Source organism: Streptomyces gottesmaniae (genome assembly GCF_031845845.1).
GTDB classification, from domain to species: domain Bacteria; phylum Actinomycetota; class Actinomycetes; order Streptomycetales; family Streptomycetaceae; genus Streptomyces; species Streptomyces akebiae.
The window spans coordinates 1-41,361 of record NZ_JAVRFJ010000063.1 but is presented as its reverse complement, the minus strand read 5'-3'; the positions used below and the strand labels follow the sequence as shown (position 1 = coordinate 41,361).

At 71.8% G+C, this 41,361-nt stretch carries 29 protein-coding genes; 16 read left to right on the top strand and 13 right to left on the bottom strand.

Annotated elements, in window-relative coordinates; all coding sequences use genetic code 11:
• Window positions 1-28: 28 nt before the first annotated feature.
• Window positions 29-1,798 (top strand): DUF2264 domain-containing protein, encoded by a 1,770-nt coding sequence (locus tag RM704_RS42430; RefSeq protein WP_311593209.1) that lies wholly within the window; start codon window positions 29-31, stop codon window positions 1,796-1,798.
• On the opposite strand, the gene RM704_RS42425 is transcribed toward RM704_RS42430, so the two are convergent.
• The 3 genes from RM704_RS42425 to RM704_RS42415 form a co-directional block, all read right to left on the bottom strand.
• Window positions 1,743-3,152 carry a hypothetical protein gene (locus RM704_RS42425; protein WP_033531492.1) on the bottom strand — a complete coding sequence of 470 codons (1,410 nt, stop codon included), beginning with the start codon at window positions 3,150-3,152 and terminating at the stop codon, window positions 1,743-1,745. The genes RM704_RS42430 and RM704_RS42425 overlap by 56 nt on opposite strands.
• A gap of 105 nt (window positions 3,153-3,257) precedes the next feature.
• A complete protein-coding gene (locus RM704_RS42420; protein ID WP_033531530.1) occupies window positions 3,258-3,842 on the bottom strand; it encodes a TetR/AcrR family transcriptional regulator in 585 nt (194 codons plus the stop codon).
• A gap of 90 nt (window positions 3,843-3,932) precedes the next feature.
• A complete protein-coding gene (locus RM704_RS42415) occupies window positions 3,933-5,252 on the bottom strand; it encodes a jacalin-like lectin (RefSeq protein ID WP_033531491.1) in 1,320 nt (439 codons plus the stop codon).
• A gap of 252 nt (window positions 5,253-5,504) precedes the next feature.
• Here RM704_RS42415 and RM704_RS42410 point away from each other — a divergent pair, with 252 nt between their 5' ends.
• The 4 genes from RM704_RS42410 to RM704_RS42395 all read left to right on the top strand — a co-directional run bounded on the left by RM704_RS42410 (window position 5,505) and on the right by RM704_RS42395 (window position 9,942).
• Window positions 5,505-7,226, top strand: coding sequence for a PHP domain-containing protein (locus RM704_RS42410; RefSeq protein ID WP_033531490.1), 1,722 nt, complete (start codon window positions 5,505-5,507; stop codon window positions 7,224-7,226).
• Window positions 7,223-7,735, top strand: coding sequence for a hypothetical protein (locus RM704_RS42405; protein WP_033531489.1), 513 nt, complete (start codon window positions 7,223-7,225; stop codon window positions 7,733-7,735). Before RM704_RS42410 ends, RM704_RS42405 begins: the two co-directional genes overlap by 4 nt.
• Before the next feature lie 209 nt (window positions 7,736-7,944).
• Window positions 7,945-8,862, top strand: a complete 918-nt coding sequence (locus tag RM704_RS42400; protein ID WP_033531488.1) for a D-alanyl-D-alanine carboxypeptidase family protein — start codon at window positions 7,945-7,947, stop codon at window positions 8,860-8,862.
• Between the two features lie 189 nt (window positions 8,863-9,051).
• Window positions 9,052-9,942 carry a potassium channel family protein gene (locus RM704_RS42395; protein ID WP_107072430.1) on the top strand — a complete coding sequence of 297 codons (891 nt, stop codon included), beginning with the start codon at window positions 9,052-9,054 and terminating at the stop codon, window positions 9,940-9,942.
• A 195-nt stretch (window positions 9,943-10,137) separates the two neighbouring features.
• On the opposite strand, the gene RM704_RS42390 is transcribed toward RM704_RS42395, so the two are convergent.
• The 6 genes from RM704_RS42390 to RM704_RS42365 form a co-directional block, all read right to left on the bottom strand.
• Window positions 10,138-13,038 (bottom strand): glycoside hydrolase family 2 TIM barrel-domain containing protein, encoded by a 2,901-nt coding sequence (locus RM704_RS42390; RefSeq protein ID WP_033531487.1) that lies wholly within the window; start codon window positions 13,036-13,038, stop codon window positions 10,138-10,140.
• Between the two features lie 19 nt (window positions 13,039-13,057).
• The gene (locus RM704_RS42385; protein ID WP_033531486.1) at window positions 13,058-13,951 is read right to left on the bottom strand and encodes a carbohydrate ABC transporter permease; all 894 of its coding nucleotides are present in this window, start codon (window positions 13,949-13,951) and stop codon (window positions 13,058-13,060) included.
• Window positions 13,948-14,913 (bottom strand): carbohydrate ABC transporter permease, encoded by a 966-nt coding sequence (locus tag RM704_RS42380; RefSeq protein ID WP_033531485.1) that lies wholly within the window; start codon window positions 14,911-14,913, stop codon window positions 13,948-13,950. Before RM704_RS42380 ends, RM704_RS42385 begins: the two co-directional genes overlap by 4 nt.
• Before the next feature lie 23 nt (window positions 14,914-14,936).
• Window positions 14,937-16,199 (bottom strand): ABC transporter substrate-binding protein, encoded by a 1,263-nt coding sequence (locus tag RM704_RS42375; protein WP_033531484.1) that lies wholly within the window; start codon window positions 16,197-16,199, stop codon window positions 14,937-14,939.
• Between the two features lie 240 nt (window positions 16,200-16,439).
• Window positions 16,440-17,735 (bottom strand): ROK family transcriptional regulator, encoded by a 1,296-nt coding sequence (locus RM704_RS42370; protein WP_033531483.1) that lies wholly within the window; start codon window positions 17,733-17,735, stop codon window positions 16,440-16,442.
• Window positions 17,736-17,857: 122 nt separating this feature from the next.
• A complete protein-coding gene (locus RM704_RS42365) occupies window positions 17,858-19,105 on the bottom strand; it encodes an FAD-binding protein (RefSeq protein WP_033531482.1) in 1,248 nt (415 codons plus the stop codon).
• 236 nt (window positions 19,106-19,341) lie between these two features.
• Here RM704_RS42365 and RM704_RS42360 point away from each other — a divergent pair, with 236 nt between their 5' ends.
• The 8 genes from RM704_RS42360 to RM704_RS42325 all read left to right on the top strand — a co-directional run bounded on the left by RM704_RS42360 (window position 19,342) and on the right by RM704_RS42325 (window position 32,558).
• On the top strand, window positions 19,342-20,349 hold the full coding sequence (locus RM704_RS42360) for a hydroxyacid dehydrogenase (RefSeq protein ID WP_033531481.1): 1,008 nt from the start codon (window positions 19,342-19,344) through the stop codon (window positions 20,347-20,349).
• 381 nt (window positions 20,350-20,730) lie between these two features.
• Window positions 20,731-21,102 carry a hypothetical protein gene (locus tag RM704_RS42355; RefSeq protein WP_033531480.1) on the top strand — a complete coding sequence of 124 codons (372 nt, stop codon included), beginning with the start codon at window positions 20,731-20,733 and terminating at the stop codon, window positions 21,100-21,102.
• Window positions 21,103-21,295: 193 nt separating this feature from the next.
• The gene (locus RM704_RS42350; protein WP_033531479.1) at window positions 21,296-25,771 is read left to right on the top strand and encodes a discoidin domain-containing protein; all 4,476 of its coding nucleotides are present in this window, start codon (window positions 21,296-21,298) and stop codon (window positions 25,769-25,771) included.
• A gap of 264 nt (window positions 25,772-26,035) precedes the next feature.
• On the top strand, window positions 26,036-27,361 hold the full coding sequence (locus RM704_RS42345) for a radical SAM protein (RefSeq protein ID WP_033531478.1): 1,326 nt from the start codon (window positions 26,036-26,038) through the stop codon (window positions 27,359-27,361).
• 214 nt (window positions 27,362-27,575) lie between these two features.
• Window positions 27,576-29,099, top strand: coding sequence for a cellulose-binding domain-containing protein (locus RM704_RS42340; protein ID WP_033531477.1), 1,524 nt, complete (start codon window positions 27,576-27,578; stop codon window positions 29,097-29,099).
• Between the two features lie 243 nt (window positions 29,100-29,342).
• Complete coding sequence (gene rsgA, locus RM704_RS42335; RefSeq protein ID WP_033531476.1) at window positions 29,343-30,452, top strand: ribosome small subunit-dependent GTPase A; 1,110 nt, start codon at window positions 29,343-29,345, stop codon at window positions 30,450-30,452.
• Window positions 30,453-30,606: 154 nt separating this feature from the next.
• Window positions 30,607-32,046, top strand: a complete 1,440-nt coding sequence (locus tag RM704_RS42330) for a bifunctional transcriptional activator/DNA repair enzyme AdaA (protein WP_052146470.1) — start codon at window positions 30,607-30,609, stop codon at window positions 32,044-32,046.
• Complete coding sequence (locus RM704_RS42325) at window positions 32,043-32,558, top strand: methylated-DNA--[protein]-cysteine S-methyltransferase (protein WP_033531475.1); 516 nt, start codon at window positions 32,043-32,045, stop codon at window positions 32,556-32,558. The genes RM704_RS42330 and RM704_RS42325 overlap by 4 nt, the downstream gene beginning before the upstream one ends.
• A gap of 61 nt (window positions 32,559-32,619) precedes the next feature.
• Here RM704_RS42325 and RM704_RS42320 read toward each other — a convergent pair whose 3' ends face one another.
• Entirely contained in the window at window positions 32,620-33,102 is a 483-nt protein-coding gene (locus RM704_RS42320) for a DUF456 domain-containing protein (protein ID WP_033531474.1), read from the bottom strand.
• A 45-nt stretch (window positions 33,103-33,147) separates the two neighbouring features.
• Window positions 33,148-34,131, bottom strand: a complete 984-nt coding sequence (locus RM704_RS42315) for a helix-turn-helix transcriptional regulator (RefSeq protein ID WP_033531473.1) — start codon at window positions 34,129-34,131, stop codon at window positions 33,148-33,150.
• 484 nt (window positions 34,132-34,615) lie between these two features.
• Between RM704_RS42315 and RM704_RS42310 the strand changes: the two genes are divergently transcribed.
• Window positions 34,616-36,814, top strand: coding sequence for a protein phosphatase 2C domain-containing protein (locus tag RM704_RS42310; RefSeq protein WP_078937441.1), 2,199 nt, complete (start codon window positions 34,616-34,618; stop codon window positions 36,812-36,814).
• Between the two features lie 446 nt (window positions 36,815-37,260).
• A complete protein-coding gene (locus RM704_RS42305; protein WP_052146468.1) occupies window positions 37,261-37,740 on the top strand; it encodes an ATP-binding protein in 480 nt (159 codons plus the stop codon).
• 138 nt (window positions 37,741-37,878) lie between these two features.
• On the opposite strand, the gene RM704_RS42300 is transcribed toward RM704_RS42305, so the two are convergent.
• Both RM704_RS42300 and RM704_RS42295 read right to left on the bottom strand, forming a co-directional pair.
• Window positions 37,879-38,937, bottom strand: a complete 1,059-nt coding sequence (locus RM704_RS42300) for a DUF2637 domain-containing protein (protein ID WP_033531472.1) — start codon at window positions 38,935-38,937, stop codon at window positions 37,879-37,881.
• A 337-nt stretch (window positions 38,938-39,274) separates the two neighbouring features.
• The gene (locus RM704_RS42295; RefSeq protein ID WP_033531471.1) at window positions 39,275-40,141 is read right to left on the bottom strand and encodes a (2Fe-2S)-binding protein; all 867 of its coding nucleotides are present in this window, start codon (window positions 40,139-40,141) and stop codon (window positions 39,275-39,277) included.
• Between the two features lie 197 nt (window positions 40,142-40,338).
• On the opposite strand from RM704_RS42295, the gene RM704_RS42290 reads away from it, so the two are divergent.
• Window positions 40,339-41,226 (top strand): GntR family transcriptional regulator, encoded by an 888-nt coding sequence (locus tag RM704_RS42290; protein WP_033531470.1) that lies wholly within the window; start codon window positions 40,339-40,341, stop codon window positions 41,224-41,226.
• Window positions 41,227-41,361: the final 135 nt, after the last annotated feature.

The window sequence follows — 41,361 nt, the reverse complement described above, 5'->3', positions numbered from 1 at the left end:
CCCCGGTTCCGGTCAGAAAGCGCAGCGCATGCCCACCCAGCCCCACGACGACCGCACCCTCAGCCCGTACACCGGCTACACCCGCGCCCACTGGGAGTCGGCGGCCGACTCCCTGCTGGCCGCCGTGGAGCCGTACGCGACGGCCGACGGGGCGCTGTACGACCTGCCCGGCGACCGCACCAGCTGGTCCGGCCGACTCTCCGACGGACTGGAGGGATATGCCCGCACCCTCCTGCTCGCCGCCTTCCGCCGGGACGAGAACGCGCTCGCCCGGTACGCCGACGGCCTGGCCGCCGGCGTCTCGGGCGTCTGGCCGCGCATCGAGGACCGGAGCCAGCCCCTCGTCGAGGCCGCGTCGATCGCCTTCGCGCTGCGCGTGACCCGCAAGGAACTCTGGGACCGCCTCGACGACGGCGTCCGGCAGCGCGCGGCGGCCTGGCTCGGCGACGCGCTCACCGCCGAACCCTGGCCCTGCAACTGGGAGTTGTTCCCGGTGACCGTCGGCGGCTTCCTCGAAGAGATCGGGCACGAACCGGAGCTGTCCCGCCGCGTCGTCGAGCAGCGCCTCGACCGGATCGAGCAGTGGTATCTCGGCGACGGCTGGTACACCGACGGCGACGGCCGCAAGTTCGACTACTACAACGGCTGGGCCATGCACCTCTACCCGGTGCTGCACGCCTGGCTCGCGCGGGACGACCGCCTCCTCGCCCGTTACGGCGACCGCCTCGCGACCCATCTCGGCGACTACGCCCGCCTGTTCGGCGGCGACGGCGCCCCCCTGCACCAGGGCCGCTCCCTCACCTACCGCTTCGCGACCACCGTCCCGCTCTGGCTGGGCGCCCTCACCGGCCGTACGCCCCTGTCGCCGGGCGAGACCCGGCGGCTGGCCTCGGGCGCGCTGAAGTACTTCCTCGACCGGGGCGCGGTGGACGACCGGGGTCTGCTGTCGCTGGGCTGGCACGGCCCGAACCCCCATGTCCTGCAAGGCTATTCGGGCCCCGCCTCGCCGTACTGGGCCAGCAAGGGCTTCCTCGGCCTGCTCCTGCCGCCCGACCACGAGGTGTGGACGGCGACGGAGGAGCCGGGGCCGGTGGAACGCGAGGACGAGCTGCGCCCCGTCGGCCCGCCCAACTGGCTCCTGCAGTCCACCCGTGCGGACGGCCTGGTCCGCCTGCACAACCACGGCAGCGAGGACGTGCGCTACGACCCCTTCTACACCCGGCTCGCGTACTCGACCGTGACGGAGCCCGTGCCCCTCGCGGAGCCGCCGGAGACGTACGACAACAGCGTGATCGTCGGCGGCGACGCGAGCCGCGTCGACATCGAGCCGCTGGGGGCGGGGGAGGGGTGGGCCGCGTCCCGGCACGCGGTCGGTGACGGCGGTGTGCGGGTCACCAGCCTCGTCGTGGCCCGGGGCGCGGCCGAGGTGCGTGCCCATCTGGTGAGCGGCGCGGCACCCGGCACCCCGGTACGGGTCACGGGATGGCCGACGGCACAGGGCGTACGGGCCGAACTCCTGCCCCTGCACGCCCTGTCGGACACGGACGACACGGACGGCCCCGGATGCGCCGGCGGGACCTCGGAGGACGACGCCACCCTCTTCGTCGCCCTCGCCCGTCTCACCGCCGACCCCCACCCCCTGCCGCTCACGGAACTGGTGTCCGTGGTGGTGGAGGGGGCGCACGACCTGGTCGTGACGTGGGCCGACGGCGAGCGGGCGGCGTTCCGGTTCGACCGCGGGGCTACGGCGTCAGACGGGCGATCTTCAACGTCCTCGTGGTCGGTGACGCCCCGTTGAGGGCGGTCGTGTAGGACGGGGTGACGGGCGCGTACGCCCAGGTCAGCGTCCCGTCCTTCAGGACCGCGATGTCACCGGGGATACGCGCCTTCACGACCTTGTCGGCGCCCTGCGGCTTGCCGTTCCAGTCGACGAGACGGAAGTGGGTGCCCGTGAAGGTGCCGGTGCAGGTACCGCTCGCGCACGTGGTGTTCTTCAACGTCTCGTAGGAGACGAGGAGCCGGTTCGCGCCGTACGGGGCGACGCGCACGTTGACGTGTTCGGTGCCCTTGGCCGAGGTCAGGTAGACCGGCTTGCCCGAGGGGGTGTTCCTGTTCTTGAGGAACGCGAGGGCGACCTGGTGGGTGGTGGTCCTCGGCTTGACCGTCCAGCCCCGCCCGCTGGAGTCGTCCGGGTTCTTCTTGGCGGAGGCCGCGCCCCGCGAGGCGAACGCGGTGGCGTAGCGGCCGGTGGAGGACTTCACGAGGTCGCCGGTGCGGCCCGCGAAGGTGCCGCCGCAGTAGCCGGCCCAGCACTGCTCGCGCTGGACGACGGGCGCGTTGTCCGGGGCGGCGATACCGGTGGAGACGAACAGCCCCGACCGCCAGTCGTCGAAGCAGAGGGAGGTGAAGTTCCCGCTGGTCTCGGCGCGCAGGGCTATGCCCTCGTTGTGGGAGCAGCCCCAGCCCCAGCCGCCGCCGAGCTTCTTGCCGGTGGAGCCGACGTAGGAGAGCTTGTCGCCGAAGTGGCCGTCGGCGAAGCCGCCCGCGCCGTGCACGACGAAGTAGGCGCCGTACTTCTTGCCGTTCCAGGCGAGCTGGCCGTCGAGCAGCGGGGCCGTGTCGTCGGAGGAGGCCCCGGTGAGCTTGGTCCGCCAGGCCTGCTTGCCGTTCTTGTAGCGGACGAGCGCGGCGGCGGTCTCCTTCCACTTGTTGGTGTCGGCGACCCGGGTCAGCAGCGCGAACCCGTCGTTGTGCGCGACGAGCCCTCCGACCTCCTTGGTCCCCTTGACGACCGTGTCGGCGCCGGAGCGCTTGCCGGCCGCCGTCAGCGGTGTGACATGGATGCCGTCCGAGGCGGGCCAGGCCACCCGGAGGGTGCCGTTCGGCGCGACGGCCGTCGCCGTCCGCGTCCACTCCCGGCTGTTGTTGTAGCCCGCCGAGAGATAGGGGAACTTCGCCGACAGGCTCACGGTCGTGTTCGTCACCGTGAGACCGCCGGCCGCCGAGGGGGCTGAGGGCGCCGCCCCGGCGGTGGCGTACCAGGCCCCCGCCAGGACGGACGCGGCCACGAGCGAGCCGATGACGGGCTTGCGCGCGACGTGGCGGCGACGGTGTCCGGACGGGACGGAGGGGGAGGGTGTTGCAGGTGTCATGTCCTGGGGTCGCCGCCGAGGGACATGAGGTTGCCGCCGCGGGGGACATTGTCTGAGACCTCAAAACTCAAGGCACCCCCACCGACCGCGACCGGACCGCTGGGGCTACGCCCCCTCCGGAGCCTCCCCGGGCCAGTGCGTCAGCGCCACGTGCAGTGCCTCCACGGCCTTGGCCCACGAGCGGCCCACGTCCCGTGCCGCGCCGAAGCCGCCGCCGGCCTCCAGGGCGCAGTAGCCGTGGAAGGTGCTGCGCAGCAGGCGTACGGCGTCCGTGAGGTCGGGTTCGTCGAGACCGTAGGCGCGGAGCATGCCGTAGGTGATCTCGGCGGTGCGGCGCAGGGCGGGGGAGTCGGCGACGAGGGCCTGGTCGACGGGAAGTTGGGTGGCCGCGTACCTGCCGGGGTGCTCCAGGGCGTACTCCCGGTACGCCCCGGCGAAGGCGGCCAGCGCGTCCTTGCCCGCGCGTCCGGCCACGGCCTCGGCGATCGTGTCGATCATCTCGCCGCCCGCCAGCAGGGCGACCCGCGTCCGCAGATCCTGGAGGTTTCTGACGTGCGAGTACAGACTCGCGTCCTTCACCCCGAAGTGCCGCGCCAGCGCGGACAGGGTGACCTTCTCGAAGCCGATCTCGTCCGCGAGATCGGCCGCGGCCTCCACGACCCGGTCGACGGTGAGCCCGGCACGGGCCATGGAGACCACCTCTTCACCTCTGGGACCTGAACGCCCAGGCTATCGCCTGGTGATCAAGGCGCGGAGGCCGTGTGAGCGCCGGCGCGCAGGTCAGCCGATCGGCGCGTACAGGACGCCCAGCTTGTCGATCTCGGTGCCCGAGCGGCCGGTGAAGCCCACGATCTGCCAGCCGGAGGGTGCCGTGAAGGTCTTGGCGTCCGAGGTGGCCGTACCGGAGGCGAGGGTGCGGCCCTTGTCCGTGCCGAAGGCGGCGGAGAAGATCCGGGTACGGCCGTCCTTCTGGCCCTGTGTCAGCTTCACCGAGGTGAGGTGCTCACCGGAGGCCAGGGTGAGGGAGGTCGCCGTGCCGCCGGTGCCGCCGTGGGCCAGTGTCGTACCGCCGTCGTGCGTGAGCGAGACCGCGTCGAGGCGGGAGGCGCCGCGCAGGGTCAGGGTGCGGGGCGAGACCGTCGAGGGCAGGTCGTCGGCGTCGCTGTACGCCGTGCCGTGCGGGCCGCCGAAGAAGTCGCTGGCCCGGAGCCGCGAGTTGAGGGTCCAGGAGAAGTCGACGGTGTGCGGGAAGTGGTCGGAGAGGTTGGCGCCCGCGGAGTCGAGGAACTTGGCCCAGTCGTTGTTGTAGCGGCCGGCGGTCAGGTTCACCACGTTGCTGTCGCGGAAGAAGACCTTGTCGACGACCTCGCAGTCGTTGGTCGGGGCGGTCGTCGGACAGACCAGCGCGTCGGCGCCCGGAGCCGGGGCGACACCGCCCTTGATCAGTTGCACCCACGGGTCCGTGAGCCCGTTCTCCGACACGAGCGAGCGGATGTTGTCGCCGGTGCGCGTGTAGCGGGTGTTGGTGTCACCCATGACGATCACCGCGTTGCCCGCCGAGTTCGCCTGGATGAACCGCGAGAGCTGGGTGACGTTGGCGCGGCGGGCGGCGAGGGCCGCGTCGTCGGAGTCGGCGTTGGTGTGCACGTTGTAGAGGTCGACGTAGACGCCCTCGTCGAGCCGCACCCGGGCCAGCGAGAAGCCCTTCGGGGTGAGGCAGTTGGTGCCGGTGCAGTCGTTCCACTTCACCCGCTGGAAGTCCTCGAAGGCATAGTCCGAGAGCGTGTTGAGGCCATCGCCGAAGGGCACACCGCCACTGGTGGCGGTGCGGTGCGGGTGGTTGTCACCCGCGTACAGCGCCGCGTGGTAGTTGAAGTCCTCCTGCACGTTCACGATGTCGTACGCCCCGAGGCGCGGCGATATCAGCGGGGTGTTCGTCTCCGGGTTGCCGGAGCTCAGCCCCTCCGGGAGGCCCGCGACGTTGTACGTGAGCACGTTGAACGTGCCGCTGGTGGCCGCCGCGGCGGGGGCCGCGCCGGTGGTCGCGAGGCCGGTGACGGCGAGCGCGGCGGCCGCGAGGCTGCCGATCAGTCTTCTCATGGGGACTCTCCGGGGGGGGCGGAACAGGAGTGAGGGGAAGGTGAGCGGTGTTCAGATTCAGCGGCAACCAGTGTGACGTGCAAGGCCAGTTGGGGAAACAGTGAGGGACGTGGCGATCCGCCGTATCCAGGGAACCCGGCGGCCACTCCTTGATCTTTCGACGTTCATGTCTCACCTCGATCCTCCACAGGCGGCGCGGTGGTCGCGTCGCGGAAGGCAGCCGCGGAAGGCAGCGGCATCAGGAGGCGTTTCATGGGACACGGACACGCGCACGGCCACGGGCATCACCACCACGGACATGACCACGACCATGAGCACGAGGCGCCGGCCGCCCTCCCCGCCGCCTTCGACACCTCCGTGCCCGACGAGGCGCTGACCCCCGAGCAGCAGTCCCGCCGCACCCTGCTGCGCCGCGCCGGCCTGCTGGGGGCGGGCCTGACCGCCGCGAGCGTCCTCGGCCAGGCGGCGGCGACCGCCCCCGCGTACGCCGCCGGCACGAACAGCCGCAAGCGAGGCGGCTTCCTGTGGCTGGCCGGTGACCACCACATCCACACCCAGTACAGCAACGACGGCAAGTACCGCGTCGTCGACCAGGTCCGCCAGGGCGCCAGGCACGGCATCGACTGGATGGTCATCACCGACCACGGCAACGCCACGCACGCCAGGATCGGCGTCGAGAAGGTCAACCCGGACATCAGGGAGGCCCGGGCCGCGTACGAGGACACCCTCGTCTTCCAGGGCCTGGAGTGGAACATCCCGGCCGCCGAGCACGGCACGGTCTTCGTGCACCCCGGCAAGAACGAGGTCGCCGTCCTCAAGCAGTTCGAGACCGACTACGACGGCAGCGTGAAGGGCGCCTCCGACTCGACGCCCGCCAACGAGGCGCTCGCCATCGCGGGCCTCGGCTTCCTCGCCGAGCAGGTCCGGCGCCGCAAGGTCAAGGACGCCCTGATGCTCGCCAACCACCCCGCCCGGCGCGGTGTCGACTCCCCGCACGAGATCCGCGGCTGGCGCGACGCGACGGGCGCCGGCCGCCAGATCGCCGTCGGCTTCGAGGGCGCCCCCGGCCACCAGGCCGCCGGCCTGCCCGCACCCCTCGGCATGGCCCGCGCCCGGGGCATCTACGACAACAACCCCAGCGCCAACTCCTTCCCCGGCTACCCGCTGGAGAGCTACCGCACCTGGGGCGGCTTCGACTGGATGACGGCCACCGTCGGCGGCCTGTGGGACAGCCTCCTCGCCGAGGGCAGGCCGTGGTGGATCACCGCCAACTCGGACTCCCACCAGGTCTACGCCGACACCGCCGTGCGGGGCGGCCCGGACAGCGACTACGCGGCCAACGGCAAGCACACCGACCCGGTCTACGGCGGCAAGATCGACATCACCCAGGGCGACTACTGGCCAGGCCAGTACAGCCGCACCCACGTCGGCGCCGACGGCTTCACCTACGCCGCCGTCATGGAGGGCATCCGCGCCGGCCGTGTCTGGGTCGACCACGGCCGGCTCGTCAGCGGCCTCGACGTCCGCCTCTCGGGCGGCAGCCGCTGGGCCACCCTCGGCGGCGCCCTGCACGTCAAGAAGGGCACCAAGGTCACGCTCACCGTCGACGTGGCGCTCGCCGGTGGCCCCAACTGGGCCGGTTTCGTACCGAAGCTGGCCCGCGTGGACGTCATCCAGGGCGATGTGACGGGCGCGCCCGCCGACAAGGACACCTTCACCGCGCCTAGCGCGAAGGTCGTGAAGTCGTACGAGGTGGACAGGTCCACCGGCCTGGTCCGGCTCACCTACGACCTGGGCCGGGTCGACCGCCCGCTCTACGTCCGCCTGCGCGGCAGCGACGGCAACCGCTCCGCCGTCGGCCCGATGGGCGCGGCCGTCGACCCGGCGGGCCCCGCCATCGACGTCGTCGGCGACGCCGACCCGTGGCGCGACCTGTGGTTCTACTCCAACCCGGTGTGGGTCCTGCCCTCATGACGCCGTACGCCCTCTGCGTGGACGCCGGGGTCAGGGACCTGCGCGCGGCCGACCACCTGCTCCACACGCTGGCCGCCGAACTCGCCCTCCCCGAGGCCGTGTTCGGCTGCACACACCTGGTGCGCGGAGACCGGCCACGCGTCGCCCTGTCCCTCGTGCTCCCGTCGGAGCCGCTCCCGCGCACCGCCCGGGAGCGGCTCGCGGCCCGGGGGTACGAGGTGTCACCCGGCATCCCCGACCCGATGGGCCGCGCGGTGCTCTACCCGGGCGTCTCCTCCCTCACCGGCACCCTGACGATCGCGGAACTGCTCTCCCGCTCCGCGATCGCCCGCGTGACCGTCCTGGGCTCACCCGGCCCACCGGCCCCGGAGACCGAACTGGCGACACGGGATCACGTACGTCCGCACTGGCACGAGGGCGAACTCGTCCTCACCGCCATGCCCGCGGCCGGCGGCGTCCTGGTGCCGTTCGAGGTCCCTGATCCGACGCCGTGCTGCGCGGACCACTGAGCGGGAAATGCGCATAAAGGGGTGCTCGAAGGCCGGTGGGAGAACTGTGCAACCATGCTCTCCCTTGTGATCCATGTAAGGACAGGGCGCCTCGCGCCCGTCCTGTGGCCTTCATTCCGATTCGCGCATTTTTCGGAGCGTTCGCATTGACAACCCTTGACAAGAGCAGGCGTGTTCGCCGGAGTGCGGGCGCACCAAGATCCGGTGCGATGACGCTGCGCAAGGCCGCGGCGATCGCCGTGACCGCGGGCACCGTACTGCTGGCCACGCCCGTGGCCTCACCCGCGCAGGCGGCCAACGCGCCCACGGTCAGCGCCAAGGGCGCCTACCTGCTGGACAACGCGACCGGCACCAAGCTGTTCAGCAAGTACGCCGACACCAAGCGGCCGATGGCCAGCACGACCAAGATCATGACCGCCCGGGTGGTCCTCAGCCAGACCGGTCTCGACCTCGACCGCAAGGTCACCATCAGGCAGGCCTACCGCGACTACGTCACGGCCGAGGGCGCGAGCACCGCGGATCTGAGGACGGGCGACCGCGTGACGGTCCGGCAGTTGCTGTACGCCTTGATGCTGCCCTCGGGCTGCGACGCCGCGTACGCCCTCGCCGACACCTTCGGCACGGGTGACACCCGCTCCGCGCGGGTGAAGTCGTTCATCGGCAAGATGAACAAGAAGGCCGCGGACCTCGGTCTGACCAACACCCACTTCGACTCCTTCGACGGCATCTCGACGGCCGGCGCGAACCACACCACCCCGCGGGACCTGGCGAAGCTGGCCCGCAGCGCGATGAAGTACTCGACGTTCCGTACCGTCGTGAAGACGGCGAAGACCGTGCGCTACGCGACCACGAGCACCGGCGGCACCCGTACCTACACCTGGTACAACACCAACCAGCTGCTCGGCTCCTACTCCGGCGCCAACGGCATCAAGACCGGCACCGGCACATCCGCCGGACCGTGTCTGGTCTTCTCCGCCACCCGCGGCGACAAGACCCTCATCGGGGTCGTTCTGAACGACGGCTACCGCTACACCGACGCCGCGAAGATGCTGGACTACGGCTTCGGCACCAGCACCGCGTCGACCATGCGACTGCGCCCGCTGCCCACGGGCGCGCAGCGGGACTGACCCGGGCGCCGAGGGGACCCGGGAACGCACGCCGTTCCCGGGTCCTTGGCCGTCCGGGCGCCGACGCACCTCCCCGGTGCGGATCGGCGTCCTCGAACGCCTGCGGCGACACGGGCCCGCGACGGCCACCCGCCCCGTGCCCGCGCGGCAGCATGCCGGTACCGGTACCGGTGTGGCTGAGGAGGACGCGTGAACGGGCTGATCTCGCTGGTCGGCGTGGCGGTGGTGCTGATCATCCTGCGGGACGTGTTCCACACCCTGTGGCACCCGACCCGCCACGGAGGACTGAGCCGGATCGTCATGACGGCCCTGTGGCGACTGTCCTCCCGCACCAGTCCCCGTTGGCGGGCCGCGGGGGTCGCCGGGCCGCTCGGCGTGGGGGGCGTGGTCGCGATGTGGACGTGCGGCGTGGCCCTGGGCTGGGCGGTGGTGTACTGGCCGCACATGCCGGAGGGCTTCGTCTTCTCGAGCGCCCTGGAGCCGACCCGGCACTCCCGTCCGGTGGACGCCCTCTATGTCTCCCTGGTGACCGTGGCCACCCTCGGTCTCGGAGACATCGCCCCTGCCGAGAGCTGGCTGCGGATCGTGGCACCGCTGGAGGCGCTGGTCGGATTCGCGCTGCTGACCGCCACCGTCTCCTGGGTCCTCGGCATCTTTCCCGCACTCGCCCGGCGCCGGACGCTGGCGCTGCGCGTCTGCCATCTGCGCCGGGCCGGGATCACCGACGAACAGCTCGACTCGGAGGCGGGAGCCGCCGTACTGGACGCGCTGGCCGCCGAGATCGCCGGCGTCAGCGTGGACTTCGCCCAGTATCCGGAGTCGTACTACTTCCACGACGGGACCGGCGACACCTCGCTGGCGCTGAGCATCGGCCACGCCGCCGAGTTCGCCGAGCGGACCCGGCGGGCACAGCACCCCGGTGCTCGCATCGCGTCCCTCGTCCTCGCCGCCGCCCTCGACGACTTCGCCACCGTGCTCGACGAGCGCTTCCTGCACACGGGGAAGCCCCGACCGGAGATCCTCGACGCCTACGCTCGTGACCACGGCGCCGCCCCGCGGGACAGTCGCGCGGCCCGCTGAACGGAGAGGCGGTCGGACCGGAAAGACGGTGAGGGTTCCGGCCGACCTCGCTCGCCCTCCCGCCGCGTCGGACACTCCGGCCGCACCGCCTGTTCCGGGCCACCGGCGTCACGTTCCCGGCCTGGCTCCGCCACGGTGCGACAACGGCCGGTCGGCGTGATCGCCGACCGGCCGCTGTCCTGGCCGACTGCCTTCCTACGCCGTCGTCGAGAACACGAACGAGAACTCCGCCGGTCCCGCCGTCAGGTGGTACTCCGGCAGGGCGCCCGGGCCGCAGGACTGGGAGCCGATGCCCATCTGGCCGTGGTCCAGGTTGACCCACACCGTGTCACCGGCCTGAAGGTCCGTCAGATGTGCTGCGGTGTCGAGTTGTTCGGTGGTCCAGCGGCGGGCCGTGAACCAGAACCGCGGGTCGCCGTCGACGCGCAGTCCGCCGAGCTCGGCCCAGCGGACGTCGGGCCGGGCGCCGTTCTCCTGCGGGCGGACGTACGGGGTCTGCAGCTCGTCGACCGTTGAGCTCCAACGGCCCACCATGGCAGCCGACTTGGTGTCGGGGTAACCCTCGCCGGGGCCACCGCCGTACCAGGTCACCGCATCCGCCGACTTCAGCCCGAAGCGGATGCCGAGCCTCGGGAGCGGAACCGTCCAGTTGCCGTCCGGGGCCACCGAGACGGTCAGCTTCAGCCGGGTGCCGTCCGTGGTCCACCGGTAGGTGGTGCTCAGGCCGAACTCCCACGCCGCCGGCGCCACCCGGGTCCGTACGGTCAGCGCGTCCTCGCCCAGTTCCACCCCGTCCAGGCGGTGCCGCATGCGGTGCAGGCCGAACTTGCGCCACAGTTCACTGGTGCGCGTGCCGTCCTGCCAGGAGGCGCCGTCGTCGTTGTCCGTCGGCGCCCGCCACACGTCCAGGCGCAGTCCGGTCACATCGACTCCGCCGATGGTCTTCAGCGCGCCTGTGCGGACGTCGAAGGAGGCAGGGCCGAGATGGATCAGCCCCTCGCTCGCCGTGGGACCGTCACCGGCCACCACGGTCGGCAACGGCCGCTCCACCACCGGGAGTTGGGCCCAGGCCACCTGGTGGTCCTTCTTGCCCCACGCCGTGTCCTCGGCCAGCAGCGCCCGTACGGTCCACAGCGCCTCGCCCGCCGGCCCGCCGGTCGGCGGCTGCGGCAGCTTCACCTCGGCCGACTCGCCGGGTTTCAGGGCGGGCACGGAGAGGGTGCCGGCCTCCACCGTCTTCCCGTCGATCTGGTACGACCACTCGAAGGCCAGCGAGGACAGGTCCGCGAAGTCGTACGCGTTGCGCACCCGGACCGTACCCGCCGAGCCGTCGCCGTCGATACGGACCGGCTCGATGACCTTCTTGAACTCGGCCAGACCGGGCGACGGCGTCCGGTCCGGGAAGATCAGGCCGTCGCACACGAAGTTGCCGTCGTGCAGCTCCTCCCCGAAGTCGCCGCCGTAGGCGTAGCCCAGCGTCGGGTGCTTGACGCCGTGGTCGATCCACTCCCAGATGAAACCGCCCTGGATACGCTCGTGCGCCTCGAAGATGCGCTGGTAGTCGGCGATGCCGCCGGGGCCGTTGCCCATGGCGTGCCCGTACTCGCACTGGATGAAGGGCAACTGCCGGCGCTTGTGGGTGCCGCCGTCCAGGCGCTGTCCGATGCGCTCGGTCTCGGCGTGGTCGGCGTACATCCGGGAGTAGATGTCGGTGTCCCGGCAGTCCCAGTCGCCCTCGTAGTGCACCAGGCGGGAGCCGTCGCGGCCGTGGATCCACTCGGTCATGGCGGTCAGACCCCGGCCGGTGCCGGCCTCGTTGCCGAGGGACCAGATGACCACCGAGGGGTGGTTCTTGTCGCGTTCGACCATCCGGGCCGCGCGGTCCAGCAGGGCCGGGGTCCAGCGGTCGTCGTCGACGGGGTTGTCCCGCCAGGCCTGCTCGGTGAAGCCGTGGGTCTCCAGGTCGCACTCGTCGATCACCCAGAGGCCGTACTCGTCGCACAGGTCGAGGAAGGCCGGGTGCGGCGGGTAGTGCGAGGTGCGTACGGCGTTGATGTTGTGCCGCTTCATCAGCAGCACGTCCTCGCGCATGGTCTCCAGGTCCAGCGCGCGGCCCTTCGTGGGGTGCCACTCGTGCCGGTTGACGCCCTTGAACAGGATCGCCTGCCCGTTGACCTTGAGCAGACCGTCCGCCAGCACCACCGTGCGGAAACCGATCCGCAGCGGGACGCGCTCGCCCGCCGTGACCAGCTCACCGTCGTACAACCGGGGCGTCTCGGCGGTCCACGGCTCCACCGGGACCGTCACCGCCTCGCCCGTCGCGACATCGATGTCGAGGGCGGGCACGAGGACCCGGCCGTCGACATCGGAGTCGACACGCAGGGTCCCGATGCCGCCGACATGGTCGTAGGAGGCGTGCACGAAGAAGTCGAGGGCGCTGTCCGCCGGGCGGTGCAGCAGCGTGACGTCCCGGAAGATGCCGGGCAGCCACCACTGGTCCTGGTCCTCCAGATAGGAGCCCGCGGACCACTGGTGGACCCGGACGGCCAGGACGTTCCCCGCCGGCTTGAGCAGATGCCCGACCGCGAACTCGTGCGGCAGCCGGGATCCCTTGAACTCACCGATGTCCGTGCCGTTCAGCCACACCCGGGCGCACGACTCCACACCGTCGAAGCGCAGCACGGCGGCACCGTCCGCCGGCCACCCCTCCGGCAGGTCGAAGTACCGCAGGTGGTCACCGGTCGGGTTCTCCGTCGGCACCCTCGGCGGGTCCACCGGGAACGGGTACAGGTGGTTGGTGTAGATCGGCGCCCCGAAGGCCCCGTCGCCCTGCATCACCCAGTGACCCGGGACGGCCACCCGGGCCCAGCCCTCGGCGTCGTACCCCTCGGCGGCGAACGAGTCGTCCTCCGCGTCGGCGGTCGGCGACAGCCTGAAGCTCCAGTCGCCGTTCAGCGACAGGGTCCGGGCGTCGGAGGACGCGTACCAGGCGCGGGGCGGAAGGGCCCCGCGGCCCGGCGAGACGTCCTCGACGTAGTCGACGGACGGGGTGGCGGCGCCGGTCGTGGCGGTGGTGCCGGTGGTGCGGAAAGACATCGGTCTCCTTGCTGATTCCCTAGCCCTTGATGCCAGTCTGCGCGATGCCCTGCACCAGCCAGCGCTGGAGGAAGAGGAAGACGAACACCAGGGGCAGGATGGAAATGGCCGTGGCCATGAAGATCAGGTGGAAGTTGACGGTCTGGCCGGTCGTGTAGTTCGACAGCGCGACCTGCACGGTCCACGCGCTCGGGTCCTGGCCGATGACCAGGGGCCACAGGAAGGAGTTCCACCCGCTGATGAACGTGATCGTCGCCATCGCGGCGAAGAAGTTCAGCGAGTTGGGCACGACGACCCGCCAGTAGGCGCCCATGTAACCGAGCCCGTCCACCCGTGCCGCCTCCTCCAGCTCCTTGGGGAACCCCAGGAAGTACTGCCGGAACAGGAAGCAGGTGAAACCACTGAAGAGGCCCGGAATGATGAGCCCCCGGTAGGTGTCGATCCAGCCGAGGGACGACACCAGCACGAAGCTGGGTACGAAGGTCACGGCGGTCGGGACCATCAGGGTGCCGAGGACGGCGTAGAAGACCTTGTTGGCGTGCTTGTACGGGATGCGGGCCAGGCCGTAGCCGGCCAGCGAGCAGACCAGCAGGGTGCCGACGGTGTGCAGGACGCCGACGACCGCCGAGTTCCACAGCGAGCGCGCGAAGTCGACCGACGGGTCGTCGAACGGCTCGCTGATGTTGCCCCACTGGATGTCGGTGGGGAACCACTTCCATTCCTCGCCCGTGATCTCCGGGTCCGTCATCAGCGCGTTGCGGACGATCAGATAGAAGGGGATGAGGAAGAGGATGGCGGCGATGCCGGTGGCGAGGTAGAGACCGGTCGAGCCGATGACGCTGCCGGTCCGGACGCGGCGCGGCTTGGCGGATATCGCGACCTGGTCCGCCGGAGGTGTCGTGGTGGTGGTCACTTGGACTCCTCACCCCTTCCGAATCCCATGAGCTTGCCCTGGAGCAGCGTCACGAGGCAGATCAGAACGGTGAGGATCAGCGCGCCCGCGCTGCCCGCTCCGTAGTCCTGGCTCTCACCGAGCGCCTTGTAGTACAGCTCCATCAACGGCGGTCTGCCCCAGGTGGTCTTGTTCAGCAGGTTGAAGAACTCGTCGAAGCCCTGATAGGCGGCTACGAGCAGCAGCAGGATCACGGCGGTGGAGGTCGCCCGCAGTTGCGGCAGGGTGATGTGCCAGAACGTCTGCCAGCCGGGCTTGGCGCCGTCGATCGCGGCGGCCTCGTACATCTCCTGCGGGATGTTCTGCAGGGCCGCGATGAAGAGGATCATGTAGAAGCCGGCCTGGAGCCAGAGGCGTACGGTCACGATGAGCAGCCAGTACCAGGGCGGGTCGGGGCTGGCCAGCCACGCGGTGTTGTCGATGCCGAAGAGTCCCAGGAAGGTGTTCGCGAGACCGAAGCGGACACCGTTGAAGATGGACATCTTCCAGATCAGGGAGGCGGCGACGTAGCTGACCGCCGTCGGCAGGAAGAAGACCGAGCGGAAGAACGCCCGCATGAACCGCAGCCGGTTCACCATCAGCGCGAGGCCGAGCGAGGTCGCCCAGGTCAGCGGCACGATCAACGCGGCGAAGACGGTGAAGGTGCCGAGGGATCCGATGAAGTCGTCGTCGGTCAGCATCGTCACGTAGTTGTCGACGCCGATGAACTCGCTCGGCGTGACCGTGAAGCGGGCCTCGAAGAACGACAGGTAGAGGCTCCACAGGATCGGCAGATAGACGAAGATCGCCAGGCCGATCAGGAAGGGCCCCGTGAAGAGCCAGAAGTTGAAGGTGGGGGAGCCCCGCAGCCCCCGCCGCGGCTTGGCCGGAGCGGCCTTGACCGGGGCGGGGCTGGAGACGCCGTCCTTGGTGATGGTCGACATGTCGTGAGTACCTGTCCGCCGGCCTATCCGAAGAGCTTCTTCAGTTCCTTGTTGACCTTCGCGTCGGCCTTGGTGAGTTCCTTGTCCGGGTCGTTGCCCTTGCGCACGGAGTTGGCGAGGACGTCCTCCAGGGCGGTGATGCTCGCCTGGGTCCAGCCGATGTTGTCGAAGTGGCCGAACTCGTTGAAGAGCTTCACGCCCTCAGCGGGCAGACCCGACTTCAGCTTGTCGGCGGACTCGGCGATCGAGGTGCGCGGCGGGATGTGGAAGCCGTAGGAGAGCGCCCAGTCCTCCTGGTACTCCTTCTGGTCGATCCACAGCCACTTCACGTATTCCTTGGTCTCGTCGACGTTCTTGCCCTTGGCGTTGACGAACATCGACCAGCCGCCGTTGTAGACGGACTGCTTGCCGGCGCTGCCGACCTTCGGGAACGGGAAGATGCCGAGGTCGTCGCCGAGCGCCTCCTGCATCTGCGGCATCGCCCACATGCCGCACCACTGCATGGCGGTCAGGCCCTGGTTGAGCGCGGAGGGGTCCCAGAAGTCGGTCGGGGCGTCGAGCAGCAGGTCACCGCTGGTGAACAGCTTGCGCAGCTGCTTGAAGCCGTCGACGACCGCGTCCGTGTGGTAGGCGATCTGGTTCTTCTCGTCGAGGTGCTGCGCGCCGGCCGACCAGATCAGCGGGTTGACCATCGAGTGCAGGGTGTTGCCGAGGTAGGCGCCCTTGACCTTGTCCGTGGTCAGCTTGGCGGCGGCTTCGGCCAGTTCCTCCAGCGTCTGCGGGACCTCGACACCGGCCTTCTCGAACATCGACTTGCGGTAGAAGAAGAACTGCGGGTCGTCGATCATCCGGATGCCGTAGATCTTGCCGTCGACCGTGTGCGACTGGATGTCGGCCTGGTTGAAGTCGTCCTTCACCGGGTCTATCAGGTCGGTCAGGTCCGCGACCTGCCCGCTCTCGATCATCTGCAGCTGCGGGTGGAACTCGAAGCAGTCGGGGGCCTTGTCCGTGAGCAGCGAGGCGAAGAGCTTGCTCTCGAAGTTGGAGCCGGTGATCCACTGCGTGGTGACGTTGGATTCCTTGTAGGCCTTCGCGTACCGCTTGATGGCCTGCTCGGTGCCCGCCTCGCCGTACGCGTGGAAGTACTGCGTGAGGCCGGCGCCGCCGCTGCCGCTGCTCCTGCCGGTGTTGCTGCCGCACGCGGCCAGTCCGCCGGCGGCGGCCAGACCCAGCGCGGCCCGCAGGGCGGTGCGGCGGTCGAAGTTGCTGTTCCTGAATGCCGACATGCTGACGTCCTTGTCTCGAGTGCGGCTGCGGCTCTGCGCCCATGGCTCGGCGGCTCAGTGCCGGATGGCTCAAAGAGGCTTGCGGTGCGGGACGTTAACCTTCGGCTAAGGCTTCGGCAAGGGGTTGGACGAAGTCTGTTCGAAGCGTTGTATTCGGTTCGGTGTTCCGAACGTCCGTGCGGCGCAATGGGTTTGACGTGGGGGAGAGGGCCGCCGGGTCAGGGTCCGGCGGCCCTCGGCTCAGGGGTGTTCGCGCAGGCGTTCGCGCTCTTCGGGCCGCCCTCGGCGGCGTACGGCGGGCCTGCCGCGCACGGGGGCGGCGCGGGTGCCCGGCTTCTGCCCCACGGACTGCAGCGCCCCTTCGAGCGCGAACGTCGCGGCGCCCAGGCAGGCCGGGTCCGAGGGGATCTGGGAGAGCACGATCTCGGTGGCGGCCATCGGGCGCGGCAGCGCGTGCCGGGCGACGGCCTCGCGCACCTCCGCGACCAGGGGCTCGCCCAGCGCGGCCGCGACCCAGCTGCTGAGCACGACCACTTCGGGATTGAACAGATTGACCAGGTCGGCGATGCCCGCGCCGAGATACCGGGCCGTGTCCCGCACCACCTTGACCGCCACCGGATCGTGCCGGGCCACGCCCCGCGCGAGGGCCGCGATGGTGGCCGTCTGGTCCTCGGGGTGCAGCAGCGTGCTGCGCGGGCTCAGCTCCCGGAGGTTCAGCATGATCCCGGGGGCGCCCACGTACGTCTCCACGCAGCCGTGGTTGCCGCAGTGGCACAGCCGGCCGTCCAGCACGATCGTCGTGTGACCCCACTCGCCGGCGCTGTTGCTCACGCCCCGGTGCAGCCCGCCGTCCAGGACGAGCCCGGCGCCCACGCCGGTCCCCAGGGTGATCACCGCGGCGTCCCCACGTCCGCGGGCGGCCCCGAACCACAGCTCGGCCACCGCGACCGCGCGCAGCGGATTGTCCAGGTACAGGGGGTAGGCGATGTGCTCGGTCAGCAGGTCGAGCAGCGGCACGTCGTGCCAGTCCCAGTTGGGCGCGTACTCCGAGATGCCGGTGGCGCGGTCGACCTGCCCCGGCACGCTCACCCCGACGCCGAGCACCCGGGCGCCCTCGGTGCCGGCCTGCGCGACCACGGAGCCGACGGCGGCGGCGACGTGCCCCACCATCTGCTCGGGCAGGCTCTCACCCGGACGGACGTTCTCCTCGGCGCGGGCCAGGACGTTCAGCGCCAGGTCGAACAGCTCGACGTGGACGTACGTCTCCGCGATGTCGACGCCGATCAGCGCGCCCCCCGACGCGTTGACGGCCACCAGCCCGCGGGGGCGGCCGCCCGCCGAGTCCTCGAACCCGACCTCGGTGATCATGCGCAGGTCGAGCAGCTCGCCCACGAGCGTGGCGACCGTGGCCAGGCTCAGCCCGGTGGCCGCCGCCAGCTCCTGCCGGGAGGTGGGAGACTTGGCGATGATCTGGCGCAGCACCTCGTAGCGGTTCGCGGTGCGGATGTCGCGTGAGGTGCGCTTCACCGACGACATGATCCCCTCGATCCCTCCAGGCCATGACGAGGCCTGTTGCCCCGGCGCGGTCGCCAAGGCTATGGCGAGGAGGGACTTTCTACAAGGGGTTAGGAAAGGGGCTTTACGAAGTCCGGCCGACCTCAGCCGCCGAGCACCTCCCCGACGAAGGTGTTGCGGAACGTGCCCGCCGGGTCCAGGACTTCGGCCAGTGCCCGGAAATCACCCAGCCGGGGGTACAGCGCCCGCAGCTCCGCCGCCGGAACCGTGAACACCTTGCCCCAGTGCGGCCGGGCCTCGAACGGCGCGAGCACCTCCTCCACCCGCCGGACCACCGGCAGCACGGGCGCCGGGTCCGCGATCCAGGTGAAGTGGAACGCCACCGTGTCCCGGCCGTGGGCGGGGCTCAGCCACTGCGCGTCGGCGGCGACCGTACGGACCTCGCAGACCTGGAGCACCGGCGCGACGACATGCCGGACCCCGTCGAGCGCGTGCAGCGCCTCCGCGGCGAACGAGCGCGGCAGCAGGTACTCCGACTGCAGCTCGTCCCCGCTGCTCGGCGTGAACTCGGCCCGGAAGTGCGGCAGCCGCTCGTGCCAGGGGCCGGGCACCCCGAACTGCTCGGTGCAGTTCACCGCGGGCATCCCCGGCACCGGGTGCATCGCCTCGGTCGCGGGCGCCGCCCACGGGAAGTCGGCCGTGGCCCGGTCCACGCGCCGCTTGACCCACACCTGGTCGAAGCCGGAGTGCCGCCAGCGGGTGAAGAGACTCACGCTGTACGCAGCCGCCGACACGGCGTCGAAGTCCAGTTCCGCCAGCGGGAGTTCACCGTAGACCTGCTGGCCGACCTCGAAGGCCGGCTCCAGGTCGAGGGTGAGCGCGGTGACCACGCCGAGCGCGCCGAGCGAGGTCACCGCCCCGTCGAAGCGGTCGTCGCCGCGCGCGAGCGTCAGCGTCGTCCCGCCCGCCACGACCAGCTCGACCTCGCGCACCGCCGCCGCGAGCGGACCGTTCCCGTCGCCCGAGCCGTGCGTACCGGTGGCCACCGAGCCCGCCACGGAGATGTGCGGCAGGGAGGCCATGTTGTGCAGGGCCAGGCCGTGGGCGTGCACCGCGCGGGCCAGTTCCGCGTACCGGACGCCGCCCCCGACGCGGACCGTACGGGCCGTCGTGTCCACCTCGATCTCCGGGGTCAGCCCGGTCAGGGACAGGAGCACACCCTCGGGACCGGGCTCCGCGATCTCGTTGAACGAGTGACCGCTGCCCAGCACCCGCACCCTCTCGCTGCCCGCGACCAGGGCCCGCAGCGCGTCCACGGTCCTCGGGCGGTGCAGCTCCTTGGCGGTGTACGTGATGTTCCCGGCCCAGTTGGTCAGGGTCTCGGTCGTCATGCGTGATGTCCTCCGCGATCAGCGAGTTCCGTGGTTGTCGAGGGGCGTGGCGAGGGGTCATGTCGAGAGCCGTCGAGGGGCGTGCCGGGGGCCGTCGACGGCTGCCGAGGGCCGGCGTGAGCTGTCGGGGGTGCCATCTTCGCCGCCCCCTCCCGTTCATTGACCCTCTCGCGAGCGCCTGCCTACCGTAGAGAGCGTTTGCTATGGCCCGTCTCTTCCCGTCGGAAGGTCCTTCCTTGCCCGAGCGTCCCCGCGCACTGTTCGCCATGACGGCCGAGAACGTTCCCCAGGTCTTCCCACCGGACGTGCTGGCCCGCCTGCGGGAGACCGTGGACATCGACCCCGCCCTGATCGCCGAGGACTTCGCCGACCCCGAGGTCCGGGCCGCGCTGGCGAAGGCCGAGGTGCTGGTCACCGGCTGGGGCTGCCCCCGCATCGACGAGACGGTCCTCGACGCGGCCCCCGCGCTCCGGGCGCTGCTGCACTCGGCGGGCTCGGTGAAGGGCTTCGTCACCCCGGCCGTCTGGGAACGCGGGATCACCGTCTCCACGGCCGCCGCCGCCAACGCCCTGCCCGTCGCCGAGTACACCCTGGCCATGATCCTGCTCGCCGGCAAGGACATCCTCGGCCGCCGTGAACGCCTGCGCGCCGAGCGCGTCTCGACGGGATGGGGGTTCGTCCCCGGCATCGGCAACCACGGCCGCCGCGTCGGCGTCGTCGGCGCCTCCCGCATCGGCCGCCGTGTCATCGAACTGCTGCGCCCCTTCGACCTGCGGGTGAGCCTCACCGACCCCTACGTCGACGAGGCCGGGGCCGCCGCCCTCGGCGTACCCCTGCTCCCGCTCGACGATCTGCTGCGCACCTCGGACATCGTCACCGTGCACGCCCCCGACACCCCCGAGACCCACCGCCTGATCGACCGCCGCGCCCTCGCCCTCATGCCCGACGGGGCCGCCCTGATCAACACGGCGCGCGGTGCCCTGGTCGACCACGACGCCCTCGTCGACGAGCTGCGCGCCGGGCGCCTCTCGGCGATCCTCGACGTCACCGACCCCGAGCCGCTGCCCGCCGACTCCCCCCTCCTCGACCTCCCGAACGCCTTCGTCACGCCTCACCTCGCCGGCTCCCAGGGCAACGAGGTCGCCCGCCTCGGCCTCGCCGTCACGGAGGAGGCCGAACGGCTGGCCGCCGGAGAGGAGCTGGCGTACGCGCTCGACCGGGGGGCGCTGGCGCGGATGGCGTGACGGCGGCCCCGGGCCACCGACGGGGGGGTGCCCGGGGCGCGTAGGCGGCCGGTGGGGGTGCGTCGGTGGGGCGGTGGGCGTCTCCCTGAACACCGGTGTGGGTCCGGCAGCGTCGGCCGGTGCGCTGCCTTCGTCCCGGCGGGCGGGCGTCCCCCGTGCGGTGGCCGCGACGACCGGGGCGCCCGGTCGCGGGCCGGTGGCCGGGCGGGCGCCTCCCACCAGCGGCTTTCGACCCTGGTCGAAGGGGGGCGCGGGCGTGCCCCGCGAGTCGGCAGGCTTCGGTGCGGGACTGGACGAAGCGCGAGGGCACGCCCGATGCCGTGGCGGAGCCTCGACCGCACCCGTCACGCACCCACACGTCCTGACAGGAGAGGAACACACATGAGGTTTCGTTGGCTGGTCGCCACCGCCGGCCTGGCCGCCGCTCTCGGCACGACCCTCGCGGCGCCGTCCGCGTCCGCCGCGTCCAACTGCTGGCGACACGAGGACGGCATCAGGTACTGGTGCAACAACGTCTCCGGTGCCCCGGTGTACGGATCGGTGGGCAACAACCGCCTGTACCCCAACCCCGACCAGGTCGTCGGAACCATGAACACCAACCCGAGCTGGTTCTACTGCAAGTTGGACAACCAGGCCTGGGTGGGCGGGCCGCACCCGACCCGCTGGCTCAGGACCGTGGCCGACAACGGCCAGTACGGCTGGATGAAGGACACCGCGATCTACAGCGAGACGGACCCGCTGCGCGACTGCTGACCCATGAGAAGGCGCACCTGAGCCTCGGGACACCGGACGACGGTTGTCGACGATCACCGTCGACAACCGTTGTCTGTTTTCCCGGACCCTCGAAAGTCTTTTTCTCGCACGACCTCTTGTCGACCTCGGGTGAAGCCGCCTACCTTCCGCAGAGAACGTTTACTATGGCGCGCCCCGGCCGGGAGGACTCCGCATGCCCATCTCCAGAAGATCCGTCCTGACCACGGCCGCGGCGGGCACCGGCACGCTCGCCCTCGCGGGCGGCTGGTCCCCGGCGGTCGCCGCCGGTGCCGAGGCCGACCGGGAGGCCGACGCGACGGCGGGTGGCGCCGGACGGCTGGATCTCGTCGACTTCGGCGACCCCGAGTCCGAGGCCGCCCACGACTTCCACGGCCCGGACACCGAGGTCGTCGACGGCAACGCGGGGGACAGGGCACGGGTCGCCAAGCCCCTCGCCACCCCCGGCATCAAGGGCGGTGACCTGCGCTTCACCGTCGCCGTCGACCCGGTCCACCAGAACCACCTCACCGTGAAGTTCTGGGGCGGCGACACCTCCACGTACAAGACGATCGCGTACATCAACGGCGAGCAGATCGGCTACCGCCGCTCCGGCGACTACGAGGCCCTGAACACCGGCACCAACCGGCCCCTCCCGGGCCGCTTCTTCTACGCCACGATCATGCTGCCGCTGGAGCACACCCGGGGCCGTACCCGGGCCGAGATCACCCTGCGCACCTACGACAGCGCGTTCTCCGGCAAGGTGAGCGCGAACTCCCGTGGCTACTACCGCGCCTACACCCACACCGGCAGCCGTCTCGACCTGAGCGACGATCCCCGGACCGACTTCACCCCGCCCACCGCCACGGTCGCCGCCCTCGACGACACGGCGCGGCAGGCGCTCGTCGACGGTTATGTCGCCGATCAGGTGAAACTGTTCAACTCCCTCTCCGCGAAGGTGGATTCGTCCGCCGCCGGCAAGCTCTCGATCGTCCGGTACGTCGAGGAGCTGTTCTTCTACGCGGGCGCCCTGGCCCGCGCCTCCTGGTGTCCGGCGAAGACGCCGGCCGCCAGGAGGGCGGCGCTGCTGAGGGTCTTCAAGTGCGTCGACAACCACACCAAGGACTACTACGGGAACACCAAGCTGCTGGCCTGGGGCGGGCACCAGGGCGACTGGGGCGGCTACTACGGGGCGCTCGGCCAGGCGCTGTACCTGGTCGAGAACGTCATCGCCGACAGCGAGGTCCACGGTCGTGAGGCCTTCGAGGCCTTCCTCGACGAGCCGTTCGTCACGGGCACCGAGGAAGGGCCCACCTCCCTCGCGGGCGTCGGCCCGGACGGCGGCCCCCTCACCCGCCGGGCCGCGTGGGAACGGGTCCTGAAGGCCAACTTCGACTACGCCCGCTCCCGGCTCTCCTACATCTACAACCAGGTGATGTACACGTACGAGGGCGCCTGGGAGGCCCACGAGGGGCTCCGCGTGATCGGCTCCTCGCACTACGAGGGCCGGGCGCGCAGCCACCGCATCGTCGGCGAGGCCCTCGGCTGGGAGCCCTTTCTCGGGGAGGAGGTACTGGTAGGACCGGACGGTCAGGACCTCGACCTCTTCCACTCCCTCTTCCAGCACGACACCACGGCCCGCTGGACCGACGACTACGTCAAGTACGTCATCAAGGGCCTGGCCCGGTCCAAGCTCGACAAGGACGGCAACGTCGTACGCCGCCTCCCGCTCGGCACCCACTTCACGACCATGACCGAGGCCGGCCACACCCGCGAGAACGGCTACGTCGCCAACTACGGCGAGGCCACCAACTACCTCCCCGAGTGGTTCCACCGCACCTGGGGCCATGAGGGCGACGAACAACTCAACGACAGGATCCTGGAGACGGCGCTGCGCAATCTGCACGCCCGCTCACACGCCCGGATGACCGACCTCGACGACGACCTCAAGCGCACCATGCGGATGGAGATGGTCATCGACGAGCGCAACACCAACTTCCCCGGATTCCCCGGCTACGTCCTGCGTGTCTCCGAGGGCAAGCTCCTGCACTACGTCTCCCTCGCCCGCCACATCGCCGAACACCCCGAGCGCTACGCGGGCGAGGAGTGGAGCCGTACCCGGCGCCACGCCCGGGAGGCGGTGGGCTTCGCCCAGCAGCAGATCGCCGACCACCAGTACTTCGCCAACTTCTCCGCCGTGCGGTCGAAGAACAAGTACGACCTCGAACTCGGCGAGACGTGGGGCTGGTTGAAGGCGCAGGAGCCGACCGGCATCGTCCACCCGCACACCGACTTCGCGTACTACACCCCCGCCGAACTCACCGCGCTCGGCGTGCGCACCGCCGACTACGAGCGCTTCGCCTGGGTGGACGTGGACTGCATGTTCGTCTCCCTGCGCGACGGCGACACGCATCTGTGGGGTCACCTCAACGAACGCCAGCGCGGGTTCGCCCGCAACGGCCGCCTCCACGTCCGGCACCCCGACCGGGACCACATCGTCCAGCTCCACACGGAGGGGCTCTTCCGGTACGAGGACTACTGGGCCCGCATGGACAACATCGACGTCGACTTCATGGAGGATCAACAGACGGCCGACTCCGCCGCCCTCCAGGCCCTCGCCGGCGAGATCGCCCCCATCACCTTCCAGCCCGGCGTGGGGACGGTCCACCGGGAGAACTTCGAGGCCGACCACGCCTACTCGGGCTACCCCGACCTCCTCACGGCCCGCTACGGCCGCTACCTCTTCGTCGTCAACACGACGCGCAAGGCGTACGGGAACGAGCGCACCCACCAGGTGGAGGTACCGGGCGGGGGCTCGGGCGTCCTCGACCTGGTGAGCGGCCGGGAGCTTCCGGTGCGCGGCGGCAAGGTGAGCGTGCCGCCCAGGACCGGACTGGTGCTGCGCCTGGAGTCGGAGGACATCGCCGAACTCCCGCCCTCCCACGTCGACTTCGTCCACACCCTGCCCGGCGACGCCTCGATCGTGGTCACCTGGCAGACCACGGCGGGCGCCACGCACTACGAGGTGCGCCGGGCGACTCGACGACGGGGCCCGTACGAGCTGATCGGCGACGGGGTGAAGGGCCGTCACTTCGTCGACGGGTCCGCGCGGCCGGGCGAGACCTACTTCTACACGGTCACGGCGGTCAACCCGACGGGCCGCGGCCTGGCGTCGCACGCGATCGAGACGGAGCTGAGGCGGCCCGCCTCGGCCGGGCTGCGCCGGACCGGCTGGCGCGACGACGCCCTGCACCACGCCCGCGAGGGCGGCGCGATCGTGCGCGGCTCGACCGTCCGCGTCCTCGGCGCACACGGCGACGGCCTCGGCGAGGGCGACGACTACCGGGTCCTGTCCCGCGACATCGAGGACGAACTGCACTTCGTGAGCCGCCCGGCGGTGGGCGGCTTCACCCTCACCGCCCGCGTCGACACCGCGCGGGGCCCGGCGACCGGTCTGATGCTCCGCGACCGGCTCACCCCCGACACCCGGCACGTGTACTTCGGCGCGGACGCCGACGGCGGGCTCGTCCTGCACCACCGCACCCGGGACAGCCGCCACGACTGGCAGGACGACATCCGCTCCCCGATCACCCGAGGGCTCCCCGGCCGCACCCTGGCCGCCACCCCCCACCTCCGGCTCGTCCGCGACCTCACCACCCACCGGGTGCACGGCCAGGTGTCCGGGGACGGCCGCACCTGGGTGACGGTCGGGAGCCTGTTCTGCCCCTTCCCGTACGCGGTGCACGCGGGCGTCGTGGCCACGGGTGACGCCGACTTCGCCGAGGTCGGGCTCGACGCGCTCGGGAACCGTCCCCTGCTGGTCGCCCTGGAACGCGACGGCGACACCGTCACCGTCCGCTGGAACAAGCCGGAGGACGCGCTCACGTTCACCGTGGAGCGTTCCGCCGACGGGGACACCTGGGACGCGCTCGTGACGGACACCCGGTCCCTCGCCCACGACGACGAGGGGCTGCGGCACGGCAGGCGGTACTACCGGGTCACGGCGGCCCTGGTGGGCGGCGGTACCCGGGTCTCCACGCCCGCCGCGGCCGTCGCCGAGACCTTCGCCGACGTCCTCGCCCGGGCGCGCGCGACCGACGCGGCCGGGTGGACGAAGAAGAGCCACGCGGCCTTCACCGCCGAGCTCGACCGGGTGGAGGGAGAGACCGGGAAGGACGAGGACACCCGGATCGACGAGGTGTACGCGGCCTACGAGCTGCTCGTCTCCCGGGAGACACTGCTGCGGCGCGGCGAGGTCACCCCGTCGATGGTGAAGGCCTCGACCATCGCCTGGCCCGGCAGCGGGACGCAGGCCGCCAACGGCTGGCGCGCCTTCGACGGCGACCCCGCCACGTACACGGACACCCTCGCGGCCGACAGTTGGATCGACATCGACGCGGGCGCCGACGGCACGCTGCGGGTCGACAAGCTCCGTGTCCTGCCGCGCGCCGGGTTCGCGGCACGGGCGACCGGTACCGTGCTGCGCGGCTCCACCGACGGCGGGGCGACCTGGACCGACCTGCACACCATCGGCACGACGACCGACGGCGCCTGGTACGAGGCGACCCTCCCGACCACGGCGACGTACCCGCTGCTCCGCCTCCACGACACGCACAACGGGCGGTGCAATCTGGCCGAGGTGGAGTTCTGGTACTACGCGCCGGAAGAGTGACTCCGGGGCGGGTGGTCGGGTGCGGGCCCCATACGGCCCTTTCGGGCCGAAAAGCACGGGGCGCAGCCCCTGCTTCTCAGGGGCGCGGGGGACTGCGCGAGAAGCCCCACCGGACCCGCACCCGCCAACGAACCCAAACCCCCCACCCCAGTAGGCGCCACCCCCGAACAACCCCCCGCTCCCTCCCTCCGACCGCCGGAGGCATACCGTGGAGGACGCGCACGGGCAACCCCCACGCGACGTCGGGAGCGAGGAGACAACGGGATGGATGGCAGCCGCACCGCACTGGTGGAGGACCTGATGGAGAGGTTCCCGCACGTGCCACGGGAAGCCGTCTTCAAGGAGGACCTGCTCAGGGGTGGTGTGGCCTTCGACGCCTCCGCGCTGAGCGACAACGAGAAGGGCGAGGTCAAGCCCAAGTCGTACTTCATCTTCTCCTTCGACCACGGCACCCTCCCCGAGCTCGGCGAGGCCGCCCTGCGCCGCCCGCCGGAGGAGATCATCCTCACCGGCGGCCCGTACGACCTGCGGCGCACGGTCGTCTCCGTACGGGTCAACCCCGCCTCGCCCTACCGGGTGGCGTCCGACGAGGAAGGCCTCCTCGGCCTCTACCTCGACGGCCGGCGCATCGCCGACGTCGGCGTGCCGCCCATGCCCGAGTACTACAAGCACACCCTCTCCAACGGGAAGTCCGTGATGGAGGTGGCCCCGACCATCCAGTGGGGCTACCTCATCTACCTGACCGTCTTCCGCGTCTGCCAGTACTTCGGCGCGAAGGAGGAGTGCCAGTACTGCGACATCAACCACAACTGGCGCCAGCACAAGGCGGCCGGGCGGCCGTACACGGGCGTGAAGGACGTCGACGAGGTCCTCGAAGCCCTGGAGATCATCGACCGGTACGACACGGCGAAGACGTCCACCGCGTACACGCTCACCGGCGGCGCCATCACCAAGACGGTCGCGGGCCGCGACGAGGCCGACTTCTACGGCCACTACGCCAAGGCCATCGAGGAGCGGTTCCCCGACCGCTGGATCGGCAAGGTCGTCGCCCAGGCGCTGCCGCTGGACGACGTCAAGCGTTTCCACGACTACGGCGTGAAGATCTACCACCCCAACTACGAGGTCTGGGACGAGTACCTCTTCAAGATGTACTGCCCCGGCAAGGAGCGGTACGTCGGCCGCGACGAGTGGCACAAGCGGATCCTGGACTCGGCCGGTGTCTTCGGCGCGCGCAATGTGATCCCCAACTTCGTGGCGGGCGTGGAGATGGCCGAGCCCTTCGGGTTCAAGACGGTCGACGAGGCGATCGCCTCGACCACCGAGGGCCTGCGCTTCTTCATGTCGCACGGCATCACGCCCCGCTTCACCACCTGGTGCCCGGAGCCCACCACCCCGCTCGGCAAGGCCAACCCGCAGGGCGCGCCGCTGGAGTACCACATCCGGCTGCTGCAGGCCTACCGCGCCACGATGGACGAGTTCGGGCTGGCGTCGCCGCCCGGATACGGCCCGCCCGGACCCGGCCGTGCCGTCTTCTCCGTCAGCTCCTTCATGGACAGCCTCTCGGCCGACGCGGCGGTTGCCGCCGAGTAACTCCTGTGGCGGTTGAGTCGATTGGGGTCGGCGTACGTACAACTCAACAGTGTGACCGCTGGTAACCGCATTTGAAGACGCAGCTTGTCAGTTGTGTGGGAAGCGTGAAAAGCTCTGGGCACCGCAAGGTGGTCCCCCTAACTCCCTTGGATCTCAAGGGCAGTTGACTACTTTTGCACACTTCCCCCCTCGCTCTGTTGGATGCAGGAGACCCATGCCCGACCTGCCGAAGCCCCAGGACGCCGCAGAGGCCGCGCTGTTCTCGGAGTGCTGGGACGCGGTCCTGTCGTACGCCGACCTGTGCACGTCCGGTTCGACCGCGGCGACCCAACTGGCCACCGAGGCCTTCACGAACGGCATGCACGAGGCGCACGCCCTGGAGTCCGAGGCGGGGGCCGACCGCGGCGCCGGACGCCGTGCCCTGCGCCTGCCTCGAATACCGTTCCTCCTGACCTGGGTCAGGACCACGGCCGCCACCTGGGAGACGGGTGGCCAGGGCCACCGGCTCGACCCCGAGCTGCGTCTCTGGCTCAACTCGGACAAGGCCGCCCGGTACACCGGCCCGCCGCTGTACCGCCCGCTCGCCCTGCGGGCCCTGCGGGACATGCAGGAACCCGACGCGGCCCTGCTGTGGCTGGCCGAGGTCGAGTCGCTGCCGCTGGGCTCGGTGGCCCGCCGGCTCGGCCTCGACCCGGCGGTCGCCAGGACCGAACTCGACCAGGTGCGGGCGCTGTTCAGGGACCGCTGCCACCGGGGCCAGCTCGACGCGCCCCTGCACGCCGACTGCCGCACCTACGCCCGGCTGTTGGACGCGGTGACCCGCTCGCCCGGCACCGACACCCCCGACGACCTGTCCCGCCACCTCGCCACGTGTGTGCAGTGCGCCGAGGCCGCGGCCTGCCTCGGCCTGCACGGCGGCGGACTGCCCGCCGCGCTCGCCGGCGGTGTGATCGGCTGGAGCGGGCTCGCCTACCTGGAGCGCCGCCGCCGCGCGGCCGAGGCCGGACTGCTCCCCGGGCGCGCGGACTCCACCGGCACCGACCGGGGACTCTCCCCGGGCACGCAGCCGCGGCCCCGGTTCAGCCGGAACGGGCTGCTCGTCGGAGCCGGTCTCGTCTCCGTGCTGGCGCTCGCCGTCTCCCTCATGCCGTTCGGCGACGACGAGACGGTCGTGGAGGGCTCGTCCGCCGGGGATTCGGCGGTGGTGCAGCAGGACCCGAGGTCCCCGGTGACCGGGGACCCGTCCGACGGCACCTCGTCCGAACTGCAGAGCACCTCGCGGCCCGAGGAGACCGGTTCCGACGACGAGGACGACAAGACCGAGGGCGACGGCAACAGCAACGAGGAACCCCAGGGCGACTCCTCGACACCCGCCCGCGTCACCCACCGGCCGGTGGACCCCGGCAAGTCGTCCGACGCCACCTGCCACGTCCGCTACCAGGTCGTCAACGAATGGCCCGGCGGCTTCCAGGGCGCCCTCACCGTCACCTCCACCAAGGCCCTCGACGGCTGGCAGGTCGAGTGGACCTACGCGGCCGACCAGCGGGTCACCCAGATGTGGGACGGCACCTTCGACCAGGAGGGCACCAAGGTCACCGCCTCCTCCGCCGACTACAACAGGACCGTCGCCGCCGGCGGCACCTTCGGCGTCGGGTTCCTCGGCATCTGGCAGGGTTACGACAACCCCGTACCCGTGGACTTCACGCTCAACGGGAAGAAGTGCGACCGGGCGGACTGAGCACGGCGCGACAAATCGGTTGACGGGGGCCCACGGGCCCCCGCTAGGGTGAGATCACCGAGCACGGCGGCCGTTCCGGCCGCCGTCGCCGACGAGAACGAGTGAGACAGGAGGTGTCGACCGATGGCTGTCATTGCGATGGGCGCTGCCCGCATCCAGGAAACCATCCAGTCCACCTCCGTGGTCACCGGCTGACACCCACGTCCTGCACGACCGCCGGGGCCACCTTGTGAAGGGTCTCCCTTGACTTCCTCCGGCTCCACTTCCTTCTCCACCTCTTTCTCCCCACTCGCCCCTTACGGCTGGGACGACTCCTGGGCGGACGCCTTCGCCCCGTACGCCGCCGAGGGCCTGCTCGTCGGGCGGGTCGTCCGCGTCGACCGCGGGCAGTGCGACATCGTCACCGCGGACGGTCCGCTGCGGGCCGACACCGCCTTCGTCACACCCCACGACCCCATGCGGGTCGTCTGCACGGGCGACTGGGTCGCCGTGGAACCCGCGGGCGACCCCCGCTACGTCCGCACCTACCTGCCCCGCCGCAGCGCCTTCGTCCGCTCCACCTCCTCCAAGCGCGCCGAGGGGCAGATCCTCGCCGCCAACGTCGACCACGCGGTCGTCGCCGTGTCGCTCGCCGTGGAACTCGACCTCGGCCGCGTCGAACGGTTCCTCGCGCTGGCCTGGGAGTCCGGGGCCCAGCCGGTGGTCGTGCTGACCAAGGCCGACCTCGTGCCGGACGCCGCCACGCTGGGGCATCTCGTCCAGGACGTGGAGACCGTGGCACCCGGCGTTCCCGTGCTGACGGTCAGCTCCACGCACGGCGAGGGCCTCGACGTCCTCGCCGCGGTGCTCTCCGGCGGCACCTCCGTACTGCTCGGGCAGTCCGGAGCCGGCAAGTCGACCCTCGCCAACGCGTTGCTCGGCGACGACGTCATGGACGTCCAGGCCACCCGCGACGTGGACGGCAAGGGACGGCACACCACCACCACCCGCAACCTCCTCGCCATGCCCGGCGGCGGAGTCCTCATCGACACACCGGGGCTGCGCGGCGTCGGTCTCTGGGACGCCGAGACCGGGGTCGGACAGGTCTTCGCCGAGATCCAGGAGCTGGCCGCGGACTGCCGCTTCCACGACTGCGCGCACCTCGCCGAGCCCGGCTGCGCGGTCCTCGGCGCGGTCGAGTCCGGTGAACTGCCCGAGCGACGGCTCGACAGCTACCGCAAGCTGCTCCGTGAGAACGAGCGGATCGTCGCGAAGAGCGACGCGCGGCTGCGGGCGGAGATCCGGAAGGAGTGGAAGCGCAGGGGCGCGGAGGGGCGTGCGGCGATGGAGGCGAAGAGGGGCGGTCTGCGGTGAGTTCCGGGCGCGGGTGAGTGTGTGTCGGGGGGCCAGTCGCGCGGTTCCCCGCGCCCCGGCACGGCAGCGGCTGCGCCCCCCTGCCGTGCCGGGGCGCAGCCCCGCGTCCGAATACCGCCAGCCCGCCGTCTCCGCCTCGCCGACACTTGATGACATGAAGGACGTCGTGAAGGACGAGGACACCAGGTACGAGGCGGTGCGGAGCAGGGACGGCCGGTTCGACGGGGAGTTCTTCTTCGCCGTCGAGACGACCGGCATCTACTGCCGGCCGAGCTGCCCGGCGGTGACGCCGAAACGGGAGAACGTCCGCTTCTACGCCACCGCGGCCGCCGCCCAGGGCGCCGGATTCCGGGCCTGCCGACGGTGCCGTCCGGACGCCGTGCCCGGCTCGGCCGAGTGGAACGTGCGCGCGGACTCCGTGGGACGGGCCATGCGGCTCATCGGGGACGGCGTCGTCGACCGGGAGGGCGTCGCCGGGCTGGCGGTGCGGCTGGGGTACAGCGCACGCCAGGTCCAGCGGCAGCTCACCGCCGAGGTCGGCGCCGGTCCCGTCGCCCTGGCCCGTGCCCAGCGGGCGCACACCGCCCGCGTCCTGTTGCGGACCACCGCCCTCCCGGTCACCGAGATCGCCTTCGCGTCCGGCTTCGCCAGCGTGCGCCAGTTCAACGACACGATCAGGGCGGTGTACGCCATGACGCCCAGCGCTCTGCGCGCCGGCGCACCCCGGCGGTCCGCAGGGTCGCGGACGGCCGGGATCCCGCTCCGGCTCGCCTATCGGGGCCCGTACCAGTCCACCGCCCTCTTCGACGTCCTGGCCGCCGAGGCCGTCACCGGCGTCGAGGAGACGACCGGCGAACGCGGCCACCGCACCCACCGGCGCACCCTCCGTCTCCCGTACGGCACCGCCGTCGCCGAGGTCGACGAGCGACCCGGAGGCCGCCCCGCCGGCCGCGCCGGCGGCTGGCTCGACGCCCGGCTCCACCTCACCGACCCCCGGGACCTCACCACCGCCGTGCAGCGGCTGCGGCGGCTGTTCGACCTGGACGCCGACCCGTACGCCGTGGACGAGCGTCTCGGCGAGGACGCCCGGCTCGCCCCGCTCGTCGCCGCCAGACCGGGGCTGCGCTCACCGGGCACGGCCGATCCGGAGGAGTTCGCGGTACGGGCGCTCGTCGGGCGCGCGGCGGCGGCACGGCTCGTACAGGCGTACGGCAAGACGCTGGACGCCCCGCAGGGGACGCTGACGCATCTGTTCCCCGAACCCGCGGCACTGGCCGACGCGGACGGCCCCCTCGGCGCCCTCGCCACCGCTCTCGCCGACGGCACCTGCCGCCTCGACGTCGGCGCCGACCGGGACGCCACCGAGGCGGCCCTGCTCGCGCTGCCCGGCCTGGACGCCCGTACCGTCGCCGCCATCCGCACCCGCGCCCTCGGCGACCCGGACGTGGCACCCCCGGGCGAGGCCGTGCCGGACACCTGGCGGCCCTGGCGGTCGTACGCCCTCCGGCATCTGCGGACACAGGCGCAGGCACAGGCAGCACAGACAGAAGTACCGGCACAGGATCTGGATCAGGATCGGGGAGTTCAGTCGTGAGCACCGAGCAGCGGACGTACTACACCGTCGTCGACAGTCCCGTCGGACGACTCCTCCTCACCGCCGACGAGTCCGGCGCCCTCACCTCCCTCTCCGTGCCGGAGCAGAAGGGCGGCCGGATCCCGTTGCCGGGCTGGCTGCGCGACCCGGCCCCCTTCCGGGCCGCGGAGGAACAACTCGCCGCCTATTTCGCCGGTGAACTGAAGGAATTCCGGCTGGAGTCGCGCGGCGAGGGCACCGAGTTCCGGCAGCGGGTCTGGGCCGCGCTCGACGACGTCCCGTACGGCGCGACCATCACGTACGGCTCCGTCGCCGCCCGGATCGGCGCACCCCGCGCCGCCGTCCGGGCCGTGGGCGGCGCGATCGGCGCGAACCCCCTCCTCATCGTCCGCCCCTGCCACCGGGTGATCGGCGCGGACGGCACCCTCACGGGGTACGCCGGCGGCCTCGACCGCAAACGCCTCCTCCTCGGTCTGGAGGGCGTGCTCCCGCCGACGCGACCGACGCGGTGAGGGCGCGCGTGCCCGGGCGCCCTCACCGGCCAGGACCAGGACGTAGGAGCCGGTCAGCGGCTCAGCCGCCGAACACCACGCCCACCCACGCCCCCGTCACCAGCAGGCACGCGAAGAGCTCCGCCAGGACGCTCGAACCGCCCGAGCGCATCGCCGTGCGCGTCGCTGCCTTCGCCGCACCGGCGTGACCGAGGCGGAGCCGTTCGGAGAGGTAGATACCGCCGACGAAGCCGGGGATGGCGCCGAGGACGGGGAGCAGGACGAAACCGAGGAAGGCCCCGGTCCCGGCGTACACCCCCATCCGGGGGGTGGCACCGCTCTCCGCCAGGCGCCGGGGTGGCAGGCCCCAGCGGACCGCCCGGGACAGCAGCAGCACGGTGGTGGCGCCCACCAGGACCCACCAGGCGATGGGCCGCGGATCCTCCAGCGCCCACCACATGACCCCGGCCCATACGAGCCAGGACCCCGGTACGCCGGGCACCAGCACTCCGCACAGGCCGAGCAGCAGTACGACCCCGACCAGCAGGAGTTCCCACGCTCCCATCTGCCCAGGGTGCCGGACCGCGAGAGGGGGCGCAGGTCAGCGGTGTCAGTCCCGGGTCACCCAGGCCCGCTCGTAGGCGTGCCAGCCCAGCTGCAGCCGGGTCGTCACGCCGGCGAGCTCCATCAGGCGCTTCACCCGGCGCTGTACGGTCCGCAGGCCCAGGTCCAGCTGTTTGGCGACGCTCGCGTCGGTCATGCCGGCCAGCAGCAGGGAGAGGATCTCAAGATCGGTGTCGTCGGGGGCGTCCGGGATGTCCTCGGTGACCCGGCCGGAGCCCAGGCGCAGCGGCAGGGCCTGCCGCCAGACGGACTCGAACAGGCCCGACAGCAGCTCCAGCAGGCCGCTCGCGTGGACGACGAGCGCGGCGGGCTCGGCGGTGTGCGTGGTGAGCGGCAGCATGGCCAGCGTCCGGTCGGCGATGACGAGCTTCGTCGGCACCTCGTCCATGACCCGCACCTGCTCCTCCCGGCCCAGCGCGGCGGACAGCTCGGTGAGGCCGGCGTCCTCGTCCAGGACGGCCCGTTCGACCACCACGCGGTAGACGACGCCGCGACCGGTCGCCTGCTCCTCCGCGGAGTTGTTCTCCGGCCCGGAGACCGCGATGGGAGCGCCGGTGACCATGGCGCAGACCTCCTCCGTGGCGCCGAGCTGCAGCTGGAGGAAGCGTTGCGCTATCGCGGCCGAGCCGATCACCACCTCGACGAGGTCGTGCGCCGCGGGCTCGGTCGCGCTCGCCCGGTACTCCTCGGCCAGCAACGCCGCCGTCAGTTCGGCCTTCTCCAGCTCGTGCCGCTGCTGGGTGAGCAGGGCGCCCAGGGCCACACCGGGGGGCGCGGCGACCCAGCGGCCGGGGCGCGCGGAGGACTGGGCGGCGAGACCGTGCCGCTCCAGCCGACGCAGCGCGCGCTCGGTGTCGTGCTCCCCGAGCGTGAGCCGGCGCGCCAGGTCCGGTACGTCGGCGGCGCCCACGGACACCAGGGCCCGGTACGCCGACTCGTGCGTCTCGTCGAGACCGATCGCTCCCAGCATCCGGCGACGCCGCCCCTCCCTCGTCGCGCCACTTCGGCGCACTTCCGCGTCGGCCCATCATCACCGCATCGCGGGTCCCACCGGCAGGCGGGGTCGCACAGCGGAATCCCAGGAACGGGCCGCACACTCGGGCCGACCGGCCCGCACGCCCGCACACGCCCCGGTCCTCCCGGCGCCGCCGGGCGGTTTCTCCTGTGGGGGGTGGCACCGCCCGGCGGTCCCCGCACGCGAAACGCGTGAGGCCCGTGAGGCACGCGAAGCGCGTGAGGCACGCGAGACGCTCCGCACTGCGCACTCCTGGGCGCCCCCCGCTCCCATACTCCCCATCCCTCGCATTTCCCTCATCTCCCGCCATCCCCTCGACTCCCTTGTCTCGCACCGGAGTTCGGCAGGTAGTCCGACACGCCGACGGGCCCTCGGCTCCGCGGGCCGATTTTCCGGATGCCCCGTTTTCATACGGCCCCCGAGGTGGACAATTAGGGGCATGAGCCAGCAGGGGGAGAGGCCGACCGGTCACGAGGACGACTGGTGGCGGCAGTTGTACGACGACGCGAGTGGGGACACGGGCCCCGCGGTAGCGGCCGATTCCCTCGACGACCGCTTCGCCTCGGCGGCGAACACGGTCAGGGACGGCACCCCGCATCCGACACCGCCGGAGCCTGCGACGGCTCCGGCAACACCGACCGAGAGCGCGCCGGGTGCGCCGGGTGCGTCGGGCGTCCGGGGTGCCTGGGGAGCCGTCCCGGGGACGTCGGGCGCCTGGGCGGCCGTGCCGGGCGCGTCGGGTGCCAGAGGGGAGTCGGGCGGAGGGCCGGGCCCGACGGCCGGATCGGGAGACGGGCCGGGCGGGGCCGGTGGTCCCGGAGACGGGCCTGGCCGGACGGGTGGCTCGGGCACCGGGGGGAACTCGCCGAACGGCTCGCGCGCGGGCCGGCGTGAGGCGGGTTCCGCCCCGGGCACCGTGGGTGGGGGCGGTCTCTCGGACCGGGTGCCGCCCCAGGGATCGCCGGGCGGCTCCGCCGGACGGGGCGGGCAAGGCCGGCCGGGCGACCCGGGCCCACGGCCGGTCACCCCTCCCGACCCCACGCCCGCACCGCCCGCTGCCCCTCCGCGCCCGTCGTCCGCTCCCGATGCCGTGCCGCCAGCCGACGCCGGCCCGGGTGCGGGGTGGGGCCCGGGCTCCGTGTCGCCCGGCGCTCCTCCGCGTCCGGCGTCGAGCCCCGACCCCGACCCTCCTGCCGACGCCGTCCCGCGCACGCCGTCCGACACCGGCGCCGCTTCGCCTGGTGACGCCGGTTCCGCCTCGCCCGCCGAGCCCGTCCCGCGTCCCCCCTTCGCCCCCGGCCCCCGCAGGCCGTCCCACCCGCCGACCTCCGTGCCCGCGAGGGACCCCCGCCTCAGCGGGCTCACTCCGCGACCCGCGCCCTGGGAGTCGCCGTCGGTCCAGCCGTCGGGGCCCGTGACCTTTCCCTCCGGACCCACGCCGCCGGGCTTCCGCGCGGCCACGCCATGGCGCCGCGCCCCCGTCCGGAGCCCCCTCGCGCAGGCTCCCGTCCCCGCTCAACCACCCTCCGGCGAAAGGCCTGCCTCCCCGCCCGCCGCGCCCTCTCCGGCGCCCCACCCCGTCGCGGAACCCTCCGACGCCCGGCCCTCCACCCAGCTCGACATCCCCACCCTCCAGGCGGACGAGGTGTCTCTCGTCGGCGACAGCGGGAGGGTACGGGTCGAGTACGTGGGGTCCGGCCCGCCCACCTACGACGCGGAGCCGACCGCCTTGCCGCCGGCGGATCCGGAGGACCTGGGGGACCTGGTGGCGGACACGGTGCTGGACGGCGCACGCTACGGGGCGTGCACGCTGCGTGCCGCGTCGCTGCGCGGGGACTCCGCGCGCTACCGGGGTGAGCCGCGCCGCGACGCGCTCCTCACCGCCCGCTTCGGCCTCGGCGAACAGGCACTCGTCCTGGTGGCCATGGCCACCGGCGCCCGGGCCACCCCGGGCGCGCACCGCGCGGCGGCGGAGGCGTGCCGGTGGATCGGCCGGGCCGTCGGGCTGAGCCATGTGCGGCTGGTGGAGGACATCAGGGCCGCCCGGCGCGGCGATCTGAAGTCGGGGCTGCACCGCCTCACCGACCGCAGCCTCGGCAAGCTCCGCGCCAGCGCCGTCGAACAGGGGCTCGACCCGGAGGAGTACACGGCGAGCCTGCGCTGTCTGCTGCTCCCGGCCGATCCCGGGTGCCGGACGCGCGTGTTCTTCGGGGTCGGCGCGGGCGGACTGTTCCGGCTGCGGGGCGGCGAGTGGCAGGACATAGAGCCCCGGGTCGCCGACACGGCCGGTGCCCCGGTGGTCGGCTTCGGGTCGCTGCCGCACGAGACCCCCGACGGCGACCGTCTCACCATGGACCTCGGCATCACGACACCCCCGAGCCCCTACGAACCCGCTCCCGCCCCACCCCGCGAACCCTTCCGCTTCCGCGCCTCCGTGGCCCGCGAGGACGACGTCCTGCTGCTGTGCACCGGCGGTCTGGCCGAACCGTTGCGCGGTGAGCCCCCGCTCGCCGAGCATCTGGCGGCCCGCTGGGGAACCGCGGAACCGCCCGGTCTCGCCGCTTTCCTCGCCGATGCCCAGGTCAGGGTCAAGGGGTACGCGGACGACCGAACGGCCGCCGCCGTCTGGGAGGCCTGACGGAGACCACCGGCGGGCCGGGAGGGGCGTCAATCAGCCGCGCGCGGCCGGGGGTTGGCCTGTACCAGCGCGCGATTCCGGCCAAACAACATCATCGGGGGGAGTGGCCCGCTCCGGTCGGGGTAGGCGCGGCGCTCACGCCCGTCGTGTCCCGTCGGCATACGGCCGGATCGGCAGCCCCGCATGGGCAGTTGGGGCCGAGGGCCGTGGCCGCTCCGCGCTGCCCGGAGTGGGGCGGGGCGTCGGGTTCGTAGGGCTCTGCGGTGGTTCCGCGAGGCGGGAAGCGCTCTCACAAGGTGCCGACAGCTGGCTTGACCCTGTGCGTTTGAAAGCGTACGGACGGTCGTTGACGATTCGACATGAGTGCCGCGATCCGGACGGGGCATGCATCCCCGTGTACGTGTTCGAGCAGGAGGGGAATCGTCATCGGCGCGTGGGCGGGGGTCATGAAAAGGCAGGCACGAGGGGGCGGTCCCACGGCGATCGGGGCCTTCTCGGCAGAGGTGGAGGATGCGGTCGACGACGCGGCGCACAAGGTCGACGCCGAACAGCTCAGGCACAGACTCGGGCGGGCCGACCTGAGGGCGGTGCCCGAGGCCCGCAGGGCGCTGCGGGAGCTGCTGCGGCAATGGGGGCGCCCGGAGCGATCCGAGATTGCGGAGCTGCTGACGAGCGAGCTGGTCACCAACGCGATCATTCACACCGACCACGACGCGGTGCTGACCGCCACCGTCTCACCTCGCGGACTGCACGTGGAGGTACGGGACTTCGTGGGACGCAGGCCCAGGCCGAGGGTGCCGCCCGCCGACGACAGCACACACGGACGCGGCCTCCTCCTCGTCCAGTCCCTCGCCGACGCCTGGGGGATACGGGCGCACGGGGTGGGCAAGGCGGTGTGGTTCGACCTCGACGGCGGGCTGACCTAGGGCGCTTCCGATGGACCTCCCCTCGACGCCGACGGGACCGACACGGCACGGACGAGGGACGGCGGACCACGGACGGCGGACAACGGACAGGGGCGCGGCTCGCTGCCGCGCCCCTGTCCGATGTGTGGCTCGTACCGCTCAGCCGAACTGCTGCTCCAGGTCCTTGAGCTTGCGCTCCAGGGAGTCGAGTCGCGGCAGGGCCATGGTGTCGTCCTCCGCGGTGAGGTCGACCGTGATCGACTTGTCAGCGCCGTTGCGGACGGGCTGCAGGGAGGGACGCGTACGGACGGGCAGTTGTTCCGGCGTGGATATGGCGGAGTCCGAGGCGACCTGGGCCGCGGGCACGCGCTCCACGGTGGTGTCGACCTGGCGGCCGCCACCGCCACCGCCGCCGCCACGACCGGGCAGACCCCGGTGGCCCCGGCTGATGGCCTTGAGGTGGGCGCGCTCCAGGCGCTCCTGCTCCCGCTTGCGCGTCCGGTTCTCTTCCTTGATCCGCTTGTCCTCGCGTACCTCGTCCACGGCCTCGTCCAGACTGCGCACGCCCTCAAGGAGCATCAGCGACCAGGCCTTGTACGTCTCACGCGGGGCCCGCAGCCAGCGGACGATACGGATCTGCGGCAGCGGACGCGGCACCAGGCCCTGCTCGCGCAGCGCGGCCCGGCGGGTCTGCTTCAGCGCGCGGTCGAAGAGCACCGCGGCGGACATGGACATGCCGGCGAAGAACTGCGGGGCACCGTCGTGGCCGAGGCCCCTGGGCGCGTGCACCCAGTTGAACCAGGCCGCCGCACCGGCGAACGTCCATACGAGTATGCGGGATCCGAGGGCCGCGTCACCGTGGCTGGCCTCGCGCACCGCGAGCACCGAGCAGAACATGGCGGCGCCGTCCAGGCCGAACGGAACCAGGTACTGCCACCCGTTGCTGAGGCCAAGGTTCTGCTCGCCGAAGCCGACCAGGCCGCGGAAGGAGAGCGCGGCGGCGACCGCGGCACAGCAGAAGAGGAGAATGTAGGAGGCCGTGGCGTAGAGGGCCTCCTTGCGCCTGCGGCGCTCCTCACTGCGTTCCCACGAGTCCTCTGTCTTCGCGTGCTCCCCGGAGCGCTTGCCGCGCGCGAGCACCGCAACCGCCGCCAGCATGCCCAGGAGCAGTACGGCGCCCGGAAGCAGCCAGTTCAGCGATATGTCGGTCAATCTCATCAGGGGTCCCTTGCATTGGGATAGGGCGTAACGCCCGCCATAGTGGCCCAATCCTCGCGGCCCTCAGGGGGTTTCGGGGCAAGAGACCGCCAAAGAAGTGCAATGAGTGACGCCAGGCGGCATTCTGCTCGAACTACCGCGCGAGGGACGGGAGTTGAGTGCGAGTGAGATTACCCGTTCGAGTGGTTCCACGGAAAGTTCCTGCGACAAGTGAGGAATTTGTGAACCACCTGTAACCCAACGAGGGTCCCACCCGGAGTGGATCTTACGGCACATGCCCCGGGCGATCACCGGGGGGGTCGCCCGGGGCGCGGCCCCCCGCGGTGGTGAGAGGCCGTCAACCGGTGGCAGCGGCCGTGAGCTTGGAGATCCGTTCCGTCTCGCACGTGCGCGGACAGGTGACGCAGGTGTCCTCCGGGACCAGCGTGTAGAACATGCAGCAGCTCGCCCGGTCCCGGGTGGGCAGTGACTCGCCGCCGGGTCCGGTCAGTTCACGGAAGCCCGCCGTACCCACGTAGGGCCGCGTCGCGCCCGGAAGCAGCAGTTCCAGTTCGCGTCGGCAGCGCTCCTGCTCGTCGGGGCCGAGCAGTTCGGCGACGTACCAGATGCCCTCGACGATCTCGTCGGTCGCCATGCCCCACAGCGCGCGTCCGCGCCGCCGCATACGCGGGCCGAAGCCGCCCAGGACCGGTTCTATGTGCTCGGCGAACGCGGCGCGCACCTCGGCCCGCAGCGCCTCCTCGTCCGCCACCACCCGGGCGCCGGGCTCCCCGGCCGCCGGGTCGTCCGGCAGGCAGCTGAACGTTTCGCCGCGCACCGCCAGCCGGCTCTGCTCGCGCTGGAACGCCACGTGCTCGGCGGGGAAGCGCGGCACTCGGCGCTGGAGGAACCAGGGCACCGTGAAGAGCAGGCAGGCGTACCAGGAGTAACGGTGCAGTCCGAAGGTCGCCACCACGTCCGGGCGCCCCTTTCGGCCGTGGTCCCGCAGGATCTGGGCCTCGTCCCACGCCAGGAACGCGTCGAGCTCGGCCCCCGCCGCCGCGAGCCCGGCGGCGGAGACCCACCCCTCACCAACGGGCAATGGATCCGTGGGGGAGAGTTCTGTCACGCTGATCATCGGCAGGGCCTCGGTGAGGCGTGCGTACGCCGCCGCCACGGGCGACCTGCGTGAAGTGGGTGCGGGTGCCGGTGCTGACTGGGGCATACGGAGACCGCCGTTTCACCATCGCTGCCAAGTAAGGCTTACCTTACCCGAGGTGGTGGAGGTTTGAACTGAGGGCATGTGCGCCTATGGTGCTTTACGACCGGTAACAACCCGAGTAGTGACCTAACCGCCCCCATGTACCCAGTCGGCCTCACTGCTCGACCACTCGACACTCGACTCGGCTCGGAGGAGGACCCGTGGAGCAGGCCGGACCGCGCCCGCGCGAGGCCACGGCCATGAGCGCGCCGGACCCCGCACTCGCTCGTCCGGCGTCGGCCTATCGCGTGCCCGCACAGCCCGGAGTCGCGGACGTCGACAGGGAGCGGGGCATCGCGGCGGACGCCACCGGGACCGCCGTCCGCGGTGACACCGGACCCGGCGCCGACACCGCCCGGGGCGAGCACACGCACAGCGAGGTCCCGATCCCGCTGCCGCGCGGCCAGGGGCGCCCCGTCGTCCAGCGGTCCTCCGTGCGGGGGCAGATCCTCGACGCGCTGCGGGCCGCGCTCGCCGGTGGGGAGCTGACGCCGGGCGAGGTCTACTCCGCCCCGGCGCTGGGCGAGCGGTTCGGGGTCTCCGCCACCCCCGTGCGCGAGGCGATGCAGCAACTGGCCATCGAGGGCGCGGTCGAGGTCGTGCCCAACCGGGGCTTCCGTGTCGTACGACGGGGTGCCCGGGAGCTGGCCGAGCTGGCGGAGGTGCGGGCACTGCTCCAGGTGCCGGTGGTCATGCGGCTCGCGCGTACGGTGCCCGCCGACCGCTGGGCCGACCTGCGGCCCCTCGCCGACGAGACGGCTCGCGCGGCGTCCTCCGGGTGCCGTGCGACGTACGGGGAGGCGGACCGGGCCTTCCACCGCGGGGTGCTGGGGCTGTCCGGCAACGAGCAGTTGCTGCAGATCGCGGACGACCTCCATCGGCGGACGCAACTGCCGTTGGGGGGTGGCCAGGTGGGTGTCTCCGGGAGTGGCGGTCGCGTGGAACTGATGGCTGACGCCGCCGAGCACATCGCGTTGCTGGACGCGTTGGTGGCGGGGGACCTGGAGGCGGCGTGCTGTCTGGTCGAGAGGCACTTCGGGGTGGGCTGAGGGTGCGTCGGCGGGTGCGGGTGCGTGGGGGCTGGTCGCGCAGGTCCCCGCGCCCCTGAAAAGCAGGGGCTGCGCCCCGTGCTTTCAGGCCCGCCGACGGTCGCCTTTCAAGGCTGCTGGGCCCGGTCTCTCAGG

Excerpts from the sequence above, each read along its gene's own strand:
- RM704_RS42380 (WP_033531485.1), bottom strand. The coding sequence starts at position 14,913 with ATGTCGACCATCACCAAGGACGGCGTCTCCAGCCCCGCCCCGGTCAAG.
- RM704_RS42390 (WP_033531487.1), bottom strand. The coding sequence starts at position 13,038 with ATGTCTTTCCGCACCACCGGCACCACCGCCACGACCGGCGCCGCCACC.
- RM704_RS42305 (WP_052146468.1), top strand. The coding sequence starts at position 37,261 with ATGAAAAGGCAGGCACGAGGGGGCGGTCCCACGGCGATCGGGGCCTTC.
- RM704_RS42400 (WP_033531488.1), top strand. The coding sequence starts at position 7,945 with ATGACGCTGCGCAAGGCCGCGGCGATCGCCGTGACCGCGGGCACCGTA.
- RM704_RS42365 (WP_033531482.1), bottom strand. The coding sequence starts at position 19,105 with ATGACGACCGAGACCCTGACCAACTGGGCCGGGAACATCACGTACACC.
- RM704_RS42420 (WP_033531530.1), bottom strand. The coding sequence starts at position 3,842 with ATGGCCCGTGCCGGGCTCACCGTCGACCGGGTCGTGGAGGCCGCGGCC.
- RM704_RS42375 (WP_033531484.1), bottom strand. The coding sequence starts at position 16,199 with ATGTCGGCATTCAGGAACAGCAACTTCGACCGCCGCACCGCCCTGCGG.
- RM704_RS42315 (WP_033531473.1), bottom strand. The coding sequence starts at position 34,131 with ATGCTGGGAGCGATCGGTCTCGACGAGACGCACGAGTCGGCGTACCGG.
- RM704_RS42410 (WP_033531490.1), top strand. The coding sequence starts at position 5,505 with ATGGGACACGGACACGCGCACGGCCACGGGCATCACCACCACGGACAT.
- RM704_RS42415 (WP_033531491.1), bottom strand. The coding sequence starts at position 5,252 with ATGAGAAGACTGATCGGCAGCCTCGCGGCCGCCGCGCTCGCCGTCACC.
- RM704_RS42310 (WP_078937441.1), top strand. The coding sequence starts at position 34,616 with ATGAGCCAGCAGGGGGAGAGGCCGACCGGTCACGAGGACGACTGGTGG.
- RM704_RS42370 (WP_033531483.1), bottom strand. The coding sequence starts at position 17,735 with ATGTCGTCGGTGAAGCGCACCTCACGCGACATCCGCACCGCGAACCGC.
- RM704_RS42320 (WP_033531474.1), bottom strand. The coding sequence starts at position 33,102 with ATGGGAGCGTGGGAACTCCTGCTGGTCGGGGTCGTACTGCTGCTCGGC.
- RM704_RS42295 (WP_033531471.1), bottom strand. The coding sequence starts at position 40,141 with ATGCCCCAGTCAGCACCGGCACCCGCACCCACTTCACGCAGGTCGCCC.
- RM704_RS42355 (WP_033531480.1), top strand. The coding sequence starts at position 20,731 with ATGAGGTTTCGTTGGCTGGTCGCCACCGCCGGCCTGGCCGCCGCTCTC.
- RM704_RS42350 (WP_033531479.1), top strand. The coding sequence starts at position 21,296 with ATGCCCATCTCCAGAAGATCCGTCCTGACCACGGCCGCGGCGGGCACC.
- RM704_RS42345 (WP_033531478.1), top strand. The coding sequence starts at position 26,036 with ATGGATGGCAGCCGCACCGCACTGGTGGAGGACCTGATGGAGAGGTTC.
- RM704_RS42405 (WP_033531489.1), top strand. The coding sequence starts at position 7,223 with ATGACGCCGTACGCCCTCTGCGTGGACGCCGGGGTCAGGGACCTGCGC.
- RM704_RS42330 (WP_052146470.1), top strand. The coding sequence starts at position 30,607 with ATGAAGGACGTCGTGAAGGACGAGGACACCAGGTACGAGGCGGTGCGG.
- RM704_RS42425 (WP_033531492.1), bottom strand. The coding sequence starts at position 3,152 with ATGACACCTGCAACACCCTCCCCCTCCGTCCCGTCCGGACACCGTCGC.
- RM704_RS42430 (WP_311593209.1), top strand. The coding sequence starts at position 29 with ATGCCCACCCAGCCCCACGACGACCGCACCCTCAGCCCGTACACCGGC.
- RM704_RS42340 (WP_033531477.1), top strand. The coding sequence starts at position 27,576 with ATGCCCGACCTGCCGAAGCCCCAGGACGCCGCAGAGGCCGCGCTGTTC.
- RM704_RS42300 (WP_033531472.1), bottom strand. The coding sequence starts at position 38,937 with ATGAGATTGACCGACATATCGCTGAACTGGCTGCTTCCGGGCGCCGTA.